Genomic DNA, 54,739 nt, shown 5'->3' with positions numbered 1-54,739 from the left:
CCTCTCGGCCTGCTGTGGTCCGGTACGTGCCCGTGTCGACGGCGAGCATCATGTCGAGGTGCCTCTTCCTGCTGGACGTCGTTCGGGGTCGCGGAAGCGACCGCCGACCAGACTTCCCGGCACACCGTGGGAGGACACTACTCGTGCGGTCGGCGGGTTGCCACTCGGCGACAGAGGTCCCGCGGAAGGACACGCGCCGGGCGTGCTCGACCGGCATGATCGGGCAATGGCGACGACCAGGCACCACCGCATCGACTACATCGAGCTGTCGGTCACCGACCTGACGGTCGCTCGGGCCTTCTACGCGGGGGCCTTCGGATGGACGTTCGTCGACTACGGCCCGACGTACGCCGGCATCGTGGGAGCCGACGGCGCCGAGGTCGGTGGGCTGGCCGTGGTCGAGACCCCCGCGCCGGCGGGAGGACCACTCGTGCTGCTCTACTCCGACGACCTGGACGCATCGGCCGAGGCGGTCGAGGCCGCAGGCGGATCGGTGGTGTCCGGCCCCTACGACTTCCCGGGTGGACGACGGTTCCACTTCGCCGATCCGAGCGGCACCGTGCTGGGTGTGTGGGCGTCGTCCTGAACCACGCGATGACGACAGTGGAATCGAGACCCCGGATTCCGGGGTCGGGAGTACACGATCAGCGGGCTGCTTCAGTCGACCAGGACCCCAGCAGTCGCAGTCGATCCGCGCTCGGGGATCCGGGCTCCGCTGTGTAGACCATGAGGACGGAACCGGGGTCCGCGGTGATCACCAGTTCCTCGTAGGCGAGGTGGACCTCGCCGACGACGGGATGGTGGAAGCGTTTGGTCCCGGCGCCGTGAGTGCGAACGTCGTGCGCTCCCCACAGCCTGCGAAAGGTCTCGTCGCGTGTGGACAGTTCGCCGACGAGGTCCTGCAGGCCCTTGTCGTGTGGGTCCCGGCCGGCCTCCGCACGCATGATGGAGACGCACATCTGCGCGAACAGGTCCCAGTCGGGATAGAACTCCCGCGACAGCGGATCGAGGAACTGGAACCGAGCCAGGTTGGGCACCCGGCCGCCGTCACCGATGACGGGCGCGTAGAACGCTTTTCCCAGTTCGTTGGTGGCCAGCAGATCCTGCCGTCGATTGCGCACGAAAGCGACGCCGTCGGTGATGGAGTCGAGTGCCCACTGCAGGCTGATGCGCGGTGGGGTGATGCGCTCCGCCCTGCGACGGGGGCGTCCCGACGTGGGGACACCGTCGGCCGCGCGAGCCAGATCTAGCAGATGCGCATGTTCGGTATCGGTGAGCTGCAGGGCGCGCGAGAGCGCGTCGAGCACCGACGACGATGCGCCGCCGATGGCGCCGCGCTCGATGCGGGCGTAGTACTCGACCGACAGGCCGGCCAGCGACGCCACCTCGCTGCGACGCAGGCCGGCCACCCGACGGGTACCACTGGTCGTGATGCCCGCTGCCTCCGGTGTCAACCTCGCGCGGCGGGTCATGAGGAACTCGCGAACCTCGGCCTTGGTGTCCATGAATTCAGCGTAGGACGACCGGAGGCGATGAGGGAGGCCCTGTCATGACACCCCTCGCGCGGTCAGGCCAGCGTCGCAGTGTCGATGACGAACCGGTAGCGGACATCGGAGGCGAGCACCCGTTCCCACGCATCGTTGATCTTGTCTGCGGAGATGACCTCGATCTCGGCTCCGAGACGATGCTCGGCGCAGAAGTCGAGCATCTCCTGAGTCTCCGCGATCGAGCCGATGGCGGATCCTGCGAAGGTACGGCGGTGCGGGATGAGCGAGAAGACGTGCAGGGGGAGTGGTTCCGCCGGCGCGCCGACGTTGACCATGGCACCGTCGACGGCCAACAGCGACAGATGTGCGTTCAGATCGATCGACGCGCTGACGGTGTTGATGATCAGGTCGAACGTGGAGGCGAGCTCGGTGAACGTGTCCGGATCGCCGGTGGCGAAGTAGTGGTCCGCGCCGAGACGTAGTCCGTCTTCCTGCTTCGCCAGCGACTGCGACAGGACCGTGACCTCGGCTCCCATGGCGTGCGCGAGCTTCACGGCCATGTGCCCGAGTCCACCCATCCCCACAACGGCGACCTTCTTGCCGGGTCCTGCGCCCCAGTGGCGGAGCGGTGAGTACGTGGTGATGCCGGCGCACAGCAGCGGCGCCGCAGCGTCGAGCTCGATGCCCTCGGGGATCGTGACGACGAAGTGCTCGGTGACGACGACCTGCTGCGAGTAGCCACCCTGAGTGACCGTGCCGTCGCGGTCGGTGCTGCCGTAGGTCTGAATGTTGCCGACGAGGCAGTACTGTTCCAATCCCTTGACGCACTGGGCGCACTCGCCGCACGAGCCGACCATGCAGCCGACGCCGACGCGGTCGCCGACCGCGTGCTTCGTGACCTCGGAGCCGATCTCGGCCACGATTCCCGCGATCTCGTGGCCGACGACGAGGGGGTACGGAACCGGGCCCCATTCGCCGCGGGCGGTGTGGATGTCGGAGTGGCAGATTCCGGCGAACGCGATGTCGATCCGGACGTCGTGAGGTCCGACATCGCGGCGGTCGATGGTGTAGGGAGACAGTGGCTCGTCTGCTGCGGTGGCGGCGTACGCCTTCACGGGAGTGGTCATGTCTCCAGTCGACACCCGCATCGGCGGTCGAGGGAGTCCCTGACGAAGGGTGTACCCGCAGGGCACCTCTCGTCGAGACGGTCAGTCCAGAGGTGCTGCGAACGTGCGGAATTCGCCGCGCTCGGTGTGCATGGTCCACAATAGTTCCGCGAGCGCGTCCGGTTCGTGCGACGGCTCACCCGCGCCGATGCCCCGCGGAATGATCAGCTGGCCGACGTGCAGCCCCTCCGGTGCGAGTGCGTCGTGCAGCAGTTGGGCGTAGGCACTCTCGCCGGCGAAGGCGACCGAGGTCCCGGCGACGGTCGCGCCGGGACGAACTGCACTGCCTCCGTTCACGAACAGCACGGTGCCGCGTCCCAGCGACCGCATTCCCGGCAGTGCCCAGTTCACCGCGGTGACGGGTCCGTAGATGGAGAACTCGACCGGACCGACGAGATCGGCCACGCGTGTCTCGAGGACCGGCTTCATGAATTCCCTTGCCGGGACAGGGCTGTACTGCAGCACCTCGATCGGTCCGAGTCGCTCGGCCGCCGAGTCCAGCGCGGTGGTCAGGGACTCGGGGTTCCGGACGTCGGCCGCGAAGCCCGCGGCGGTGATCCCGGCATCGCCCAGCGAGTCGGCGATGCGGTCGACATTGCCCTGCTCTCGTGAGATCAGGGCGACCGAGAACCCCTCGCGGCCGAAGCGGCGAGCGACGGCGGCTCCGAGTCCCTCACCCGCACCGATGATGGCGATCGTGGTCATGGTCGTTGCTCCTCTGATCGAGTGGAAGTCAGGACACCAGTGCGTCGTGCTGCGGGGTGGTGCCGGCGCGGTGGCCGTGTCCGGGCCTGGCCATGATCACGAGGGTAGCCAGCGGAACGAGCAGCGCGGCGGCGAACGCTGCGCCGACGACCGGGATCGAGGCCGGGCCGAACACGCCGATTGCCCGCGCGGTGACCGCACTCCCCATCGCGGTGCCGAGGTTGAACATGGACGTGCACAGCGACGTGGCCAGGGTGGGTGCGCCCTCGGCGAACCTGACGGCCATCGACATGAGGACCGGGTTCATGCCGAGACCGGCGAGACCGGCGATCGCGAGAAGTGCGATCGCCGGTGCGGCGTGGTCCGACACCGCGCCGAGCAGGGCGAGTGCTGCCACGACGGCGATGCCACCGCCCAGAGCAGTCCCGTACGGCGCGCGGCCCGCGAGCCGGCCACTGCCGAGTGTGCCGGTGACGGCCCCGACGCCGAAGATCGCGAGACCCACCGGGAGGAGTTCGGCGGACAGGCCCGCGCGCTCCGTCAGCAGCGGGGCGATGAACGAGTAGGTGGACATCACGGCCGAGGTGACGAGGACGCAGGCAGCCATGACCACCCACAGGCGCCGCGACATCAATGCCGCCGTCTGCTCTCGCAGCGGGACGGTGGTCGAGGCGGAGCGACCGCCGGGAACGATGCGAGCGACGAGGACGACGGAGAGCTCGTCGGTGAGTGCCACGACGACATGTCCGGCGGCGAACACGGCGAGCGAGAGCAGCAGCGTCGTGCGCTCGGGAACTCGCAGCACCGCCACCGCCACCGCCGGCGTGGCGATCATGCCGATCGCGAATGCCGTGACCAGGAGACCCGCCTCGGAGATCCCGATGGCCAGGTCGCCGGCGATGTCGGGCAGCAACCCGGCCACGACGAACTCGGACGTGCCCATGAGGAACGTGCCCATCGCCAGGACGGAGACGAGGAAGGGCAGCGGTCGACGTTCGGTGGTGGAAGGCACGGTCGTCGACGCTATCGACGTCCTCGCGGCGCAACGAGACCCTGACAGGGAACCTCTCGCTCCCGAGCTACCTGTGTGCAGTGATCCGCGGATACCGCGGATCGCTGCACACGAGTCAGCGCTCGAGCACCGTGCTTCCCACTCGAACACCACGTTGTGATGATTTCATCAGAAAGTCTTGACGGGCGATCCGATCATGAGTGACGATGTGATCATCTACTTCAGGAGCGGCCATGACGATCGATCACGCGCACCGAACTCGCGACGTCGACGGGCATCAGGGGATGCACGTCGATCAGGGTGCGTTGCCGGGTGAGCATCCCGGTCGTGCGATGAATCCGGTGATCAAGGTCCAGGACATCGCCTGGCTCGAGTTCCGCAAGCCCGACCTGGACCGCGCGCAGACGTTCGCGGAAGCATTCGGCTTCGGAGTCACCGTGCGGACCGGCGACGAGTTGCATCTGCGCGGGCTGGCTGACGGAGCGCCGTGCGTCATCATCCGCAAGGGGCGCCGGACGTCCTACGTCGGTGCCGCCTTCCGTGCCGCCGAGTCCGCCGACGTGCTGCGCCTCGCCCGCGCGACGGGTCATCGCGTCGAGCGGCTGCCCGAGTCGATCGGGGGGATCGGGGTGACCGTGACGGATCCGAGCGGCCAGCCGGTGCGGGTGGTCGCCGATCTCGACGACGGTCGCCCACTGCCGGGTCAACGCACCCACGACTACAACTTCGGGGCGCTCGACGACGCGGGGATCACGCGCACCAATGCCACGCAGCGGCCACCGCACGAGCCCGCCCTCGTGGAACGGCTCGGTCACGTGGTGCTGCAGCGCACGCGCTATCTGGAGAACCTGACCTGGTATCTCGAACATCTGGGGCTGATCGTCAGCGACTTCCTCTACTACGACGGGCAACGTCACCGCGGACCGGTCATGAGTTTCATCCGCTGCGACCGGGGGTCCGAACCGACCGACCACCACACGCTCGCGATGACGCTGGGGCCGTCGGACCGCTACGTCCACTCGGCGTACCAGGTGTGCGATCTCGACGCCATCGGTGCGGGGAGTCGCTATCTCACCGAGCGCGGCTACCGGCACTCGTGGGGGATCGGTCGGCACATCCAGGGCAGTCAGATCTTCGACTACTGGCGCGACCCGGACGGCTTCCTCGTCGAGCACTTCAGCGACGGTGACCGCTTCGACGCCACGCTCGAACCGGGCTGGGCGCCGATGACGGCGTCCGGTCTCGCGCAGTGGGGACCACCCGCGAGCAAGGACTTCCTGGGGATCGCACCGAACAAGCGGTCCCTGTCGGAACTGCGATCCATCCTCACCGGACTGCGCAGCGACAACGAATTCGACTCCGAACGCCTTCTCGGCCTGATGAAAGTAGCCTCGACATGAGCATCGCCGTTCTCCGCACCGCCGACGGATGGTGGGTGCAGACCCGCGAGGGTGCCGTTCGGGTGGACACCACAGCGACCACCACCGCGGACCTGCTCGCAGACCGGTCGGCCGTCGATGCTGCCGCGGCCGGTGGCGAGACCGTCCCCGTGGCATCGCTGGAGCTCGTCTCGCCCGTCACCGCGCCGTGTCGAGTGGTGGCACAGATGACCAATTACGTGTCGCACGTGAAGGATTCCGGTATGAATCCGGAGACGGTGCCACTGACTTTCTTCCGGAAGTCGTCGGGGTCGATCAGCGGACCGACCGCCGACATCGTCCGGCCGGCCCATGTCACCCTGCTCGACTACGAGGTGGAGATCGGGCTCGTGGTGGGGACGACCCTTCCCGTCGGATCGACGATCGACGACACGACGGTCGCCCGCCACATCGCGGCACTGGTGATCACCAACGACGTGTCGGCCCGCGACGTCCAGCTGCCCAAGACCCAGTTCTACGAGGCGAAGTCGTACCCGACCTTCACCCCCGTCGGCCCCGTCCTCCTTGTTCTCGAGGACGGCGACCTCGATCGTTTCGAGCAACTGCGGTTGATGCTGCGCGTCAACGGGGAGATCCGGCAGAACAGTACGGTGCGAGACATGATCTACCGACCCACGGAAGCGTTGCGGACCCTGACGGGATTCCAGCGTGTCGACCCGGGCGACCTGATCCTGACCGGCACTCCGGGAGGCACGGCCCTGAAGGCGCCACCGAAGCCCATCGAGATCATCGGCGCTCTGCTGCCGCCGGCCGTGAAGTGGAAGACCTTCTTCAAGCGTCAGGCGAGCAACCCGGCCTACCTGCAGGACGGTGACGTGGTGGAGGTGACCATCGCCACCGACGACGCGATGCTCGACCTGGGGATGCAGCGCACGACGGTGCGGTACGCGTGACGCACCACCCGGCCGTCGTCGTCGGCGCGGGACCCACCGGAATGGTGGCGGCCTCACTGCTCGGTCGGCACGGCATCGAGTGCCTCGTACTCGACCGGTGGGAGGACATCTTCCCGCAGCCGCGTGCCGTCCACCTCGACGACGAGGTCCACCGCATCCTCGGTGACCTCGGCGTCGCGGAGGCGTTCACCGAGATCTCCCGCCCCGGACGCGGCCTGCGCCTGGTGGACCCCGCCATGGACACCATCGCCGAGTTCGAGCGTGATCCCGATTCCCGTCCCCACGGCTTCCCTCCGGCCAACATGTTCGACCAACCGGAGCTCGAGCGCATCCTGCGATCGGCGATGACGCGGAATCCTCACGTGCAGTTTCGCGGCGGCGTGGAGATCACCGACGTGGCCACGATGAGGGACCACGTGCAGGTGATCGTCCAGGACGTCGCCACGGGCGAACGCAGCGCCGTCACGGCGGACGTGGTGCTCGGGTGCGACGGTGCGAACAGCGCGGTGCGGGCCGCGCTCGGAACGACGATGCGGACTCTCGCGCCCGAACAGCGGTGGCTGGTGGTCGACGCGTCGAGTCCCGTCGACCCCGGCCTGTGGGACGGGGTGCATCAGCTGTGCGATCCGCACCGCGCGGGCACGTTCATGCGCATCGGCCAGACTCGCTATCGGTGGGAATTCGAACTTCTCGAACACGAGACCGTCGACGACTTCCCGGATCTGGATGCACTCGCATCGCTGCTCGACCCGTGGCTGCGCCGAGCACCGCGCACCGATCTCGAGCTCGTCCGGGTCACCGAGTACACGTTCCGGGCCCAGCTCGCAGACCGGTGGCGTGATCGACGGGTGTTCCTGCTGGGCGACGCGGCGCATCTGACACCGCCGTTCATCGGCCAGGGGATGGGCGCCGGTCTGCGTGACGCCTACAACCTGACCTGGAAGGTGGCCGGGGTATTGGGCGGATCTCTGCCCGAGGCGGCTCTCGACAGTTACGAGCAGGAACGAGTACCGCACGCGCGCGCCATGATCCGCCAGGCAGTTGCCGTCGGATGGGCCATGAACGGCGGCGGTGAGAGGGTCGCGGGTCTGCGTCGCCGGGTGTTCCCGGTGGTGACACGTGTTCCCGGACTGAGTTCCGTCGTCACGGACAGCGCGACTCCGCGTCTGCACCCGTCGATGTTCGTGCGACGTGGATCGATGTCGCCGCGCCGGCTCGAGGGAACGCTGTGCCCCAACGCGCCGACCGAGCGCGGTGTTCGCTTCGATGCCGTGGCACCATACCGGTTCACAGTGGTCACCACCGTGAAACCCGAACCAGCGCAACGTCAGGAGATCGCCCGCCGCGGCGCGGAGGTCCTTCTGGTCAGCCCCGGCTCCGACCACGGCAGATGGTTACGCCGCGGACGAGTGTCCGCCGCTCTGGTCCGCCCCGACCGGACGGTGATGGCGACAGCGCGGTCACTGTCCGCACTCCACACCCTTGTACCGCCGTCGCCGAGCCCGTTGCCCCCGAACACGATCGGACGCGCCGATGAGAACTGACACGGCACTTCCTCGCTACACCGAGGACATCTACTCCACCGCGGCCATTCTCGATCCGTACCCGCACTACGCGGAGATGCGGGCTCTGGGTCCGGTGGTGTGGCTGACTCGCCAGAAGGTTCACGCGATCACGCGCTACGCGGAATGCAAGTCGACGCTGCTCGACGACGGCACGTTCGTCTCCGGCGACGGTGTCGCGCTGAATCCCGTCGCCAACAGACTCGGTCGTGGAACGACGCTCAACAGTGACGGCGACGAGCACGCGTTGAAGCGATCCGTGCTCGCACATCGTCTCACTCCGAAGGCCGTCCGGAAGATGGCGTCGGCGGTGCAGGACAAGGCCGAGCAGATCGTCGACGCGGCGCTGACGCAGCAGTGCATCGACGGAGTCGACGACCTGGCCACCGCGCTCCCGACGTCGATCGTTCCCGATCTCGTCGGGTGGCCGGAGGACGGCCGTGACGACCTGCTGCGCTGGGCCGGAGCGACATTCGATGCGCTCGGTCCCCTGAACCGGCACGCGGTGACGGCGACCCGAGCAGCGTCGGAGATGATGGCCTACTCCCGTCGGGTGGTCCGTGAACGCTCGGTGCTGCCGGGCAGCATGGGTGCGGACGTTCTCGCCGCGGCCGACGAGGGGCGCATCGAGAGATCGCAGTGCCCGGCGTTGATGATCGACTACCTCGGACCGTCGCTGGACACGACCATCGGCGCCATCTCCGGTGCACTGCACCTGTTCGCGACCCATCCGGACCAGTGGCAGGCGGTCCGCGAGGATCCGACCCTGATTCCCAACGCGGTCAACGAGGTCGTGCGATACGAGTCGCCGATCCGTGCGTTCTCCCGCCGGGCGGTGCGCCAGGAGACCATCGGCGACGTGGTCGTTCCTCGGGGCGCGCGAGTGCTGGTGCTCTACGCGTCGGCGAACCGTGACCCCCGCGAGTGGCACGACCCGGACTCCTTCGACATCACCCGTGATGCGACCCGTCAACTCGGCTTCGGATCGGGCGTGCACGGATGCGCGGGTCAGGGGCTCGCTCGTCTCGAGGCGTCCACGATGCTGCGAGTGCTGGCCGAGCGCGTCGAGCGCATCGAACTCACAGGTACACCGTCGCGTGCGGTGAACAACGTCATCCACCGATTCGACCGCCTCCCACTGAGGTTGGTCGCAGCAGAGAGGAGATCGTCATGATCGTCGATGTCGACTGGGATCGATGCGAGGGACACGGCATCTGCGCAGAGCAGGCTCCGGAGGTGTTCAGCCTCGACGACGAGGGCGAGCTGCACCATGCCTACGACGGCGCGGACGTCCCGGACGAGTTGGTGCCCGGTGCTCGATCCGCCGTGAGTGTCTGTCCGGTCGCGGCGCTGCGTGAGCGCGCGTGAGCGGTGCCGCACGCCGGGTGGTGATCGTCGGTGATTCCATCGCCGGATGTACCGCCGCACGTGAACTCCGCGCGCTCGGGCACGACGGTCCGATCACCATGATCGGATGCGATCCCGACGGCTGCTATGCCCGGCCGCCGCTGTCCAAACGCGTTCTCGCGGAGGGCATCGGTGCGTCCGATGTCTGGGACCTGACCGATCTCGACCTGACCGCCGTCACCGCGCTGGCGACCGGAGTCGATGTCGAGCGACGAGTGATCACTCTCGCGGAGGGTGACGACGTTCCGTACGACGCTCTCATCGTGGCGACGGGGGCGGACGCTCGCAGACTGGCTGCACCCGACCAGAGCGGTGAGCTGGTGGTGCGCAGCCTTGCCGATGCTCGTCTGCTGCGGGAGCGGCTGGAGAATGCGACGTCCGCGATCGTCGTCGGCGCAGGGTTCCTGGGGATGGAAGTGGTGAGTGCCTGTGCGGCACGCGATGTTCCGGTCACGGTCATCGACGTGGATCCGCCGTTGCAGCGGATACTCGGCCCGTTCCTGTCCGAGGCGATCACCGCACGGGCGGCTGCACGCTCGGTCGACGTCCGCCGGGTGGACCGGCCCGTCGAGTTGATCGGCGATCCGGTGGGTGGGGTCCGGATCGACGGCATCGAGTCGACGGCCGATCTCGTGGTCAGCTGTGTCGGTGAGGTCCCCGGCACGCACTGGCTCGACGGCAGCGGGATCGGTGACGGCGGCGGCGTGGACATCGACGACCGCTGTGCGACCGCGGTGCCGGGAGTGTTCGCTGCGGGAGACGTCACTCGTGGCTCGGACGAGAACGGCCGGGTTCGCCGTACCCCGTTCTGGTCCACTGCGATCGCGCAGGGCAGGGTCGCCGCGGCATCGGTGTTGGATGTGCCGGCCCGGTGCGCACCGACGGACGACTACTTCTGGACCGAGGTACTGGGATTGTCCATCAAGGTCGTCGGTCCGCTGCCTCTCGTCGGTGCACCCACCGTGTTGGAGGGATCGGTGAAGGACGGCTCGGCTCTCCTCGAGTGGACGCACGACGACGGTCGCAGGACCGTCGTGGCCTACGGGATGAAGAAGGCTGTCGGGTTGTTGCGACGCATGGTGTCGTGATCACCGATGCGGCACTGCGCGAACGAGAGTCGCGCAGTGCCGCATCGGTGAACTGTCAGATCACTTCCCGAGTTCGCCGAACGTGGCGTCGATGTCGGCCATCTCCATCTCTGCGGTCTGCTGGATCAGCTCCATGAGCTCCGGATCGAGCCCGGGTGCGAACTCCTCCGGTCGCTCGGGCGCGATGTCGAGGGATGCACCCGCCGGCGCCTGTTCGCTCGCGTCGAGATCCGTTCCGTCCTTCGACGGCGACATGCCCTGGTAGATACGGCCCGCCTCGGACGCGCCGGTGAGGTCGAAGGTGTACTGCTTGCTCTGCAGGCCCATCTCCACGAGCTTCTGCACCTCGGGGAACTGCTCGGCGTTCGTCTTCGGAATGGGCAGCGTCTTCTTCCAGTCGACACCCAGTGTCTCGAGTGCCTTCGCGTAGCCGTTCTCGTGCGCCTGGTCCCGAACGATGAGGTAGGAGATGGTGGACCGGGCGGTCTTGTTGTCCGTCATCTCGTACATGCGGCACTTCTGCAGGCGGCCCGTCGATTCGAGCATCAGGTTGTACAGCAGATCGAGCACGAGGTTGCCCGAGTTGTAGACGTAACTGCCGCTCCACGGGTTGCCCACCGAGTCGACGGGCATCGCGCCCTGAGCACCGACGAGGTAGTGGTGGATGTTGCCCTCGGACAGGGCGATGTTCAGCGGCACGGCGCCGCCCGCGCCCGGTGTGTCGAGCGGATCGTTCTGCTTGCCCTGGTATCGCGGCGACCCGTCGAGCAGGCGAGAGATGGTGGTGCCGATGAGTTCGACGTGACCGATCTCCTCGGTACCGATGCCCTGGATCAGGTCCCGGTAGGGCTTGGCTGCGGCGCCGCGGAAGTTCATCGACTGGAACAGGTACTGCATCATCGTGCGCATTTCGCCGAACTGACCACCGAGGCCCTCCTGCAGCGCGTTCGCTGCGGCGGGATCGGGCTCGTCGGGAACGATGTCGTGGATCAGCTTCTGTACGTGCAGATACATGGGGCCTCCTCAGGCGTGGGGCGGAACTGCCGCCCACGCAGCACGGGTGCCCCGAGCCTGACCACCCTCAATCCTTCGGTGTTGTTCCAGCCTTCGGAGAACGCTGTTGTGACCCACCACATTTCACTGGTGTTAAGCATCTTTATTGTTCTGTGATACACGCCTCACGGAGCCGTCCGAGCACATTCCGTCCGGAGAATGACAGGTATGACCTCATCTGTGGCGATCAGCCGTGACACAGCAGTCGGCCCGGAAGCCCGGTTGTCCTGGATTCTGTCGGGCCTCGCCGGGATGGTCGGCGCCGTCGCATTTCTGCATTCCGCCGGATACTTCGTCACCTTCATGACGGGAAATACCGAACGCGCGGTCGTGGGACATTTCGGTGAGCCCGCCGGCAAGGAGGTGGCTCCGGGCGCATCTCCCTGGGCCGCACTGGCACTGATGGGATCGTTCCTGCTCGGCGTGGTCATCGCGTCGATCTGCCGACGGAAGTACTGGTCGAACCATCCGCACGGTGCCACCGTGGTGACGACGATCGCGCTCGCGGTGGCGGGGTCGATCGACATCGCACTGTCCGGGTGGTCGTCCGCCGACGTGAACTTCTATCCGATCCTTCTCATCGCTTTCGCGCTCGGCGCGTTGAACACCGCCTTCACCAAGAAGGAGGAGACCTACATTCCGCTGAGTTATGTCACCGGAACGCTGGTCAAGATGGGGCAGGGAATCGAACGCCATCTGTGCGGTGGCGGAACCCGCTACGACTGGCTCTGCTACCTCATGCTGCTGGGGTCGTTCTCGCTCGGCGGTGCGATCGGCGCTTTCATCGGCGTCGTCATCACCGGTCCCCAGGTGCTCCTGCTCGCCGCGCTGTTCAGCTTCGGCGCCACGATCTTCACCTTCACCCACACCGAACGGCAGACGGTCTTCGGCTGACAGGTGCCTCGTCGGCTCAGATCGCGTGGAACGCCCTCCGCGCTGTCGTTGCCAGTGCCGCTCGTCGGCGATCGTGGTCGGACGCGCTCTCACCCGCGTGCGCGGTGTGGACGATCGCGGACTGCGCCCACGCGGCGGCGAGCGACACCAGCATCGACCAGAGATCCTCCGCCGCGACGTCGTCGACGAGAGTGCCCCGCTTCTGTGCGTCGCGGATGGCGTCCAACTCGGCGCGACCGGCATCCTCGCGGTGCGCGAAGAGGGGGCCGATCGGAGTCCGCTCCAACCGCGCCCAGGTCACCAGGCGCACCAGCTCGGGATCGCCGATATACATGTCGTAGAGGGCCGCGACGTATCCGGGCAGGTCGTCCGCGTCGAGCGGGACGTCCGCCATGTCGACGTCCACCCGGTTGTCGAAGACCGCGTCGAACAGTGCCTGTTTGCTGCCGAAGTACGCATAGATCTGCGACTTGTTGATGGCGGCGTTCGCAGCGATGCGGTCGACGCGCGCCCCCGCGATGCCGTGCTCGGCGAACTCGGCCGTCCCTGCACGGAGTATTCGTCGTCTCGTCTCGGCGGCGTCACCCATGGGTCGAGCCTACGCAGTGACCAACTGGTTGGTCACTTCGATCGTTCTCGGTTACGCTTCCAACTAACCAGTTGGTTGCCACCGACCGGTCCACGTCGAAGGGACATCCAGTGCGAACCGTGGCCGCCTACAGCGCATCCGTACCCGGAGCCCCGTTGATCCGGGACTCGGTGGAGCAACGGGACCTGCGGGCCGACGACGTCGCCGTGCTCGTGAGCCACTGCGGTGTGTGCCATTCCGATCTGCACGCGCTCCGGGACGACGCGGGGTCCTTCCCGCTCACCCCGGGCCACGAGTTCGTCGGAACGGTGCTCGGCGTGGGCAGCGACGTCACGGACTTCGCCCCGGGGGACCCCGTGGCCGTCGGCAACATCGTCGACTCGTGCGGCGTGTGCGACATGTGCGCTGCGGGGCAGGAGAACTACTGCCGTGAGTTCCCCACCCTCACCTACGGCGGGCGGGACCGCGTCGACGGATCGACGACGGCAGGAGCCTTCTCGGCGGAGTACGTCGTGCGGGATCGCTTCGTCTACCACCGGCCGAAAGGCCTCGACGCGGCCGCGGTCGCTCCCCTGATGTGCGCGGGCATCTCGGTCTGGGAGCCGTTGCGCCGCTGGGGCGTCGGTCCAGGGTCGCGCGTCGGTGTGGCCGGAATCGGTGGCCTCGGTCATCTCGCCGTGCGATTCGCGGCGGCGCTGGGCGCCGAGGTCACCGTGTTCACCACCTCGTCGGCCAAGGCGGAGGAGGCGCGGGAACTGGGTGCTCACCACACCGTACGGTCGACCGACGACGCCGCGATGGCGGCGGTGCAGGGCGGACTGGATCTCGTCGTCGACTGCATCCCGGTCGCTCACGATCCGCAGCCGTACCTCGCGAGCCTGGCGCTCGACGGAACCCTCTGTCTGGTGGGCCACCTCGGCTCGGTCTCGATCGAGACGGTGGATCTCCTGGTCGGTCGCACATCGGTGAGCTCGTCCGGCAGCGGTGGTCGCCGGCACACGCAGGAGATGCTCGACTTCTGCGGCGACCACGGCATCACCGCGCAGGTGGAGGTGCTGCCGTCGGCCCTCGTCGGCATCGCTCTCGATCGCCTCGAGGCCGGAGACGTGCGCTACCGGTTCGTGCTCGACATGGGTGATCTGGTCGGCGACGGCACACCCGCCTGAGGGTTGCGGAATCGGGGCGCGGGGCATTCAGGGCGTGACCCGACCACCGATCAGAGAGCAGGACCCCGCGATGACGATGCCCAGTGATGCTGCGGACGCCGTGCCCGCCGCCGGAAGCAACGACGGACCGCGCGAGCACGAGCAGGACACCGAGCACACCGCGTACGTCGACGAGGAGAACGTGCCGCACCCCGGGGATGCGAACACCGACTCCTGATCGGCGACCGTGGGTATCGACACCAGCGGGAAGACGCTGACACTCACCATCGGACACGACGAGTTGATCGTCCGTCAGCGGTGGGAAGTGGTCAGCATCGTCAACGACATCGCGATCGCGGTGTGGTTCATCGCGGGCAGTGTGCTGTTCTTCTGTGAGTCGACCACCGAGCTCGGAACAGTCCTCTTCCTTGTCGGGAGCATCGAGTTGCTCGTCCGACCTGTCATCCGCCTCGTTCGACGGGTGCACATTCGGCGAGTACGTGGTGGCTCCGACGGAGTGGACAGCCTCGACTTCTGAGTGTCGTCGGGAGACCGCAAAGGGTGCCCTCGTAGGGACTCCCTCGCGTGCGATCACGTCTCTAGCGTTGGTGGGGCCAGACCAACCCTCCGACGTGACGAGGTACCAACCGTGAAGAGACCGTTCGTGATTGCCGCGCCGGCGGTCGCTGTGCCCGCACTGGGCGCGGCGTGTACGGCGTCGGAGGAGGCGAGCCCGCTGGTGGGGGAGTGGCGCATGACCGGGCTCGGCGTCGACCCTGCAGGTGGTACGAGTCGTTCCACGATGATCTCGTGACCGAGTCCGACGGAACCTCGGGGACGTTCACGATCTCGGTGGAGGCGGCTCCGGCGCGCGGTCTCATCGGGCAGACCCTTCATCGTGCATACGAGGTGGATGGTGACACTCTCGTTCCGACACCGAGCGATCCTGCCCACGGCTTCCGGGTCACCTACGAGCGTGGATGATGCGCCGCGGAGCGATTGCCCTCGCGTCCGCAGTCTCTCTGCTCGCCGGCTGCTCGGCTGAGAGCGACACCGTCGGTTCGTCGGCGTCGTCACCGGCGACCACGCAGCCGACCGCCGCAGAACCGAACGGAGAGACGATGCGCATCGCGATCGACGTCGAGGGCACCACGGTGATCGGAACCCTGAACGACAGTGAGGCGGCCCGCGATCTCGTGGCACTTCTGCCCGTGACGGTGGAGATGTCGGATCACGGCGGGGTGGAGAAGACGGGCCCGCTGCCGGCGGTGCTGAGCACGGACGGGTCTCCCTCAGGGGCGGATCCCGATCCCGGCGACATCGGGTACTACGCGCCGTCGAACGACGTCGTTCTGTACTACGGCGATCAAAGCTACTTCCCCGGCATCGTCGTACTCGGGACCATGGACCCGTCCGGAGTCGGCGTGGTCGGTGCGCTCGGTGGCACGGTGACGGTGACCATCACGTCGGCCGACTGATCGCGCCTGGCCTCACCACGGCCCATGTCTTCGGAGCCGAGCGTGAGTGCGGACGGTCCCGGGGCGCATACTTACCGGATGCCCCCCAACGCGAAGCGCACGATTCTGAGCAACGGCGCCGACCGCGTCACCGTCTTCCACGACGGGAGGGTGAAGGTCACCTCGAGTTCGCACGTCTGGGACATCGTTGATCGCGGACGCCACAGTGCCCTCGGCCAATACGTCACCCTCGCGCCCGCACCGGCCCGCCACGCGGACGTACGAGCGGACGACCGCGAGGCCGCGCCGGGCACCCCCGACTTCGTCGCCGAACTGAACCCCGAGTTGGGGTCGGCCGTCGCCGGAACCGCAGCGGCCACGAACGGCACCTTCGTCCAGTTCGTGCACGACGGGACCATCATCGTCGGCAACGACGGTCGCGACCTCGCCGAGACGTTCAACACCGGTCGCGAGGCCACCGAGGAGGCCGCTGCGGAACGCGGTGGCGCGGTGACCGTGACGTTCAAGGGATCATATCGGCCGCGTGACATCCGTGAGCACGACTGGCTCATCGAGATCCCCGTGAACGAGAAGCCGTTCAGCAATCGCCTCTACCGGGGGGACTACGAGAACTCGGAGAACAAGGTGGGTCCGCACCGCAGGTAGTTCACAGTCCACCGGCCACCCGGAGCACCGCACCCGTCACGTAACTCGCGTCCTCGGACATGAGCCAGACGACGGCTCCCGCGATGTCGTCGACGGTGCCCGCTCGACCGAGCGGCACCGTCGGGGCGACCTGCGCAGGCCGGTCCGGCTCCTGGTGGAAGTCGGTCCAGATCGTGCCGGGCGACACGGCGTTCACGCGAATCGCGGGGGCAAGTTCCTTCGACAGTCCGAGTGTCAGTGCGTCGACTCCGGCTTTCGCTGCCGCGTAGTGGACGTACCTCGACGGACTTCCGAGCGTCGCGGCCGCGGACGAGATCGAGACGATCGATCCACCGCCCTGTCTCATGAGTGCTGCCTGCGCGAACTTGCAGCAGACGATCACTCCGAAGAGGTCGACGTCGAGGTCCCGGTGGATCGCCGCGAGGTCGTTGTCCTCGAGCCGCCCCACTGCGGTGGCCGCGCCGGCGTTGTTCACCACCCCGGTCACCGGCCCGAACGCCTCCGCTGCCGCGAAGAACGCGGCGACGGAATCCTCGTCGACGATGTCGACCGCGCAGCACAACGCGCGGCGACCGAGGGCTGTGACGTCAGCTGCGACGGCGTCGGCCGAGTCCGCGTCGGAGTGGTAGCCGATCACCACGTCCCACCCGGCGCGGGCCAGGGCCAGGCTGATGGCCCGTCCGATCCCGCGTCCACCGCCGGTCACGATGGCGACCCTCGTGTCAGTCATGGGCACAGTCAACCCCGCCGGTTCCGGTGCTGCCGAAGGAATCGGAGCGCGGAACCCTCGACATGCCGCTGTCACCGCATCGGATAGTGCTGGCGCCACCGTTCGAGAAACGTCGTCAGCTCGGCTACGCCCGACGACGCCGGCGAGGTCGTACGCCAGGCCACGTGCCCGTCCGGGCGGACCAGCACGGCTCCCTTCTCGCCGACCTCCAGCAGGTCGATCAGTCGACGTCGGTCTGCGGGATCCGGTGCGTCGACGGGGGCCACCACGACGCCCGGGCCCACGATGCGGTGAGTGCCGAGCTCGTTCTCCCACCCGTCGTCGTCGAGGGCGAGGAGGGTCAACGAGGTCCGGTGGAGTACGTCGTGGATGCCCGTGGTGAGCCCGCGCGTCGAGATCATCGCGTGGGGAAGCCGGGCGCCGGGGTAGGTGGTGGGGAGATAGTCGACCACGTCCTCGGGCGGCCGCACTGCAGGGTCGTCGTCGGCGACGAGGTCGCTCGTGTGCAGATAGCCGAACTGCAGACCGGTGGAGACGAAGTGTTCGATCTGACCGGGCAACGCCTCCGCGATCTGCCCGCGCAGTGCCGTCGAACCCGGAGCCCGAGGATGCAGTCGCCGCGCTCGACGCATCTGCCGACGCATCATCGCCGTGGCCATCGGCGCGACGAGCCGGTCGGGGAGCGACGCGAGCGGTGCACGCGCCGCGACCCGGGTCGCGACCGCCAGCATCCTGTTGGTGATGCCGATGCGTCCACCGATGTCGTCGAGCCGGAAATGGTTGGCCACACTCTGCTCCGCGAACTTCTCCACCACCGGTCGGCGTTCCGTCTCGTAGGTGTCGAGCAGAGTGGGAGAGGCAGTGCCGGACAGCACCGCGTCGAGCTTCCACGCGAGATTGTGCGCGTCCTGCACCCCGGAGTTCAGGCCGAAGCCGCCGGTGTGCGGGAATCGATGCGCAGCGTCACCGAGGAGCAGGAGCCGCCCGCGGCGGAACGAGTCCGCGGTCTGCGACGTCATCACCCAGGTGCCGGTCGACTCCAGCTCGAAGTCTTTGTCACCGAGCACCTTCGGCAACATGTCGGCCCAGAACTGGCGGCTGTTCGCGGCGATCTCCTGGGCCGGGTGCAGGTAGGCCGTCATGAGGATGTACCGGTGATCGGCGTGCGAGATCAGGACGCCGCATAGATCCGGCGTGTAGATCCAGCTCAGAAGTGGACGAGCGTCGTCCGGGAACAGCGTGTGCGAGGTGAAGAACGCGCTGCCCATGTTCGCCAGGACCGGCCCGTCGAGGTCGATTCCACTGGCATCGCGAACAGGGCTGTTGGCCCCGTCGCACCCCAAGACGTACCGAGCGGTCAGCTCTCCGTCGTCATCTCCACTGCGCGTTCGCACTCGGGCGACCTCGGGTGTGGACTCGACATCCAGAACCGTGACGCCGCGGCGGAAGTCGATGAGCGGGTCCTCGTCCAGCGCGTTCCACAGCACGGGCATGAGCAGGTGCTGTCCGATGTGCGAGACCATGTACGGGCTCTGGCTCTCGACGACTGCTTTCCTATCGGGATCGGACAGCAGGTCGATGGACCCGATGGGGCCGTCGCCGATGCCGCCGAACCAACTGATGAGGTTCACCTCGTCGTGCGGAGGCGACATCGACGCGATGGCCGACGCGAGATCGGGGCTGTACTCGTGCCAGATCTCGAGAGTGCGGGCATTGATCACGTGTGCGGCCGGATGGAAGAGCGGCGTGGCTCGACGCTCCAGGACAGTGGTGCGGATACCCCTGCGAGCCAACAGCAGTGCGGCTGTGGCGCCTGCCGGACCCGCGCCGACGATCACCACCGGAGTCGTCATCGGACGACGGTCCGCTGAGTGCCGAGGTCGATGGTGCCGTCGGCCGTGCGGATGGTGGCGGTCACGACGTCGTCGACGGAGAGATAGTGGGGATTGCGCGCCTGTCGAGCGAAGAAGATCTTCCACTTGACCGCCGGCGGAAGGAGTTCGCCGATCTTCTGCACGATCTTCGGTGGGGCGGAGATGGCGGTTCCGACGGGCGTGCCCGTCAGGAGAACGTCTCCTGCGGAGAGGGACTGGAAACGAGACAGGCGGGTGAGTGCCTCGGCGGGTGGCGTGATCAGGTCATCGCCGATGGTCTGATCCTGACGGACGTCGCCGTTGACGGACAGGGTCATGTGCAACTCGGGGAGCCGCGCCCAGTCTGCTGCGTCGAACAGGACGAGTCGCGGGCCGAGTGGCGTGAAGGTGGGATAGGACTTGCTCTCGTAGACCTGGACGCGGGTCAGCTGGATCTCGCGCGCCGACACGTCGTCGGCCACGACCACCCCCGCGGCGTAGTGCGGCAGGGTGTCCTGCGTGACCGTGGTCCCGACAGGGACGTCCGCCCCGATGACGATGCCCAGCTCGATCTCGTGATCCAGCAGGGCGACCTCGGCGGGTTGGCGGATCGGGTCGTTGGGGCCGCTGATGGAGGCCGACGATTTCCGGAAGAACGTGGGGTACAGCGTTGCCGGGTCGGCTCCGATGTCCAGCGCGTGCGACCGGTAGTTGAGCAACTGAGCCACGACGCGGCACGGTGCGGTGATCGGCGAGAGGACGTCGAGATCCGCCACGACGGCGTCCTCGCCGTGTGCGCTCTCGACGGCCGCACGATCGGCGAGCAGATCACGGGTGGTGTCGGCCGTGGTGTCGATCCGGGCCGCGGTCTCACCGTGCAGGCGCCACCATCCCTCGGCAGTGCGAACAATGTTCACGGGCATGGTGATTCGCTTTCTCGAGAAGGGATCACAAGGTACGGAACGAGATGGTCTTCTTGTTCGCCACGACCGGCCGGCCCGGCCTGGTCCCGGCCTCCCGCCGCCGCAGCTCCTTCGGCGACTCGCCGTTGCGCAGTCGGCTCAGCAGGTAGTCGGGGTCGATGTTCACGCCGATCGGATTGCGGGCGAACTCGTCGCTGTAGAAGAACGCCGCGGTGTGATCCGGGTCGAAGTTCTCCACCTGGAACTCGAGTCGGATGCCGTCGGGATCCTCGTAGTAGAGGGAGATGGTCGGGCCGTGGTTGATGGACCAGACCGGGCGGATGCCCTGGCGCTTCAACCGCACGTAGTTCTCGAGCAGCCGTTCGAGGGACGTGAAGGTCAGCGCGATGTGGTCGATGCCGTAGACCTTGCGCTTGAGCCTCGCGAGCGGGAAGAGAAGCCGCAGAACCGGGGGCACGGCGATGATCGCCAGGCGGTGCGACTCGTCGTCCCAGGTCAGGAACGTGATCTCGTCGTCCTGATACGCGACCTGCGCCCCGAAGACGGTGCCGTACCACCGCACCATCTCGTCGGTGCGAGTCGATTTCACCACCCAGTGGGCGATGCGATCCGGTCCGTGCCTGCCGAGACCGGCCGAGCCGGTGTGGTCACCCGTCGCGTTCATCGTCGCCTCTCGTCGTGGGGAAGTGACCGCGACGCTACGAGCACTTTGACTGTCAGTCAAGAAATTGACTCGTGCTCGAGGTGCGGGGCGGGGTGCACTACCCTCGGTGCCATGTCCGCGAACCCCCCCGACGGCGCGCGTCGTCCGCGACGGGATCGTCGACAGGCACTCATCGATGCGGCCATCGCCCTCATGAGCGAGGGCGGCGACGCGGACATCAGCGCGGCCGCCATCTCCCGGCGGGCCGATGTGGCCCACGGGTTGCTGTTCTACTACTTCACCGACAAGCAGGGCCTGGTGGCCGCGGCGCTCGCAGACGTGTTGTCGCGCTTGGTGCATCACCAGAGCCCGAGGGTGGACGAGCAGACTCCGGAGCAACGCCTCGACGGTTTCGTCCGACGGCACATCGAGTTCCTGGAGAACCATCGGACGCTGTACGTCCGCGTCGTCGTCGAGGGCGTGCTGGGAGATCAGGCCGTCGAACGTGCGCTCCGCGAGGCACGCGCGGCAGGCGCGCGTCAGGTGGCGGACATCGTCGGACTGGAGCAGCCCCTGACTCCGGTGATGCAGACGGCGGTCGTCGCCTGGACGGGATTCCTCGACCGGGCGGCCGACGAGTACGTCGAGCGCGACGACCTGTCGCTCGACGACGTCGTGGACCTCGTGGTGAGAGCCTTCGGCGTGGTCACCGGGCACTGACGCCGCGCATCCCTCGTGGCGGTGGGCACGTGCACAACGCAACGTGCGGCGCCGTGTCGCGACAGCCATCGTGCGCGACGCTCCCGAAGGCCACACTCGAGTGATCGATACCGTCGTCCGGCGAGGAGTGGCCCGTGATCATGATGCTGCGCTGGGTCCTCCGCATGCACTCGTTCGGACGGACGGCGCGAGTGGGTGATCCTCTCGAGACACGGTTCCGCGTACTCCCGGCGGATCTCGACATCCTGATGCACATGACCAACGGCCGGTACCTGTCCGTTCTGGACGCGGCCCGCATCGCGTACTACGCGAGAACCGGTCTGTGGCACCAATTCCGCGTGCGGGGCTGGAGTCCCGTCGTCACGGCGCAGAGCATCACCTACCGGCGCTCGCTGACCTTCCCGCGTGCGTATCGCGTGCGGACCCGTCTGATCGGTACCGATGCCAAGAACCTGTACTTCGAGCAGGTCTTCCACATTCGCGACGTCGACCATGCCACCGCGGTGGTGTCCGTCCGACTGACCGATCGGGGCGGCGGGTCGGTGCCGCCGGCGCGGATCCTCGCTCTCGACGGCACGTTCGTGCTGCCCGACCGCATCCCGACAGCAGTCGCGGAATGGTCGGAGTTCGCCCGTCACCACCACGCAGGGAAAGAGGGTCAGTGATGACATCGTCCGGGACCACCACGAGTTCCGACCACCACACGCTGGCGGTCATCGGCTCGGGTTTCGCGGGAGTCGGAGCAGCGATCGGGCTGGCACCGTTGCACCAGGGGAGCGTCGTCATCTTCGAGCGCGCGGCGACGCTCGGCGGGGTGTGGCGCGACAACGACTATCCGGGTGCTGCGTGCGACGTCCAGAGCCTCCTCTATTCGTTCTCGTTCGCTCCCAGCCACCGGTGGCGTCACACCTACGCACGGCAGCCCGAGATCCGCGAGTACCTCGACCGGGTGGCGCGGGACCACGGGTTGCTCCCGCGACTCCGGACGCAGTGCCCGGTCACGTCCCTCACCTGGGACGCGAGCGCGGCGCGATGGACTCTCGAGACGCCGCGCGGGACGTCGACCGCGGATCACGTCGTTCTCGCCACGGGGTCCCTCGCCGACCCCTCTCTCCCCGCCGTCGACGGCATCGAGTCCTTCGCGGGTCCGATGTTCCACTCGTCGCAGTGGGACCACGACACGGATCTGACGGGTATGCGCGTCGCCGTCGTCGGTACCGGTGCCTCCGCGATCCAGTTCGTCCCGAGAATCCAACCGCTGGTGGAGTCCCTGACCCTGTTCCAGCGCACGGCACCGTGGGTGATGCCGCGCGACGACAAGCCCATCTCCGCACGCACGCGGACCCTGCTGAAGTCGGTTCCCGGATACCAGCGTGCTGCGCGCGCGGCCATCTACCTCGAGCGGGAGGTGAAGCTCCTGGCCTTCCGGCACCCTGCGTTGATGGCGATCGGGGAGCGCGAGGGTCGTGCGCACCTCGCACATGCCGTGAGCGATCCTGTTCTGCGGCAGAAACTCACACCGGACTATCGGATGGGCTGCAAGCGGATCCTGTTGTCCGACGAGTACTACCCGGCCCTGGCGCAACCCAACGTGTCCGTCGAGACGGCGGGCGTGGCGACGGTGACTCCCACCGGAGTGATCGACACGAACGGCACCGCGCACGAGGTGGACGCCGTCATCTTCGGCACCGGGTTCGACACCAGTCGACTTCCGCTGACGGACAGTGTCTTCGACGGGTCGGGTCGATCGATGGCGGACACGTGGGGCGACAGTCCGCGGGCCTACCTGGGAACGACCGTCGCGGGATTCCCGAATCTCTATCTGATGCACGGACCGAACATCGCACTCGGCCACACGTCGGTGATCCTGATGTTCGAGTCTCAGATCGCATACATCGAGAAGGCGATGCGTCGTGCGATGACCGCACGCGGTTCCATCGAGCCGACCGCCCGGGCGCAGGCCGAGTACTCGACCGACATCGACGACCTCACCGACGGGACGGTGTGGACGAGCGGTGGGTGCTCGAGTTGGTACCTCGACCCCGCCGGCCGCAACAGCAACCTCTGGCCGGGCAGCATCCTCGGGTATCGACGCCGTGCCGCGCGATTCGACGAGAAGCACCACGCGGTCCACACGGACGCGGTGCCGCGATGAGCGAGCCCGTCGTCCTCCTGCACGGACTCGGCGGGTCGCCTGCGATCTGGGATCGCGTTCGACCGCTGCTCACCGGTACGGTGCTCGCGCCCGAGATCGCGGGTACCGCGTCGATCGAGCAGGACGCCCTCGACATCGCCCGGGCGGTCCGGGCCGCCGGCATCGGTCCCGCTGTCGTGGTGGGGCACTCGCGCGGCGGACTCGTCGCCACGTCCCTGGCGGAGCAGTTCCCGGGCCTCGTGACCCGTCTGGTGCTGGTCGCGACTCCGCCGACCACGGCGAGTCGGCTGACGGCCAGAGGTGTCTCCGAGATGGTTCTCGGTGTGCCGGTCCTCGGCGCCGCGGTGTGGACGATGCTGCCCGAGCGCAGGCTCCGGTCCGGTCTCGCGTCGGCGTTCGCTCCCGGTGGTCCGGTTCCCGAGTTCGCGGTGCGGGACCTCGTGGCGACGGGACTGCGCCGGTTCCGCGCGTCCTCGACGGCGATCGACCACTACGTGACCGAAGCGCCGCTGAGAGAACGACTGTCGAGACTGCCCGTCCCGGTCTCACTGGTGTACGGCCTGAACGACCGACGTGTGGATCCGGCCGCGATGGCCGACAGTGCACGCGGCCCGCGCACCACCGCGTATCCGCTGCGGCGCGAGGGGCACGGTGCCCCGTGGAGTTCGGCCGGTGCCGTGGCCGCCGTGATCGCCGGCGACGCGCACCCGAGCGAGGCCGTCCGACCCACTTCCACGGTGGCTCCGCGACTACGCCCGGTCCGGTGGACTCCACCGAGCGCGCCGGCCCGAGCACGGCAGGTGACGAGCAGGGAGCCGGTGGCGTCGATCCGGCGTCTCGAACTACCGGGCCGCGGGCCGGAGGACGTCAGGCTGGACTCGCGGGGGCGAGTACTCACCGGCCTGGAGGACGGGCGCATCGTCCGGGTCACCATCGACGACACCGGTCACGGCGTCGAGACTCTCGCGCACACGGGAGGTCGACCGCTCGGCATCACCGTCGTCGACGACGCCACGTTGCTGGTGTGCGATGCCGAACGAGGTGTTCTCCGCGTGGATCTCGGCACCGGGGTGGTCGACGTCCTTCTCGACCGACTCGACGGCGAACCGATCACCTTCGCGTCGAACATCGTCCAGGGGCGGTCGGGAAACATCTACTTCACGGTGTCCACCCGGCGGTTCGGGTTCCACGACTTCCTCGCCGATCTCCTCGAGCACTCCGGCACGGGCCGGCTGGCGGTGGTGTCGCCCGACGGCGCCGCGCGCACGCTCGTCGACGGTGTCCAGTTCGCCAACGGGCTGGCGGTCTCGCACGACGAGGATTCCGTCACCGTGATCTCGACAGGCGACTTCGCCGTACTGCGGTACCCCCTCGTCGACGGTCACGCCGGACCGCCGCATGTCGTCGCCGACAACCTGCCCGCCTTCCCCGACAACGTCTCGGTCGACGGTGACCTTCTGTGGGTGGCCCTGGCGACGCCGCGCAGCACACTGCACGATCGGGTCGCGCAGCTCCCCGGCATCGTCCGGAGGTTCGCGTACCGCCTCCCCGAGAGTGTGCGACAGGGCGAGTCCACGACGTGGGTGATCGCTCTCGACTCCGGCGGCACGGTCGTGCACGACCTGCAGTCGGCATCTCCCGAGTACTCGATGGTGACCAGCGTGGTCCGACGCGGCACGCAGCTGATTCTCGGAAGCATCACCGAATCCGCGCTGGCGGTCGTCGACCTCCCGCCCACGTCACAGGGGAGAGTCGAATGGTGAGCAGCCTCGACGGCCAGGTCCTCGTCGTCACGGGCGCGGCCGGAGGCATCGGTTCCGCAACGGCGCGGCGGTGCTCGGACCTCGGTGCGATCGTCGTCCTGCTCGACGTGGACGAGGGCGGTCTGACCCGCACCGCGCGGTCGCTGACGGGCCCGTGCGACACCCACGTGCTCGACGTCCGGGACGCCGATGCCTGCCGCCGTGTGATCGACACCGTCGTCGCCGAGCGGGGGCGGGTCGACATCGTGTGGGCCAATGCCGGTGTGTCGGAGTACGGTCCGCTCGACCTTCTGCCCGACGGAGCGTGGAAGCGCATGATCGACATCAACCTGGTCGGTGCCCACAACATCGTGCGGGCCGCGCTCCCGGCTGTCCTGGTCTCGCGCGGCCACATCGCCTTCACGTGTTCCTGGGCGTCCTTCGCTCATCAGCCCGGCCACTCGGGCTACGCCGCGGCGAAGGCCGGGCTGGAAGCGTTCGCGAACGCCCTTCGACTGGAACTCAGCGGCACCGGAGTGCGCGTCGGATCCCTGCACCCGGGATGGATCGACACGTCGATGGTCACGGGAAAGATGGCGCAGCCCGCGTTCGCGGCCCTGCTCGCCGCCCTTCCCGGCCCGTTCGGTGCGGTCAGCCCCGTCGACGACATCGTTCCGCACATCGTCCGCGCGCTGGAGCGGCGGTCGTCGCGCATGGTGTACCCGAGAGCCGGCCGCGTCCTCCTCGTTCTCCGTGCCGCGCTCCCGACGGCACCGTTCACTGCCCGGAGTCGAGCAGCAGCTCCGCGGATTCGTGCGCTCGCTGCTCGGGATGTGCGACGCTCGTGAACCGGACAGGCAGGGTGGTGGAAGAGGAGGCGCGATGAGCGACCGGACGGGTACTCCGCGGGAGCGGGAGATCGCCGCGCGCATCGCCTCCCTCGTCACCGACGCCGAGCAGCAACTCGATGCCATCGCGTCGGACCTGACGTCGTTGTACCGCAGAAGCATTCCGGTGTACGACTCGGTGGCGCACGAGGAGGTACAGCGCAACACGCGCGCCGTCCTGGACATCGTGCTGTGGCGAGTGCGTAGCGATGCACCTGCCGTGAACGAGCGGGACGTCGCCGACCTGGTCCGGCGGTGGGCCGATCAGCGGATCCCCCTCGAACTCGTCGCACACAGCATCCAGCTCGGTGCCCGCGAGCTGTTCAAGATGATCCGGCGCAACGCCGTCGAGCAGCAGTTGTCGACCGATGTCATCGACGACATGCAGGACATGATGTGGGAGTGGGCCACGTCGTACTCGGCCGCCGTGAACACGGTGATGCAGGAACGAGCGGTCACGGGTGCCACCCGGCGTGCGGATCTCATCCGGCAGCTCGTCGACGGGTCGTACGTGCCCGCGTCCGTCGAGCGGGACGCCCGTGAGCACGGTATCGCGCTCGATCACCACTACAGCGTCGCCTGTGTGACCTGGAACGACTCGTCGATCGTGTCGGATATCCGGTCGATGCTGCGACTACGTTGCGGCACCGACGATCTCGGCGTGGTGGACGCGGTCATCGACGGCTGTCTCGTCGCCCTTCTGCCCGTGGTTCCGGACCGCCTCGCGGCCTCGGTGGCGGTCGGTCTGGGCGATGCTCGACCGGCCACGGACGCGCGCGCGTCGTACGGGCAGGCGCGGCACGCACTCGACCTCGCCACCCGCTTCGCGAGGACTGGGGTGGTCGACCTGGCCGCACTCGGACCGCTTCCTCTCCTCGCGCTGGGGGAGGAGGCCGCGGATCGACTCGCGTCCGCGCATCTGACCACGGTGGCCGAACGCGGCGAGGCGGGTCGCGAGATCCTGGACACCGTCGCGGCGTACCTCGACCACGATCGGCGCGTCGACGACACCGCCGCCGCCCTCTTCGTGCATCGCAACACCGTGCGCAACAGGGTGGCGCGTTTCGGTGATCTGACGGGCCTCGACATCGACCGGACAGCCGATCTCGTCCTCGCGTGGTGGCTACTGACGCGTGAGCGCAGCGCGCGCTCGGCTCTCCAGGATCCCCCGCTCCAGTAGTGGAACCGTCTTCCGCATCTTCGGACGGAGAATCGCGTCCCACAGCGAGCCGGTGAACACACCGCGGATCTTGTCGACGCCGCGCAGAGCGCCCGGCACGTACACCTTCCGGCGGCGCCGGACGATGGCGTCGACGAACGCGTCGGCGCAGTCCTCGACGTCGGTGACGACATCGAACGGCCAGGGCAGTTCCTCGATGCTCGCCCGCACCGACTCGATGCTGTGCTGCGACTCGAACATCGGAGTCCGGACGAATGCGGGATGCGCGACCCCGACGCCGACGCCCTTGTGTGCCACCTCGAGGCGCAGTCCGCCGCCGAATGCCTCGACACCCGTCTTGGCGGCCGCGTAGGCGGACTGGCCCGGCACGGTCTTCAGGGCGGCCGCGGACGAGACCAACAGATAGAAGCCGCGCTGTGCGGTCACGGCGGGCAACGTGGCGTGCACGGTGCGGATGACGCCGTTCAGATTGATGTCGACGATGCGGGTCAGTGTCTCGACGTCGCTGATGGCGACGGTGCCGGCCTCGGCGATGCCCGCATTGGCCAAGACCACGTCGAGGCACCCGTACTCCGAGAGGATCTGTGCAACAGCTGATTCGAGCGACGCGGTGTGCGTGACGTCGGCGGTCACGGCCAGGTGCCGGCCGTGAGCGCTGGTGTCCAGGCTCCCGATCACCGATGCGGGTATATCGGATCGGTCCACGAGCACCACGTGCGCGCCCTGCGACGCGAGTCGGCGTCCGGTCTCGAGACCGATCCCGGACGCACCGCCGGTGATGAGTACGACCTTGCCTGCCATCGATGCCATGCGCTGTCCTTCACGGGTCGTCGTTCGCGGTCCCCTCAGCGTCGCCCGGCGAGCAGCCCCGCGACAGGTGCGTGACTCCACGTCGGGTCGGCCTGCGCTGTGCAGCCGCACAGCGAGCGATCGACTGGTCTGCGTAGGTCTGACGCCGATCGGGTACCCCGCGGAACGACGACAGGAGCAACTCACGTGAGTACGGACGATCTCGACCCCGGTGTCGCCGCGGCCGTACGGTCCCGCATCGCGTCCGCTGGTGAGATCCCGCTGCCGGGGTCCGGTGCGACCAGGCGACGCTGGGATCTGCTGACCGCGTGGTGCCGCGACGACGCGGTGGTCGGCCGGTTGCTCGAAGCCCACTTCGACGCCGTCGCCATCTGCGCCGAGCTGGGTGGTCCCGCGACCTCGTCCGAGCAGATGTGGGGAGTGTGGGCCGCAGAGACGCCGCCGCCGGTGGACGCGGTCTCCGACGCGCACGGTTCCTGGTCGCTGACCGGCCGGAAGATGTGGTGCTCGGGCGCCCACAGTTGCTCGCACGCGCTGGTGACCGCACGGGCGGGGGAGGACTCCGCCTTGTTCGCCGTGGCGCTGGACAGCGGCACCGTGACCCCTGAGCCGAACACGTGGCACGCGACGGGAATGCGCGAGAGCGATTCCGGCGCAGTGTCTCTCGCGGGAACGTCCGCGGTCGCGGTGGGGCAACCGGGTGACTACACCGCGCGTGCCGGATTCTGGCACGGTGCGATCGGGGTGGCCGCCTGCTGGTTCGGGGTGGCACTCGCCGTCGCCGACCCGCTCTACCGCCGGGCCGCTGCGGACCGGGCCGGACCGCATGCGCTCGCGCACCTCGGAGCAGTGGACGCGGCACTGACGGCCTGTGTCAACACCTTCGACGTCGCTGCCGACGAGGTGGACCGAGACCCACTGGCTCTGGACGAGGCGAGAGTCCGCGCCATGCGGGTTCGCGCCATCGTGGAGCGGGCTTGCACCGAAGTTCTCGACCGGGTCGGCCGCGCGCTGGGTGCGGCACCCCTCGGTCTGGACGCGGAGCACTCCCGCCGGGTGGCAGACCTGACGACGTATCTTCGCCAGAGCCACGCCGAGGTCGATCTGGAGAACCTGGGCCGGGCGGTCGCGGCGTCGGGTTCTGCATCGTGAGTGTGGACAGGTTCACGGAACGCCCGGTGGCACAGCGTGGAACGCCGGAGTCCGTGTGGCGCGAGAATGGTCCGACGTACCCCGACCTGGTCCACGACGGGCTGGCGCATCTGGTCCTCGTCGCTCCGCACCCTGACGACGAAGTCCTCGGTCTGGGCGGCTGGGCATCGATGCTGGCCGCATCCGGTGTTCCGGTGACGGTGGTCGCCGTCACCGACGGGGGCGCGTCTCACACCCCCACGCCCGCGCGGTCGCGCGCCGACCTGGAAGCGGTGCGCAGAGCCGAGAGTGCGTCGGCGCTGGTGGATCTCGGTATCGTCGACATCCGTCGGCTGAGCATGCCCGACGGACAGGTGGCCGAGCACGAGCGCGCCCTCGTCGACGCTCTCGTCGACGTGCTCGACACCGTGGGGCGCGGTACGACGGTGTGGTGCGCGACGACGCTGCGCGGCGACGGCCACCCCGATCACGAAGCGGTCGGGCGCGCGTCGGCCGCGGCGGCGAGCCGGAACGGGTGCACGCTCGTCGAGTACCCGGTGTGGATGTGGCACTGGGCAGAACCGGGGGACGAGGCCGTGGACTGGGAGTCGGCCCGCACGATCACGCTCGACGCGGACGCGATCGCGCGCAAGGAGGTAGCGGTGAGCAGATTCGTCAGCCAGACGACTCGGGACGGGAACGAGGACGAGATCCTCCCGCCGTGGGTTCTGGAGCGGCTCCTGCGTTCTCGCGAGACGGTGTTCGTGTGAGCGGGCAAGCCGGAGGCCGGTCGGAATCGGGCGGGCAGGCCGGAGGCCGGTCGGAATCGGGCGGGCAGGCCGGAGGCCGGTCGGAATCGGGCGGGCAGGCCGGAGGCCGGTCGGAACCGGGCGGGCAGGCCGGAGGTGTGCCGGCGAGTTATTTCGAGCGCATGTACGAGGCCGATCCGGACCCGTGGGGGTTCGAGAGCCGGTGGTACGAGCGACGCAAGTACGCCCTCACGATGGCAATGCTTCCGAACGAGCGGTACCGGTCGGCCTTCGAGCCGGGGTGTTCCGTCGGAGTTCTGTCCGAACTCATCGCGGGCCGAGCCGATCGCCTGCTCTCCACGGACATCGCGGAGGCACCGTTGCGTCGCGCGCGGGAGCGTGGGATTCCGAACGTGGAGTTCCGCCGAGAGTCGCTGCACGACGGGTGGCCGGACGAGCAGTTCGATCTCGTCGTGCTGAGCGAGATGTGTTACTACGTCCACCCGACGGAGCTCGACGCTCTGGTGTCGAAGGCGGTCGATGCGGCAGAGCCCGGCGGAACCGTGTGCGTCGCGCACTGGCGCCACGACGTTCCGGAGTACCCGAGCACTGCGGCCGAGGTGCACACCGCGTTCCGCGCGTCACCGCACCTGCTCCTCCGGGCGGAGTACCGCGACGACGACGTTCTCGTCGACGTCTTCACGCGGGGTACCGGCGCACACTGATCAGGCGGTGACGGGAATCGCCATCTCGTCGAGGAACGTGGCGAAACCACCTGTGGTGCGCGTACTGGTGCGGGCCGACGTGGTCACGCACGGAGCCCCGGTGCGGCGTATGCGGTACCCCCGGCGTCCGAGTCGCTCGACCAGATCGACGTCCTCGTGGACGGCGAGCGCACGGAATCCGCCGACCGCCCGGTAGGCGTCGGCGCGCACCGCGAGGTTGGCTCCGTGGACCTGCAGGAGACCGCGTCGTTCACGGTCCGCGTAGTCGCGCCGGAATCGCCGGAGCACGACGGGATCACGCAGGCCCTCGTCGACGCGCACCGCTCCGGGGACGACGTGTGCCTGCGCAGCGCACGCCACGATCGATCGGAAGTGGCCGGGGTCGACCAGCGAATCGGCGTCGGTGTTGACGTACCAGGTGGACGATCCGGCGCTCGACGTCTCGGACCGGAACCCCAGGGCCCGTGCAGCTCCCACGTTCGCGACGTCCGTCGTGACGCACCGGACGCCCCCACCCACCACCTCCGCGGTGCGGTCACTGCAGGCGTCCAGCACCACCACCAGTCGGACGGGGACCGGCGACAGCGTGCGAGCGGTGCGCAGGGCATCGAGGCACGCAGACAGCGACGCGTCCTCGTTGTGGGCGGGCACCACTGCGACGATGCGCTCGACCCGGGCCGGCGTGAAATGCACACCTGTGAAATGCCCGATTACCATCGTCGCCAATCATGCGCAGCGCGCGGTGCTGTGCGCGCTACGCCGTGCGGTGCGCGCGGCGCCGCATGGCGGGGCGTACCGCCTCCAGGACCGCGATACCCACTGCCGCGGAGACGAAGGCGAGCACGGTGTAGGACACGTTGCCCGCATCGAGCTCGAAGAAGCGGGCGAGCGGCGGCACGGTGAAGATGACCGCGTAGGCCGCCACGGACACGGTCAGCAGAGTCACCTTCCACCACTGCATGGGCCGGGCCACCGTCCCGAGGACCCACATCGCGACGACGATCAGCGTGATGAGCGCCGAGGTGCTCGACTGGATCCGGTCCGCCCGCGAGGCATCGGGTCCGTCGTAGGTGGCGAGGTAGGTCGCGAACGTGGCGACACCCACCACCAGTCCGGCGGGGACCGCCTTGCGCAGCACCCGAGGGACGAAGCCGGAGCGGGCCCGTTCGTTGTTCGGCGCCAGCGACAGCAGGAACGCGGGAATGCCGATGGTGAACCACGCCGCGATGGTGACGTGGCGGGGAAGAAACGGGTAGGGCAGCGGGTCGACGTTCACGACCAGGGACAGCAGACCGGACAGCCCGACGAGGACCGCGAGCACCACCGAGTAGACCGTCTTGGTGAGGAACAGCGTGGAGACCCGTTCGATGTTGCCGATGACTCGTCGACCCTCGGCCACCACGTGGGGCAGCGTCGAGAAGGCGTTGTCCAGCAACACGATCTGCGCCACGGACCGCGCCGCGGGACTTCCCGCGCCCATGGCGACACCGATGTCGGCCTTCTTCAGTGCGAGAACGTCGTTGACGCCGTCACCCGTCATGGCCACCGTGTGACCACGGCTCTGCAAGGCGGTGACCATGTCCCGCTTCTGTTCCGGGCGTACCCGTCCGAACACGGCATGACGCTCCATGGTGTCCGCGAGATCGTCCGTGTTCGACGGGAGACTGCGAGCGTCGACCGCATCGCCCGACGGCAGCGCGTCGAGCGACCCGGCCACCGCGCCCACGGACACCGCGTTGTCGCCGGAGATGATCTTGACCTGGACGGCCTGATCCGCGAAGTAGTTCAGTGTGTCGCCGGCGTCCGCCCGGATCTTCTGCTCGAGCACGACGAGGGCTCGGGGCGTCACGACACCCGGCGCGTCGGCGTGATCCATCGGGAGGTCGCTGGTGGCGAAGAGCAGCACCCTCTTTCCGGCCGCGCCCAGCTCGGTGGCGCGTGCGGAGGCCTCCGATGCCGGATCCAGCAGCACGTCCGGAGCACCGATCAGGTAGTTGCCCGCGTCGGGGAAGGAGACTCCGCTCCACTTCTTCTCCGACGAGAACGGAGCCCGCGCGGACGCCGTCCGGGCAGGCGCGGTCGGAAGCGCGTCGGCGACGGCGATCATGCTGGCGTTCGGTCGATCGTCGTCGGCGACGACGGCGGACAGGTCGCGCCGGACGTCCTCGTCGGACTCGGCCGACAGCACGAGGAGGTCCGACATGACCATCGCGTTCTCGGTCAGCGTTCCGGTCTTGTCGGCGCACACCACGTCGATACGGGCCAGCCCCTCGACCGCCGGAAGCTCCTGCACGAGGCACTGTCGACGTCCGAGGCGGACCACGCCGACGGCGAAGGCCAGTGAGGTGAGCAGGACCAGTCCTTCCGGCACCATCGGGACCAGCGCCGCCACCATGCCGTTGAGCGCGGGGCCGAGCGGCTGGCCCGTGACGACGAGCTGGTTGACGACGATGACGATGCCGGCCGGGACCATCACCCGGGTGATGTGGCGGAGGATGCGGTCGATACCGGACCGGAGTTCGGAGTCGATGAGCGTGAACTTGCCTGCCTCCTCGGCCAACTGGGCCGCGTACGCTTCCCTCCCCACCTTGGTGACGCGGTAGGCTCCGCGGCCGGCGACGACGAACGACCCGGAGAACACGGAGTCGCTCGGGGTCTTGGTCATCGAGTCGGACTCACCCGTCAGCAGTGATTCGTCGACGTCGAGCGAGTCCGCCTCGATCACGTCGCCGTCGACGATGATCTGATCGCCCGGACCGAGTTCCACGACGTCGCCGAGCACCACCTCGTGGGGAGCGAGGTCCCGTGCACGGCCGTCTCGTCGCACGAGGGGCCGACTCTGGCCCACGATGGCGAGCGCGTCGAGGGTGCGCTTCGCGCGCAGTTCCTGGATGACGCCGATCCCGCTGTTGGCGACGATGAGCAGACCGAACATCGCGTCGATGATCGATCCGGTCGACAGCACGATGACGAGAAGTACCGCCAGAATCGCGTTGATGCGCGTGAAGATGTTGCCGCGCAGGATGTCTGCGACCGACCTCGAGGAGCGGGCCGGCACGTCGTTGGACCGACCCTGCGATGCGAGGGTCTCCGCTTCCGCTGTGGTGAGTCCGACTGCGGTGGGGACGTCGCTCGACAGCATGAAGGGGAGCCTAGTGGGTGTCGGCGACGACGGTCGTCAGCCTCGTTGGTCGTCCAGCACCCGTCGAGCCTGCTCGGTGACCGTGGTCCCAGCGCTGTAGGCCTGTGCTCGCAGCAGTGCCGACGCGGCCTGGACGCCGAGGTGGTGCCGAGCGACCACCACGCCGATCGCCAGGTGCACGGTCGACAGGTCGAAGCCGTGGTCGGGCCCGCCGTCGACGGCCGTGAGGACAGTGTCTCCGTCCAGGTCGTCGCACAGGGGAACTCGCGGCGCCAGCAACTCCGGGCGACGTTCCACGAGCGCTGCGATGGCGGCGTCGGAGTGCGTGCTGCTGCGGCGTCGACCACGCCAGTACATCTGGAGCGTTCCCAGGGGGGTGGCGGGTGTACCGATGGGGAACGTCGCGACCTCGACCACTCCGAGGGTCGCCAATTCGTCGACGAGAGTGGTCCAGCGGACGCCGTGGTCAGGGTCCTCGACATCGAGTCGGCTGTGTCCCGCTCCCGCCATCGACTCGGTGTGCGGTCCGCAGCCGAGCAGGTACTGGAGGTCGGCCAGCCGCTCCGCCAGGTCGTCCGTCGCGTACGTGACGAGCCGGACGTCGGCATCGGCCGCCGATTCCGCCACCACGGCGGCTCCGTCCGCCCGGCACCACTGCACGCACGCGGCCAGCCATGTCTCCGCAGTGCGTCCGGACCGCAGGGCGCCCGTGACGCGTTCGTCGGGTGGATGGGGCTCGCGGGCCGAGTTCGATGCCATGGGGCGTCCTTCGCTGCGTTCGTGTAACCGGTTCGTGGACCGCAGCTGAGGGTGTGTCTCGCCGTTCATCGTGTACCCGTCCGTCGGCTCCGCACACCACATCCGGCCGGTGTCCTCGAACACGGGCGCCCACTCACCGGGTGTCGGCGGTCACCCGAGTGGTCGACACGCTCGGAAGACCCACGACGACATGCGGTGCTGTGCGCAGAATGCTCGGTCGCGGAGCCGGATCTTGCGCAGTCGGCAAGACCGTGGTCACCTGGGGATCTCCGCGAAGCATCGAGCCGGAGATGACGTCCTGAGGGGGCAGCGCCATGACCAGCAACGAGCATGTCGACGATCGAGCGCCACAGACGGTGGAGACCCTGGAGGAGATCGCACAGCGTGTGTTGTGGCTGTCGACCTCGATGATCCACCACGCCAATCGAATTCGGCCCAACCCCGGCGGACTCAAAGTCGGAGGCCATCAAGCCTCGTGCGCGTCGATGGTGTCGATCATGACCTCCCTGTGGTTCGAACAGTTGCAGCCCGGGGACCGGGTGTCGGTCAAGCCGCACGCGTCTCCGGTGCTGCACGCGATCAACTACCTCCTCGGTGAGTTGGACGAGAAGTACCTGACGACGCTGCGGTCCTACGGCGGTCTGCAGTCCTACCCCTCGCGTGCCAAGGACCCCGACACCGTCGACTACTCCACCGGGTCCGTGGGAATCGGAGCGACCGCACCGATCTGGGGTGCGATGTCGCGCCGCTACGTCGACGCCGCCTTCGGTGACGCGCACGACGACGCCCGGACAGCGACCGGATTCCGGGGGCGGCAGTACTCGCTCGTCGGCGACGCCGAACTGGACGAGGGCGCGGTGTGGGAAGCGGTGATCGACCCGGGAATCGCCGACCTCGGCGAGATCGTGTGGATCGTCGACCTGAACCGCCAATCGCTGGATCGAGTGGTGCCGAACTTCGCTGCGCGGCGGCTGGAGAAGATGTTCGACGCCGCCGGCTGGCAGGTCGTCACGGTCTCGTTCGGCACCCTTCTCGACGCATTGTTCGCCCGTCCCGGCGGCGAGGCCCTGCGCGAACGCATCGTCGACATGCCGAACCCGGAGTACCAACGCCTCCTGCGCTGCACGGCGGACGAACTGCGCACCCGACTGCCCGGCGCCGGGCCCGGTGCCGAACGGATTCGTGCCCTCGTCGCCGATCTGGACGATGCCGCTCTGACGGAGGCCGTCCGCAACCTGGGCGGACACGACCTCGCCGCACTGCGCGCCGCGTTCGCCCGTATCGACGACACCCGTCCCACCGTGATCATCGCGTACACCGTCAAGGGCTTCGGGTTGCCGACGCAGGGTCATCCGCAGAATCACTCGTCGTTGCTGACGGTCGAGGAGTACGCCGCACTCGCCGGCACGCTGGGCACCGACCCCGACGCGCCCTGGGCACGATTCTCGGACGACAGTCCGGCCGGGCGGGTGTGCGCGGACACCGCGGACCGGCTGCGCCGGGAACCGATACACACGGCCGAGCCTCCCTCGGTGCCCACCGACATCGGGCGCACGCCCAAGGGAACGGCGACGACGCAGGCCGCGCTCGGTCGCGTCCTGCTCGACCTGACCAGAGCGGCGCCGGAAGCCGCCCGACGTGTGGTGACCGTCAGCCCGGACGTCAGCTCCACCACCAACCTGGGCGGCTGGGTGAACAAGGTCGGAGTGTGGTCGTCCTCGGAGCGCCACGACTGGTTCGGTGACGACGCCGAGACGATCATGCACTGGCGCGAGAGCCCCACGGGGCAACACATGGAACTGGGCATCGCCGAGACCAACCTCGTCGGACTGATGGGTGAGCTCGGTGCGACGTGGAGTCGGTGGGGAGAGCCGCTGTTCCCGATCGGAGTCATGTACGACCCGTTCGTCGAGCGCGCGCTCGAGCCGTGGTCGTACGGCATCTACGCAGGCGGACAGTCCATCCTCGTCGGCACCCCCTCGGGAGTGACCCTGGCGGCGGAAGGTGGTGCGCACCAGTCGATCAAGACCCCGTCGATCGGTCTGGAGCAGCCCGGGTGCGTGAGCTGGGAACCGGCGTTCGCGATCGACGTCGAGTGGACGCTGCTGGCGGCGATCGGACGGTTGGGGCGCCCGGGCGGCACGTCGGCGTATCTGCGCCTGTCGACCAGACCGGTCGATCAGTCGCTGGCGAACGTTCCGGCGGATCCGGCGGCGCGGGAGCGCCGACGGCGGCAGGTGGTCGCCGGGGGATACCCGCTGGTGCGGCGGGACGGTGCGGTGGTGACCATCGCGGCGATGGGCGCAATGGTCACCGAGGCCCTCGCCGCGGCGGAGCGGCTCGAACAGATCGGGCTCGCTGCCGACGTCCTGTGCGTCACGAGTCCGGGGGAGCTGTATCGGGCGGTGCAGGCACGGCAGGGGCATCTCGAGGCGGAGTCGTGGATTCTCGATCATCTGCTGCCGGCAGAGCGGGCGACGCCGATGGTGACGGTCCTCGACGGTCATCCCCACACGCTCGCGTTCCTGGCGACGGTGAATCGGGTGCCGTCCACGTCTCTCGGGGTGAGTGAGTTCGGTCAGGTCGGCGCACTCGACGAGGTGTACCGCCACCATCAGATCGACACCGACTCGATCGTCCGGGCCGCACTCGACGTCACCGGGCACTGACTGCTCGGCAGGTTCATCGAGCGGCCGCGGCACCGAGTTCGATGAGCAGGACGCCGACGACGATGCATGCGATCCCGCCGAGCATGCGGCGGGTCAGGGGTTCTCGAAAGAGGTACCGGGAGGCCACGGCGGTGAGGGCGACTCCGGACGCGGCCCAGATGCCGTAGGCCACTCCCAGGGCCAGACCCGAACGGAGCGCACCGAGCAGGGCGACGAACGCGAGGAGATAGCCGAGAGCGACGACCCCGTAGAACGCGGGGCGTCCGGTGGCCGCCACGCGGAGCGACAGCGTGGCCGACACCTCGAGGAGGATGGCGCCGAGGAGGAAGAGGTACTGCATCACGGTTCCCGCTCTGCGGGGTGGGACCCGGTCTCGACGAGGAGTACACCGACGATGACCAGTCCGATTCCGAGACCCATCAGGATGGTCAGCGGTTCACCGAAGAGCGCTGACGCGAGAAGGGCGGTGAGAGCGACACCGCTTGCTCCCCAGATACCGTAGGCGACACCGAGGGCCATACCGCGGCGCAGTACGGACGCGAGTCCGACGAAGGCCAGCAGATAACCGATGATCACCACGACGTAGAGGACGGGACGGGTCTCGGAACCTTTGAGCGACAGGGTGGCGGACACTTCGGCCACCACGGCCGCCGCCAGAACGAACCACACCATGCGGTAGTTCTACCGCGGGCGGGACTAGCGAGCGATCTGTCCGCGGCCCATACGCAGGAGGAGCATGCCGAGGGTGCGGCCCTCGCGGCCGAGATCACCGAAGTGCTGGAGCACCGACATCTCGCGTGAGGACGATGCGGCCGAGCGGGGCTCCATCATGCCGACGGTGCGAGTGAGCTCGGTGCGTCGTGCCACTGCGGCCAGGATCTGGGCGTCGAGACGCTCGATCTCGTCGTGCATGGAGTCGATGTCGTGGGCGGTGTCGGCACCGTGGTTGCGCGTGACGTCTGCGGTGGCGAAGTCGGTTGCAATGCTCATGTCTACTGAATCGCGCCCATCCCGAATTTCATTACCGATCTGCCGAGATATTTTTCGGCGACCAGTCGAGAACGGGTCTCACCTGGGGTGATGCAGATTGTGAGCTGGATCGCAGTGCGCCCGTGGGCGTCAGGTGAGGTTAGGCTAACGCAATGTTTCTCACCGTGTGTGCGCCCGTGAGGCGACTGATCCCTGTACTCGTCGCGACGGTGGCCCTCACCGTGTCGTGCTCGTCGGCCGCCACCGAGGACGGCCGCGACGCGGCGCAGACGGCGGCCGGCGGCGTCTATCCAGCGACGGTCGACACCGCGTTCGGCGCCGTCGACCTCGAGTCGGCGCCGACGCGCGTCGTGGCGCTGGGGTGGGGGGACGCGGAGACGGCATTGGCCCTCGGGGTCCAGCCGGTCGGTGCCAGCGACTGGCTCGACTTCGGCGGAGAGGGCGTCGGTCCGTGGGCGGAGGGTCTCTACGACACACCACCCGAGATCATCGGAACCCTGGAACCGTCCTACGAAGCCGTGGCGGCACTCGAGCCGGATCTGATCCTCGACACCAAGAGCTCGGGCGACGTCGGCCGGCACGACCGGCTGGCGGCCATCGCGCCGACCGTCGGCATCCCGGAGGGTGCGGAGAACTACACGACGTCCTACGAGGATCAGGTCACCATGGTGGCCGCGGCGCTCGGTGTGCCCGAGAAGGGCGCCGAGCTGATCGCCGGGCTGGACGACGGCTTCCGCACGGCCGCTGCGGACCATCCGGAGTTCGCAGAGAAGACCGTGACGGTGGGCGCCCTCAGCGGAACCGGCTACGGCGCCTACATAGAGGACAGCGAGCGGGTGCAGTTCCTGATGCGGCTCGGGTTCCGGCAGAACCCGACCATCGCATCGATGACCCCGGTGCGGTTCTCCGTACCGATCGCGGACGAGCAGCTGGGTCTGATCGACGCGGATCTCGTCGTCATGTTTCCGATCGGCAAGACTGCGCAGGACATCGAGCAGAACCCGCTGTTCCGCAGCATCCCGGCCGTGGCGCAGGGGCATGCGATCGTGTTCGACGACCCGGCGGTGGCGAAGTCCTACTCCACCAACTCGGCGCTCTCGCTGCAGTACGCACTCGACACCGTGGTGCCCATGCTGGCGGAGGCGCTCCGGTCGTGATGCTCGGAGGCGATCGCTCACGCGTGCCTTCACCAGCGGCGCGACCTCGGTGCCGAGCAACTCGATGCCCCGCAGCATGGTCCGTCCAAGAGATGCGCCACCCGCTCGCGAGCGGTGACGCGGTGGCCGGTGTCGTACTCGACGACGGCCGACACGAAGTTGCCGATCCCGATCTGCATTGGTGCCGTTCTGCCGATGTAGTGAAGTGTCAACACTCTGTGGTGTCGAGTTGAACCTTCAAGTGAGGGTAGCGAAGGTTCACGACACCTAGGCTGGGTGCGTGAACGACGACGTCGAGTGGCTGCGACCCGACGAGTGGCTGCGACCCGACGAGGTACGCGCGTGGCTCGCGGTCGCAGGCCTCCTCGAGGCGCTCCCCGCAGTACTGAACTCGCAATTGAAGAACGACGCGGGGGTCAACCACTTCGAATACATGCTTCTGGCCGGTCTGTCCGAGTCGCCTGGTCGGAGTTCGCCGACGAGTGAGATCGCTGCCTTCGCCGCAGGATCACTTTCTCGGGTCTCCCACGCACTCACGCGTATGGAGTCGCGGGGGTGGGTCGAACGGGGGCCACGCGGAGGCCCCGGTGGGCAGACCGCGGTGACGTTGACCGACGAGGGCATGGAGATCGTTCGTCGCGCGGCTCCCGGTCACGTCGCGCAGGTGCGAGAACTGGTCGTCGACCGCCTCGGTCGTGAGGACGCACTCGAGCTCGGGCGACTCGCGGGCCGGGTGCTCGAGGGTGCGAACCCGGCGGTCCACAGGATGCTGATGGACCGGTATCCCGAGCAGGACGTGCGCCCGGACGACCGGGACTGACGGAGAGGACCCCATGTCGCTACCGCTGACCGGCATTCGAGTGCTGGAGCTCGGCAACTACATCGCCGCGCCGACCGCGGGACGCATGCTCGCGGACTTCGGCGCGGAGGTGATCAAGGTCGAGCGACCCGGCACCGGCGACGAGATCCGGAACTGGCGTCTCTATTCCGGTACCACGTCGATGTTGTACCGGACGATCAACCGCAACAAGAAGTCGATCGTGCTCGATCTGCGCACCGAGCAGGGGCGGCAGGACGTGCTGGATCTCGCCGCGCAGTGCGACATCGTGCTCGAGAACTTTCGGCCCGGCACTCTCGAGAAATGGGGACTCTCGCCGGAGCGGTTGAGCGAGAGGAACCCCGATCTCATCATCACCCGCATCTCCGCTTTCGGGCAGACCGGTCCGATGGCCGAGCGTCCGGGCTTCGCCGCCGTCGCGGAGGCCTACGGGGGATTTCGCAACCTCGTCGGCGACCCCGACCGACCACCGGTTCGCGTCGGAGTGTCGATCGGTGACTCCATCGCCGGCCTCTACGCCGCCTTCGGTTGTGTCATGGCTCTGTTCCGACGCCAGACCGCGTCGAGCGAGCTCTCGCTCGAGCAACGCTCGATCGACGTCGCGCTCAACGAGTCGATTCTGTCGATGATGGAATCGCTGGTACCCGACTACCTCGCCTACGGAGTGGAACGCGAACGCACCGGTGGGCGGATGGAAGGCATCGCGCCCTCGAATGCGTACCCGTGCAACGACGGTCACTCGATCATCATCGCCGGCAACGGCGACGCCATCTTCCAGCGCTACATGGAGACGATCGGTCGGCCGGATCTCGGCGCGGATCCCGAGCTGTCCGCCAACGCCGGCCGCTGGCGACGTCGGGACGAACTGGACGCGGCCATCTCCGCCTGGACCATGCTGCACTCACGCGACGAGGCGTTGGCGGTGCTCGATCGGGCCGGTGTGCCGTCGGGGCCCATCTACACGGCCGCCGACATCGTGCGGGATCCACAGTACCGAGCGCGCAACATGATTCAGACGTTCCCCGTGGACGTCGGTGGTGAGACTCCGGTGGACGTGGGTTTCGTCGGTGTGGTGCCCGTCATCGGCGACGCGTCCGTTCCCATCCGATCGCTCGGACCGGACCTCGGCGAGCACACCGCCGAAGTACTGCGGGAACTGTTGGGACGCACCGAGAGCGAGCACGACGCATGACACGGATTCTGGTCACCCTGCCGATTCCCGAACCAGGTATGGAGATTCTGCGCCGCGCCGCCGACGTCGACGTGATCGCGCTCGATCACGTCGCGCTGGCGGAGCGATGCGCCTCCGGCGACTACGACGTGGTGGTGGCCCAGCTCCGGGACCGGTTCGACAGCGCACTGCTCGCCGGTGCGCGGCTGCGTGGGATCTCCAACTACGCGGTGGGTGTCGACAACATCGACGTCGGCGCCGCCACCGTCCGAGGCATCGTCGTCGGGAACACTCCGGGCGTCCTGACGGACTCCACGGCGGACATCGCTCTCCTGCTGATGCTGGCCACCGCGCGTCGGGCGCTCGAGGCGGACCGGACGGTGCGCGCCGGTGAGTTCACCGGATGGGCACCGGACCTGATGCTCGGCACGGACGTGTCCGGACGGGTGCTGGGACTGGCCGGATTCGGGCGCATCGCTCGCGCGACGGCGCGGCGCGCTCTCGGATTCGGTATGACGGTGCGGTTCTGCCCACGGCCCCCGTCCGACAGGCCCGTCGACGATGCGGAGCTCGACGAGTTCGGCGGTCGCGTCGAGCACGTCTCGTGGGACGAGTTGGTGGCGACGAGCGACTTCCTGTCCCTGCACGTTCCGCTGACCGAGGCGACGTACCACCTCGTCGATGCTCGGGTTCTCGGCGCGATGAAGACCTCCGCGATTCTGGTGAACACCGCGCGCGGGCCGGTGGTCGACGAGTCCGCTCTGGTGGAGGCGTTGCGGGACGGCGTGATCGCCGGTGCGGGGCTCGACGTCTACGAGGACGAACCGGCCACGGCACCCGGCCTGTCGGAGCTGGCCAACACCGTGCTGCTGCCGCACGTCGGGAGCGCGACGGTGTCGGTGCGGAGCGAGATGGCGCGTCTGTGCGCGGAGAACGCCGTCGCGATGGCCGCCGGCACGATGCCGCCCCACGCCGTCAATCCGGAGGCATGGGCGGACCTGTGAGAACTAGGTCGCGAGTGCGGCGTTGACCGCGTTCTCCGTTCGGGTCGGATCGTCCACCGTCAGGACGAGTCGATCGAACCGTCCGGTGCCGTCGAGCTCGATCACAATGTTGCGCACCGGGTCCCCGACGTTCCAGAACACTTTCTCGCCGTCACGATGGAAGGTGCCGGCGTACTTTCCCGGTATCGAGAGGCCCGGAGCCCTGATGCCCCTGGGCTCACGCCGTACACCGGTGTCGACGGTGGCGCCCTTCACCTCGGACAGCGGAATGTCGAGTCGGCGCGTGAAGCTCCAGAGCTTGTCGAGGCCGCGTGGTTCGACGACCAGTCGGCCGTCGACGATGGTCACGGTGTTCATGCTGTGCCCTTTCTCTCGATGCAGGCGCGCGTGAGTATCGCGTCGCCCAGTGCCCGTGCGTCGATGTTCTCGGCAACCAACTTCTCGCGGATCTCCTGCCTCACCGAGGGATCGGAGGGGGCCAGATCCATGAGAGCGACGAGAAGCAGAGGCATCGTGGAGTGCGTCGAGCGCAGTGCGGTGAGGAACAGTCCGCGCTTGCTTCCGAACGCGTTGTAGAGGCTCGCCCGTCGGATGCCGACGGCGTCGAGGATCTGATCGACGGACGCGCCGGTGTAACCGTGACGGACGAACGTGTCGACGGCGGCCGCGAGCACAGTGTCCGTGTCGAACTCGCGCGGTCTCGGCATGCACCCATTCTAGACTGATCAGTCAATAATGGCGAGCGCCCGCACGGCATCGACGAACGCGTCCACGTCGCGCGCAGTGTGCGCGAACGACGTCACGAGACGCACGACCCCCGGCTCCCACCGGTCGTCGTAGAACGTGAATCCGCGGTCGTGCAGTGCCTGTGTCAGAGCAGCGGGGAAGCGGAAGTAGGACATGTTCGCCGACGCGTCGCCCACGACCTCGATGCCCCCGATCTGTCGGAGCCCGTCTCGGAGCCGCGCGGCCATCGCGTTGGCGTTCCGCGCATGACGCATCCAGAGGTCGTCCTCCAGGTACGCGACCAGTTGCGCGCTCTGGAACCGCATCTTGGACGTCAGCTGGCCACCGCGCTTGTGTCGGAACGCCAGTTCGGTGGACAACGAGGGATCGAACGACACGATGGCCTCGGCGGTCATCGTGCCGTTCTTCGTCGCGCCGAAGGACAGGATGTCCACGCCTGCTCGCCAGGTCATCTCGGCCGGCGTGCACTCGAGGGCCACGAGCGCGTTGGCGAACCGGGCGCCGTCCATGTGCACGCGGAGTCCGGCATCGTGCGCGATGGTCGACACCTCACGCACCTCGTCGAGGGTGTGGACGCTGCCCGTCTCGGTGACCTGCGTGAGGCTCACCACCGACGGCTGGACACTGTGGACGTCGCCGCGTCGTCGCACGACCGCGGCGCGCAGTGCGGTGGGATCCATCGTCGAACGGGGGCCGTCCACGAGGACGATCTTGGCGCCGTCGGTGAAGAACTCCGGAGCGCCGGCCTCGTCGTTGGTGATGTGGCCGTCGGGATGAGTGAGGATGCTGCCCCACGGCGGTGTACACGCGGCCAGCGCCAGTCCGTTGGCCGCCGAACCGGTTCCGACGACGAACACGTCGACGGGACGCTCGAAGACGTCGGCCATCAGCGTCGTGAGACGAGCGGACGTCGGATCGTTGCCGTACGGGGCTGCGAGCCCGGTCGATGCCTCCGCCATGGCCGCGAGGATCTCCGGGGCGGTGCCCGCGGCGTTGTCGCTGAGATATCCGGTGAGTGGGGCAGTGGTGCTCGTGGCCATACCCCCATGGTGGCAGAACCTCGACCGGCTACCGCAGCTCCGCCGCCAGCCGAGGGAGCAGCGCGAGGGGATTGGCGCGTTCCACCCGTGCCCGGCCGTCGCCGTCGAACACGTCGGACAGGCCGGGGGCCGGGTCGTCCGTGTCCGAGGCGGAGTAGGTGAGTCCGCTGAAGGGCCAGTCGGTTCCGAAGACGATGTGGTCGATGTCGGTCACTTCGAGCACCGATCGCAGCGACGACGCCGAGGCGGACAGTGCGGTGTCGTAATGGAAGCGTCGCAGTGCACCCTCGAGGCCGAGCAGCGACACGGACGGGATCTGATCCGGTGCGACGGCGCGGGGCGCATTCAGCCGCGTGGCGAGGTACGGCAGGCAACCACCCGCGTGAGCGAGGACGAAGCGGATGTTCGGATACCGGTCGAGGGTGCCGGCCGCGATCATCTCGACCGCGGTCCGTGTGGTCTCGAACGGGAACTCGAGGAGGAAGCTCGGAAGCGGCAGTGGGGGAGCCGAACCCGCGGGGAGCTCGCCGGGGTGCACGAAGACGAGGGCGGACCGCGCGTCGAGCAACGCCATGATCGGCTCGAAGCGTGGGTCACCGAGGTAGATGCCGTCGTACGACGACAGCAGTGCCACCCCGTCCATTCCCAGCACGTCCAGGCCGTACGCGATCTCGGCGAGGGACGCCGGCACGTCCGGAAGTGGCACGGTGACCAGGGAGCCGAAACGAGTGGGATGCAGTCGAACCTGGTCGGCCGCGTAGTCGTTGCAGGAGCGCGCGAGGCGCACCGCCTCGAGGCCGCGCACGAACCGCACTCCGGGGTCGGAGATCGAGAGCACCTGGGCCGCGATGCCGAACTCGTCCATGAACGCGAGAGCGGACTCCGGCGACCACGCGGGCAGCGGTAGGCCGCCCGGAACCAGAAGCCCGGCGCGCAGCACGGCCTCCCGATACATCGGCGGGATCATGTGCGCGTGTAGGTCCACTCGATACGCGCCTGTGGGAGCGGCCGAGGCCGTCGGTCCCGTGGCCGCGAGCAGCCCCGTGCCGAGCACGCCTCCGCCGATCAGAGTCTGCAGAGCCTGTCGTCGTGTCGCCATCGTCGTTCCCCCCGTGTGCGGAAGCCGTCCCCCCGGCTCCGCGGCAACGTAACAGGCGTCGGTGCCACTCCTGATGTTTTCATCGGAATTCGGGACCGGTCACGAGTCGACGTGGTCCTGCGTGTCGTCCAGTCGGCCGGCAGCTGCGCGTCGACGAAGGACCTCGCGGTGTCCGAACGTCGCACGGAGAATCTGCTCCCGGTCGGCCACGGTGCTGCCGACGGCGCCCGCCACGGTGCCGAGTGATGCCGAGAGCCAGGCCAGGCGAACGTAATCGGAGAGGTTCGCCGCACGCCCGATCTGTTCGGACAGGAACGACGGAGAGATCACCACCGCGGCCGCCGCGCCGACCACCGCGAACAGGACCGCGTACATGACGGCCACCCCGGACACGACCGTACCGAGGGTGGCGAGGTTGTACATCGTGCGATCGAACCCACGCTCGCGTCGAGCGCGCCTCTCCCACAGTCCGTTCGGCACGATGAGCCATGTCGTCACGGCCACGAGGGCGGTGGCGGACACCGCTGACAGACGCACGATCGACATCGAGGCCGCCATCTGCCAGATGCTCGAGTAGAAGAGGCCGAACGCGGACGTCGCGGTCGCCGCGGCGAGTGCGCCGGACAACGTCGGCATCAACCGCCACGGGCGGTTGGTGCGGATCATGCCCGCGACCACTCGCGCTCGTCCCGCCAGGGCGGGCGCCACCAGGGCGTCGTGGCCGGAGACGGTGGACCAGTGCGCGAGACCCGTGGCGGGATCGGGCCTGTCGACACCGGTGGCGTCGCGTAGCGCTTCCAGCGCGGCCAGCGTGACGGCGCGCGCCCGCGGCGCGACTCGGTGGGTCCCGAACGACGGAACGTAGACGACCACCATCGACGGCCCGACGATCTCGGCGAGTACGGGGCGGGACCGCACGCGCCGCGGTATCTCGGACACGCACACGGTGAGGATGTCCTCGCTGCCCCCGGTATGGCCGAGCAGGGACGCCCAGGTGTCCAGGTCGGGGCTGCCGCTCTGTACCGGTGGCAACGGGATCGCGACCTGGTCGACGGTGAGCACGTCGCCGTCGCGCGTGGCCGATCCGTCGAGATCGGCCGCGACGGAGTCGGCGACGGCGGCGGCGAAGCCGGGATCGGACGCGACTCTGACGACGGGCATCCTGGTCGGCTACCCGTGTCGGTCGTTCGGAAACGGCGCGGCGGCGCGGCCTCTCTCGCGCGAGACCGCGCTCGCTAGCGTTCGGCCCGAAGTAGTTCCACGTCGGAGACCAGGCGGATGTGATCGGCCATCGCACGTCCGGCTTCCACGGTGTCCTCGCGCCGGATGGCCTCGGCGATACGCCGATGACCTTCGAGAGACGATCGTGGGCGATCCGATTGCGACAGCGACTCGATGCGGGTCTCGCGAATCAGTTCGGCGATCTCGCCCATCAACCGGGCGAGGAGCGGGGAATGCGCCGCGGCCGTCACGGCCCGGTGGAACAGTTCGTCCCCCGACACTCCTCGCTCACCGCCGGAGATCTCCGCCTCCATGACGTCCAGGGCGTGGTCGATGGCGCGCATCTCGTCGTCACTGCGCCGGGCCGCGGCCAGTTCGGCCAGTTTGACCTCGAGTGCCTCACGCGCCTCGATGACCTCGGGAAGGCGATCGGCGTGCTCGCGGAGCGCCCGAATGGCCATGTCGCCCACCGGTCTACGAACCAGTACTGCTCCGTCGCCGTGCCGCACGGACAGGATGCCCTGCACCTCGAGAGCCACCAGGGCCTGGCTGAGGGACGCGCGACTGACGCCGAGCTGGCCGGCGAGTTCGCGCTCGGCCGGCAATCGTTCGCCGACCTGCATGTCGCGCGCCGCGATGTGGTCGCACAACTGCTCGACGATCACCTCGTACAACCGCGGGCGGTTCACCGGACGGATCTGGTCGGCCACTGGGTCACCCGTTCTCTGCGTCACTCGTGCTCTGCTCCACTCACCCACAGAGTAGCGCCACCACGGCATCGTTACTCCGCCCACAGTGAGGGTTGACAGTGACTCAGTTCACTGCCAGAGTCATCGGTGTCTCAGTGGCTAGTCCACTTCGCCACTGACGCTCTCGGGCAGACGCCCGCGAGACACTCACACGGACCGGAGACCATCGATGTCGACCGAGTTGATACCCATTCTCGCGCTGGTCGTCATGTTCCTCGCAGCCACCGTGCTGCCGGTGAACATGGGCGCCCTGGGCTTCGTCGCAGCGTTCCTCGTCGGCACGCTCGCCGTCGGCATGGACACGGACCAGATCATCGGGGGATTCCCGAGCAGTCTCTTCCTCACCCTCGTCGGCATCACGTATCTCTTCGCGATCGCCCAGAACAACGGCACCGTCGACCTCCTGGTCCGTGGCGCCGTACGACTCGTCGGGGGTAGGGTCGCGCTCATTCCGTGGGTGATGTTCGGTATCACCGGCGTTCTCACGGCGATCGGGGCACTGGGCCCCGCCGCCGTGGCGATCGTGGCACCCATCGCCCTCGGCTTCGCGGCGCGCTACAAGATCAATGCGCTGCTCATGGGCATGATGGTCATCCACGGTGCCCAGGCGGGCGGGTTCTCGCCGATCAGCATCTACGGCGTCACCGTCAACCGCATCGCGGCCGACGCCGGGCTCACCAACAGTCCGCTGACTCTGTTCCTCGGAAGTCTGCTGTTCAACGCGGCCATCGGAGCACTGCTCTTCACGTTCCTGGGCGGACGGTCGCTCATCGGGCGCAGCGTCCACGACGACGACGGTCTCAGGCCGGACGGCGATCCGGGTTCCGTGGGCGGCGGCACCACGCGGACGACCGTGATGCGCGGTTTCGGTGCGACGACGACCAAGCGTCCGTCCCAGACTGTCACCGTGGAGAACGCGCCTCCGCTGGCCACGGCGGTCAAGGCGATCACGCCCGATCAGATTCTCACCCTCGTGGGACTCGTGTCGCTGGCAGTCCTGTCGCTGATCCTCGATCTCGACGTGGGCTTCGTGTCCATGACGGTCGCGGTGGTGCTGGCACTGGCGTCGCCGAAGGCGCAGAAGGGTGCGATCAACCAGATCAGTTGGTCCACCGTCCTTCTGATCGGAGGAATTCTGACCTTCGTCGGGGTGCTGCAGGAAGCGGGCACGGTCGAGTACGTCGGTAACGCCGTCGCCGGCATCGGCATCCCGCTGCTCGTCGCCGTCCTGCTCTGCTACATCGGTGCGATCGTGTCCGCCTTCGCATCCTCCACCGCGATCCTGGGCGTCACCATTCCGCTGGCAGTGCCGTTCTTGCTGGCAGGTGAGGTGGGTGCCGTCGGCGTGATCGTCGCGCTCGCCATCTCGTCCACCATCGTCGACGTCAGCCCGTTCTCGACGAACGGCGCGTTGGTGCTCGCCAACGCGCAGGGCGTCGATCGCGACGTCTTCTACCGGCAGATTCTGAAGTACAGCGCGCTGGTCGTGGCCATCGGACCACTGGTGGCCTGGGCCGTGCTCGTCGTCCCCGGCTGGATGTAACCGCTCCGCCGACGCTCCGTTGACATCACGTGGGCGTCGTGGTCTCCTTAATTGGCTAGGCCACTAGGTCACCGAACCAAAGCCATGCTCTCCGACAGGATCGAGAAACGCCATGCCTCTCAACACCACGGGCAGGACCGGCCCCCTCGACGGCACCGTCGTCGTCGATCTCACCCGCGCCCTCGCAGGACCGCACGCCGCGATGATGCTCGGCGATCTCGGTGCGGACGTCATCAAGATCGAATCGCCCAAGGGTGGTGACGACACCCGCGTGTGGGGCCCGCCCTTCGTCACACCGGAGCCGGGTGACGGTCACGCCGACCGCGAATCGACCTACTTCCTCTCCGCCAATCGGAACAAGCGGTCGATCGCCCTCGACCTCAAGACGGACGACGGTCGCGACGCCCTCGAGGCGATGATCGCCAAGGCTGACGTTCTGCTCGAGAACTTCCGCACCGGTGTTCTCGACCGGTTGGGATTCACGACCGAGCGACTGGCCGAGCTCAATCCCGGCCTGGTCGTGTTGTCCATCAGCGGTTTCGGCCACGACGGTCCGGAGGGCGGCCGCTCCGGCTACGACCAGATCGCACAGGGGGAGGCCGGCCTCATGTCCTTCACGGGCTCCGGGCCGGACGACGTCCAACGCGTGGGCGTTCCCATCGCCGACCTCCTGGCGGGCATGTACGGAGCTTTCGGAGTGCTCGCCGCACTTCGGGAACGAGATCGCACGGGGCGCGGAAAGGTGGTGCGCACCTCGCTTCTCGCGAGCGTCGTGGGAGTGCACGCCTTCCAGGGCACGAAGTGGACCGTCGCGGGGGAGATCGGACAGGCACAGGGCAATCACCACCCCTCCATCTGCCCGTACGGGCTGTTCCCGACCTCCGACGGCGCGGTGCAGATCTCGGTGGGCAGCGAGGGTCTGTGGCATCGCTTCTGCGACGGCTTCGGCATCGATCCGGACCTCGAGGGCATGGCCACCAACCCGCAGCGCGTCGGTAGCCGGGACGACGTCGTCGAGCTGGTGTCGAAGATCTTCCGCACGTACGAGACCGAGCCGCTTCTCGCTCTTCTCGACGAGATCGGCGTCCCGGCCGGCAAGGTGCGCAACGTCCAGGAAGTCTACGAATGGGAGCAGACCCGGTCGCAGGGTCTTCTCGTCGACGTCGAGCACGAGACGCTCGGGAAGGTGACGCTCCCCGGACCGCCGTTGCGCTTCTTCGACGCCGACGGAGCGGAGACCACCGAGACCCGGCACCTCGCTCCGCCCGTTCTGGGCGCCGACGAGGATCTGGTCCGCGCATGGTTGGCGGAGAGCGTCTGATGGCCGGCGTCGGTGCCCTCGCTCTGCTCGACATCGTGGTCGACGCGGGAAGTTTCGAGTCGTGGGACTCCACCCCGCACGATCATCCGGTCGACGAGGCGTACACCGCGGAACTCGCGGCGGCGCGGGAGAAGACCGGACTCGACGAGTCGGTGATCACCGGTGTCGCCACCATCTCCGGTCGGCGGGTGGCGATCCTGTTGTGCGAGTTCCGTTTCCTCGGCGGTTCCATCGGGGTCGCGGCCGGGGAACGTCTGACGACGGCAGTACGCCGGGCGACCGCCGAGCGGCTTCCGCTGTTGGCGCTCCCGACGTCGGGCGGCACGCGAATGCAGGAGGGCGCGGTGGCGTTCCTGCAGATGGTCAAGATCACGGCTGCGGTCACCGCCCACAAAGCGGCACATCTTCCGTACATCGTCTACCTCCGGCACCCCACCACCGGCGGAGTGTTCGCGTCCTGGGGATCGCTCGGTCACGTCACCATCGCCGAACCCGGTGCGCTGGTGGGGTTCCTCGGCCCGCGGGTGTACGAGGCCCTCTACGACACGCCGTTCCCGACGGGGGTGCAGACATCGGAGAACCTGCAGGCGCACGGACTAGTGGACGCGGTGAAGCGACCGGATCAACTCGGCGAGGTGGTGGATCGCGCTCTGCGCATCATGACGCTTCCGGCGGGGACACGCCCGCGGCCGGCGCCGGCGCCGGAGTGGTCGATCGACGACGTCCCGGCCTGGGACTCCATAGTGGCGTCCCGGCGGGCCGACCGCCCGGGTGTCCGCGAGCTGCTCTACAACGCGGCCTCGGACGTGCTGCCGCTCAACGGGACCGGGCAGGGTGAGACGGACCCCGGACTGATTCTCGCGCTGGTGCGTTTCGGCGACATGCCCTGTGTGCTGCTGGGGCAGGATCGCCGGGGCCAGACGCCGTTGACCCCGCTGGGTCCGGCAGCACTGCGTGAGGCGAGGCGGGGAATGCGCCTGGCTGCGGAACTACGACTGCCGTTGGTGACCGTGATCGACACCGCGGGCGCCGCGCTGTCGAAGGAGGCCGAGGAAGGTGGGCTCGGCGCGGAGATCGCGCGCTCCATCGCGGACATGGTCGATCTGGACACGCCGACCATCTCGGTGCTGCTCGGCCAGGGCACCGGTGGTGGCGCCCTCGCGCTGGTTCCGGCGGACCGCGTCCTGGCTGCACAGCACGCGTGGCTCTCTCCGTTGCCACCCGAAGGTGCGAGCGCCATCGTGCATCGCGACACCGCTCATGCCCCCGACATGGCTGTGCGCCAGGGTGTCCGGTCGCTCGACCTCCGTGGCGCCGGCATCGTGGATCTGATCGTGCCGGAGTACCCCGACGCCGCCGACGAGGTCCAGCCGTTCTGCGATCGCGTGGGTTCGGTGCTGCACCGGGAGCTGGCCGACCTGCTGGCAGAAGATCCGGACATGCGCAGGATCGCCCGGGAGAAGCGCTTCGACCGGATCGGTTCCGCCATGACGGCGGTGTGACGAGGAACCCTGTCAGCGCCTCCGGAGGGAGCGCACGATCGTGGTGGCCGCCACGCCCGCCAGAACCCACGGACCGCCGACGATGATCGGATCGATCCACGCGTGGTGCATGTCGACGCGGGTGGTTCCCCGCCTCGACCGCACCCCGTGGTGGGTGATCTCGGTGCGGATCCCGGTCTGCGTGATCGGGTTGTCGGGGTGCACGGTGGTCAGCGAACGCAGGTGGGATTCGACGGCGTCCACGCGGTCGCCCGCCAGGAGTAGCAGCCAGTGCGCCGCCCGGCCCTCGCTGTAGCGATAAGCGAACCGGCGCACGGCGCCGGACACCCCGCGCAGAGGTGCCGTCGTGCCGAAGACCGGCGGAAGAGTTCCGTGTTCGATGGATCGTTCGCGGGGACGCAGCTCGGGTTGACGCTCCGGGAAGTCCCAGTGCGCACCGGTCGCGCCGGGGTCGAATCGTTCTCGCGGCACGGACGGACGGTCTGCGGGATCGAGGTCGACACCCCATCCGGGAATTCGTGCGCGCAACTCGTCGTGGTCGGGTACGGGTGGGTGATCGGCACGGTAGACCATGGGTGGTCCTCTCAGCTCGCGTTCGGCAGCACGATCGGCTTGATGCAGCCGTCGAGCTTGGACGAGAAGATGTGGTAGCCGTCGGCGATGTGCTCCAACGGAATTCGATGGGTGATGATCTCGCTGGGCTTGACGTAGCCGTTACGAATGTGCGAGAACAAGCGTGGCCATTGGCGCTTGACGGGGCACTGGTTCATGCGCAGGGTCAGCCCCTTGTTCATCGCGTCGCCGAACTTGACCGCACTGAACATGGGCCCGTACGCGCCCACGACCGAGACCGTCCCGCCCTTGCGGACACTGTCGATGGCCCAATTGAGGGCGATGGGGGACCCGCCCTGGAGTGTGAACTTCGCGGCGGTGACGTGCTGGAGGAAGTTCCCGTCGGCTTCGGCGCCCACCGCGTCGATCACGCGGTCCGCACCGAGATGGTCGGTGGCCCTCTTCATGGTCACCACGAGGTCGTCGTGCTCCGCGAAGTTGATCGTCTCGGCGTGGGCGAAGGTGCGGGCCTTGGCGAGACGGTTCTCGAGGTAGTCGACGACGATCACCCTGCCGGCGCCCATCAGCCACGCAGACGTGGCGGCGAACAGCCCGACGGGACCGGCTCCGAACACCGCCACGGTGTCACCCTCGACGATGTCCGCGAGCTGCGCGCCGAAGTATCCGGTGGCGAGGGCATCGGTGCACAGGAGCGCGTCCTCGTCGTCCATCCAGTCCGGAATGATCGAGGGCCCGACGTCGGCGAACGGTACCCGGACGTACTGTGCCTGACCTCCGTCGTACCCGCCGCACGTGTGGGAGTACCCGTAGATGCCGCCGACGGCCGTCGCATTCGGATTGACGTTGTGGCAGTTGGAGTACAGGCCGCGTGCGCAGAAGAAACACGACCCGCAGTACACGTTGAACGGCACCATGACCCGATCGCCCGGTGTCAGGTTCCGGACCGACGGCCCGACCTCCTCGACCACGCCGATGAACTCGTGACCGAACGTCGTCCCGACCCTGGTGTCCGGCATCATGCCGTGATACAGGTGGAGATCGGATCCACAGATGGCCGCCATCTCGACCCGGACGACGGCGTCGTTCGGATGCTCGATGGTCGGCATGTCCTTGTTCTGCACTCGGACCTTGTACGGGCCTCGATAAGTCATGGCTTTCATGCGGTGCGATCTACCCGGCCCGCGTGCGGGGAAACACCGAACAGGTGGGTGAATCTCGATTCGGTGCCCCGCCGATCACTCAGTCGTCGAGTTTGAAGCCGACCTTCAGCGTCACCTGGAAGTGCGCGACCGCGCCGTTCTCGATGTGTCCGCGGGTCTCGGTGACCTCGAACCAGTCGAGCTCCCGCAGTGTGCTGCTCGCGCGGGAGATGGCCTTGCGGATGGCGTCGTCGACACCCTCCGTCGAGGTTCCGACGATCTCGGTGACGCGGTAGACGTTGTCGCTCATGGTGTGCCCTTCACTCGGTGACAGTTCCCCGTCATCGTGCGTCCTCGGGTGTCGTCCGGTCCAGGGTTCCGATCATCGCGGTTCGACGCGGTCGAGCACCTGTGTCCGTTTCGGAAGTGGGTGGCTCGGGTAGAAGACGTGCGGCGGCAGCGGCGGCGCGTGCGTCGGCGTGGACGCCCGGTGAGGTTGAGACCACAGCCTGCCGATGGAACGGCCTTCCCGCACGGACCACGCGGGCGGGGAGGCCGTGTCCGTCTTCTATTCGGAGTCGGGCGGAGGTGGGATCTACTCAGTCCGAGACGGTGAGACCGTGCGCGTGCACGTAGGCGAGTGCCTGGACCGTGTCGATGCGGGCTCCGTCGAGCACGGCCGACGTCCAGAACGTGGCATCGGCGATGCTGCCCCGCAGATCCGCATCGTTCAACCGGAGCCCGGAGGTGCGGGCACCGCCGAAGTCGACACCGCGCAGAGTGGCCTTGCGGAGATCGGTCCCGACGAGGTTGGCGTCACGCAGGCGCGCCCCGGTGAGGTCGAGTCCGCGGAGGTCGAGACCGCCGAGCGAGGTGAGCATGAGGTCGACCTCGTCGAAGACCGCGGGCGTGATGCGCGAGTCCGCGATGGCGGAACCGAGGAACGATGTGCTGCGGAAGGTGCTGTGCCACAATCGGCTCCGCCGGAACTCGCAGTTGCGGAAGGCCGACCCGATGTGCGTCGAGTCCGTCAGATCCACGCCGGAGAAGTCGCAGTCGGTGAAGACGACACCGTGGGTGGTCAGACCGCCGAGGTCCGCGTCGATGAAGCTGCAGCACGTGTACGAACGCCTGTCCCACCGCTGGCCGTGTGCGTCGCTCTCGTTGTAGTTCTCGTCCTCGAACGACCGGTCGGCGAATTCGTCCTCCACACGGGGGACTCTAGCGGGAGGGCCGGAGGCCGGTCGGGGTGTGGCGGGAAGGC

At 68.1% G+C, this 54,739-nt stretch carries 60 protein-coding genes (1 of these 60 cut by a window edge); 32 read left to right on the top strand and 28 right to left on the bottom strand.

From position 1 onward, the window contains the following. Positions 1 to 52 carry the 5' end (the start) of an alpha/beta fold hydrolase gene (locus HQ312_RS17585; RefSeq protein ID WP_222639726.1) on the bottom strand. 821 nt of this gene lie to the left of the window's left edge, so only the first 52 of its 873 coding nucleotides appear in the window; its start codon is at positions 50 to 52; its stop codon lies beyond the left edge, outside the window. Positions 53 to 226: 174 nt separating this feature from the next. Here HQ312_RS17585 and HQ312_RS17580 point away from each other — a divergent pair, with 174 nt between their 5' ends. Beyond that, the gene (locus HQ312_RS17580; protein ID WP_222639723.1) at positions 227 to 586 is read left to right on the top strand and encodes a VOC family protein; all 360 of its coding nucleotides are present in this window, start codon (positions 227 to 229) and stop codon (positions 584 to 586) included. 58 nt (positions 587 to 644) lie between these two features. Here the strand turns inward: HQ312_RS17580 and HQ312_RS17575 are convergent, their stop codons facing one another. From HQ312_RS17575 to HQ312_RS17560, 4 genes are all read right to left on the bottom strand, one after another. Then, positions 645 to 1,505, bottom strand: coding sequence for a helix-turn-helix transcriptional regulator (locus HQ312_RS17575; protein WP_056446493.1), 861 nt, complete (start codon positions 1,503 to 1,505; stop codon positions 645 to 647). Between the two features lie 62 nt (positions 1,506 to 1,567). After that, entirely contained in the window at positions 1,568 to 2,614 is a 1,047-nt protein-coding gene (locus HQ312_RS17570) for an NAD(P)-dependent alcohol dehydrogenase (RefSeq protein ID WP_222639720.1), read from the bottom strand. An 81-nt stretch (positions 2,615 to 2,695) separates the two neighbouring features. After that, positions 2,696 to 3,358, bottom strand: coding sequence for an SDR family NAD(P)-dependent oxidoreductase (locus tag HQ312_RS17565; RefSeq protein ID WP_027504382.1), 663 nt, complete (start codon positions 3,356 to 3,358; stop codon positions 2,696 to 2,698). A gap of 28 nt (positions 3,359 to 3,386) precedes the next feature. Further along, positions 3,387 to 4,370: an MFS transporter gene (locus HQ312_RS17560; protein WP_308123923.1), complete on the bottom strand. Its 984-nt coding sequence runs from the start codon at positions 4,368 to 4,370 to the stop codon at positions 3,387 to 3,389. A 233-nt stretch (positions 4,371 to 4,603) separates the two neighbouring features. Here HQ312_RS17560 and HQ312_RS17555 point away from each other — a divergent pair, with 233 nt between their 5' ends. Genes HQ312_RS17555 through HQ312_RS17530 form a run of 6 tightly spaced genes read left to right on the top strand, consistent with a single transcriptional unit; the run spans position 4,604 to position 10,759 of the window. Then, positions 4,604 to 5,770, top strand: coding sequence for a VOC family protein (locus HQ312_RS17555; RefSeq protein WP_222639717.1), 1,167 nt, complete (start codon positions 4,604 to 4,606; stop codon positions 5,768 to 5,770). After that, the gene (locus HQ312_RS17550; protein WP_027504379.1) at positions 5,767 to 6,702 is read left to right on the top strand and encodes a fumarylacetoacetate hydrolase family protein; all 936 of its coding nucleotides are present in this window, start codon (positions 5,767 to 5,769) and stop codon (positions 6,700 to 6,702) included. The genes HQ312_RS17555 and HQ312_RS17550 overlap by 4 nt, the downstream gene beginning before the upstream one ends. Then, entirely contained in the window at positions 6,699 to 8,246 is a 1,548-nt protein-coding gene (locus HQ312_RS17545; protein WP_308115768.1) for a bifunctional 3-(3-hydroxy-phenyl)propionate/3-hydroxycinnamic acid hydroxylase, read from the top strand. The genes HQ312_RS17550 and HQ312_RS17545 overlap by 4 nt, the downstream gene beginning before the upstream one ends. Continuing rightward, the gene (locus HQ312_RS17540) at positions 8,236 to 9,438 is read left to right on the top strand and encodes a cytochrome P450 (RefSeq protein WP_222628026.1); all 1,203 of its coding nucleotides are present in this window, start codon (positions 8,236 to 8,238) and stop codon (positions 9,436 to 9,438) included. Before HQ312_RS17545 ends, HQ312_RS17540 begins: the two co-directional genes overlap by 11 nt. After that, positions 9,435 to 9,632, top strand: a complete 198-nt coding sequence (locus tag HQ312_RS17535) for a ferredoxin (protein WP_027504376.1) — start codon at positions 9,435 to 9,437, stop codon at positions 9,630 to 9,632. Before HQ312_RS17540 ends, HQ312_RS17535 begins: the two co-directional genes overlap by 4 nt. Beyond that, positions 9,629 to 10,759 carry an NAD(P)/FAD-dependent oxidoreductase gene (locus HQ312_RS17530; RefSeq protein WP_222639714.1) on the top strand — a complete coding sequence of 377 codons (1,131 nt, stop codon included), beginning with the start codon at positions 9,629 to 9,631 and terminating at the stop codon, positions 10,757 to 10,759. Before HQ312_RS17535 ends, HQ312_RS17530 begins: the two co-directional genes overlap by 4 nt. Positions 10,760 to 10,819: 60 nt before the next feature. On the opposite strand, the gene HQ312_RS17525 is transcribed toward HQ312_RS17530, so the two are convergent. Then, a complete protein-coding gene (locus HQ312_RS17525) occupies positions 10,820 to 11,773 on the bottom strand; it encodes a manganese catalase family protein (protein ID WP_222639711.1) in 954 nt (317 codons plus the stop codon). Positions 11,774 to 11,980: 207 nt separating this feature from the next. Between HQ312_RS17525 and HQ312_RS17520 the strand changes: the two genes are divergently transcribed. Next, complete coding sequence (locus HQ312_RS17520) at positions 11,981 to 12,706, top strand: YoaK family protein (protein WP_222639708.1); 726 nt, start codon at positions 11,981 to 11,983, stop codon at positions 12,704 to 12,706. A 16-nt stretch (positions 12,707 to 12,722) separates the two neighbouring features. Here HQ312_RS17520 and HQ312_RS17515 read toward each other — a convergent pair whose 3' ends face one another. Beyond that, positions 12,723 to 13,295 (bottom strand): TetR family transcriptional regulator, encoded by a 573-nt coding sequence (locus tag HQ312_RS17515; RefSeq protein WP_222639705.1) that lies wholly within the window; start codon positions 13,293 to 13,295, stop codon positions 12,723 to 12,725. A 110-nt stretch (positions 13,296 to 13,405) separates the two neighbouring features. On the opposite strand from HQ312_RS17515, the gene HQ312_RS17510 reads away from it, so the two are divergent. From HQ312_RS17510 to HQ312_RS17485, 7 genes are all read left to right on the top strand, one after another. Beyond that, complete coding sequence (locus HQ312_RS17510; RefSeq protein WP_222639702.1) at positions 13,406 to 14,461, top strand: NAD(P)-dependent alcohol dehydrogenase; 1,056 nt, start codon at positions 13,406 to 13,408, stop codon at positions 14,459 to 14,461. Positions 14,462 to 14,531: 70 nt separating this feature from the next. Then, positions 14,532 to 14,678: a hypothetical protein gene (locus HQ312_RS17505; protein WP_197027715.1), complete on the top strand. Its 147-nt coding sequence runs from the start codon at positions 14,532 to 14,534 to the stop codon at positions 14,676 to 14,678. Between the two features lie 9 nt (positions 14,679 to 14,687). Continuing rightward, positions 14,688 to 14,978, top strand: coding sequence for a YrhK family protein (locus HQ312_RS17500; protein ID WP_308115770.1), 291 nt, complete (start codon positions 14,688 to 14,690; stop codon positions 14,976 to 14,978). A gap of 111 nt (positions 14,979 to 15,089) precedes the next feature. Then, positions 15,090 to 15,254, top strand: a complete 165-nt coding sequence (locus HQ312_RS22035; RefSeq protein WP_261776058.1) for a hypothetical protein — start codon at positions 15,090 to 15,092, stop codon at positions 15,252 to 15,254. After that, positions 15,251 to 15,424, top strand: a complete 174-nt coding sequence (locus HQ312_RS22030) for a hypothetical protein (RefSeq protein WP_261776059.1) — start codon at positions 15,251 to 15,253, stop codon at positions 15,422 to 15,424. Before HQ312_RS22035 ends, HQ312_RS22030 begins: the two co-directional genes overlap by 4 nt. A gap of 137 nt (positions 15,425 to 15,561) precedes the next feature. Then, positions 15,562 to 15,918, top strand: coding sequence for a cyclophilin-like fold protein (locus HQ312_RS17490; protein WP_261776060.1), 357 nt, complete (start codon positions 15,562 to 15,564; stop codon positions 15,916 to 15,918). 78 nt (positions 15,919 to 15,996) lie between these two features. Continuing rightward, on the top strand, positions 15,997 to 16,563 hold the full coding sequence (locus HQ312_RS17485) for a hypothetical protein (RefSeq protein WP_027504369.1): 567 nt from the start codon (positions 15,997 to 15,999) through the stop codon (positions 16,561 to 16,563). 1 nt (position 16,564) lies between these two features. Here the strand turns inward: HQ312_RS17485 and HQ312_RS17480 are convergent, their stop codons facing one another. From HQ312_RS17480 to HQ312_RS17465, 4 genes are all read right to left on the bottom strand, one after another. Beyond that, positions 16,565 to 17,293 (bottom strand): SDR family NAD(P)-dependent oxidoreductase, encoded by a 729-nt coding sequence (locus tag HQ312_RS17480; RefSeq protein WP_222639697.1) that lies wholly within the window; start codon positions 17,291 to 17,293, stop codon positions 16,565 to 16,567. A 71-nt stretch (positions 17,294 to 17,364) separates the two neighbouring features. Then, entirely contained in the window at positions 17,365 to 19,146 is a 1,782-nt protein-coding gene (locus HQ312_RS17475; protein WP_222639694.1) for an FAD-dependent oxidoreductase, read from the bottom strand. Then, positions 19,143 to 20,069 (bottom strand): fumarylacetoacetate hydrolase family protein, encoded by a 927-nt coding sequence (locus tag HQ312_RS17470; RefSeq protein WP_222639691.1) that lies wholly within the window; start codon positions 20,067 to 20,069, stop codon positions 19,143 to 19,145. Before HQ312_RS17470 ends, HQ312_RS17475 begins: the two co-directional genes overlap by 4 nt. 25 nt (positions 20,070 to 20,094) lie before the next feature. Then, complete coding sequence (locus HQ312_RS17465; protein ID WP_222639689.1) at positions 20,095 to 20,733, bottom strand: VOC family protein; 639 nt, start codon at positions 20,731 to 20,733, stop codon at positions 20,095 to 20,097. A 111-nt stretch (positions 20,734 to 20,844) separates the two neighbouring features. Here HQ312_RS17465 and HQ312_RS17460 point away from each other — a divergent pair, with 111 nt between their 5' ends. From HQ312_RS17460 to HQ312_RS17435, 6 genes are all read left to right on the top strand, one after another. After that, a complete protein-coding gene (locus tag HQ312_RS17460) occupies positions 20,845 to 21,432 on the top strand; it encodes a TetR/AcrR family transcriptional regulator (RefSeq protein WP_222639687.1) in 588 nt (195 codons plus the stop codon). A gap of 140 nt (positions 21,433 to 21,572) precedes the next feature. Beyond that, complete coding sequence (locus tag HQ312_RS17455; RefSeq protein WP_235578830.1) at positions 21,573 to 22,097, top strand: thioesterase family protein; 525 nt, start codon at positions 21,573 to 21,575, stop codon at positions 22,095 to 22,097. Further along, the gene (locus tag HQ312_RS17450) at positions 22,097 to 23,587 is read left to right on the top strand and encodes an NAD(P)/FAD-dependent oxidoreductase (RefSeq protein ID WP_222639684.1); all 1,491 of its coding nucleotides are present in this window, start codon (positions 22,097 to 22,099) and stop codon (positions 23,585 to 23,587) included. Before HQ312_RS17455 ends, HQ312_RS17450 begins: the two co-directional genes overlap by 1 nt. Continuing rightward, positions 23,584 to 25,350: an alpha/beta fold hydrolase gene (locus tag HQ312_RS17445; RefSeq protein WP_222639681.1), complete on the top strand. Its 1,767-nt coding sequence runs from the start codon at positions 23,584 to 23,586 to the stop codon at positions 25,348 to 25,350. Before HQ312_RS17450 ends, HQ312_RS17445 begins: the two co-directional genes overlap by 4 nt. Further along, a complete protein-coding gene (locus tag HQ312_RS17440) occupies positions 25,344 to 26,177 on the top strand; it encodes an SDR family NAD(P)-dependent oxidoreductase (protein WP_222627996.1) in 834 nt (277 codons plus the stop codon). Before HQ312_RS17445 ends, HQ312_RS17440 begins: the two co-directional genes overlap by 7 nt. A 34-nt stretch (positions 26,178 to 26,211) precedes the next feature. Continuing rightward, positions 26,212 to 27,396 carry a CdaR family transcriptional regulator gene (locus HQ312_RS17435; RefSeq protein ID WP_222639678.1) on the top strand — a complete coding sequence of 395 codons (1,185 nt, stop codon included), beginning with the start codon at positions 26,212 to 26,214 and terminating at the stop codon, positions 27,394 to 27,396. On the opposite strand, the gene HQ312_RS17430 is transcribed toward HQ312_RS17435, so the two are convergent. Further along, entirely contained in the window at positions 27,340 to 28,206 is an 867-nt protein-coding gene (locus HQ312_RS17430) for an SDR family NAD(P)-dependent oxidoreductase (protein ID WP_222639675.1), read from the bottom strand. The genes HQ312_RS17435 and HQ312_RS17430 overlap by 57 nt on opposite strands. A gap of 186 nt (positions 28,207 to 28,392) precedes the next feature. Here HQ312_RS17430 and HQ312_RS17425 point away from each other — a divergent pair, with 186 nt between their 5' ends. The 3 genes from HQ312_RS17425 (at position 28,393) to HQ312_RS17415 (ending at position 30,811) form a co-directional block, all read left to right on the top strand. Beyond that, a complete protein-coding gene (locus HQ312_RS17425) occupies positions 28,393 to 29,358 on the top strand; it encodes an acyl-CoA dehydrogenase (protein WP_374198305.1) in 966 nt (321 codons plus the stop codon). Next, positions 29,355 to 30,107, top strand: coding sequence for a PIG-L family deacetylase (locus HQ312_RS17420; protein ID WP_308123922.1), 753 nt, complete (start codon positions 29,355 to 29,357; stop codon positions 30,105 to 30,107). Before HQ312_RS17425 ends, HQ312_RS17420 begins: the two co-directional genes overlap by 4 nt. Before the next feature lie 161 nt (positions 30,108 to 30,268). After that, entirely contained in the window at positions 30,269 to 30,811 is a 543-nt protein-coding gene (locus HQ312_RS17415) for a trans-aconitate 2-methyltransferase (RefSeq protein WP_222640420.1), read from the top strand. Here HQ312_RS17415 and HQ312_RS17410 read toward each other — a convergent pair whose 3' ends face one another. From HQ312_RS17410 to HQ312_RS17400, 3 genes are all read right to left on the bottom strand, one after another. Next, positions 30,812 to 31,504, bottom strand: coding sequence for a glycosyltransferase family 2 protein (locus HQ312_RS17410; RefSeq protein ID WP_222639672.1), 693 nt, complete (start codon positions 31,502 to 31,504; stop codon positions 30,812 to 30,814). It lies immediately after the preceding gene. A 61-nt stretch (positions 31,505 to 31,565) separates the two neighbouring features. Further along, positions 31,566 to 33,953, bottom strand: a complete 2,388-nt coding sequence (locus HQ312_RS17405) for an HAD-IC family P-type ATPase (RefSeq protein WP_222639667.1) — start codon at positions 33,951 to 33,953, stop codon at positions 31,566 to 31,568. A 36-nt stretch (positions 33,954 to 33,989) separates the two neighbouring features. Continuing rightward, positions 33,990 to 34,712 carry an ANTAR domain-containing protein gene (locus tag HQ312_RS17400; protein ID WP_222639662.1) on the bottom strand — a complete coding sequence of 241 codons (723 nt, stop codon included), beginning with the start codon at positions 34,710 to 34,712 and terminating at the stop codon, positions 33,990 to 33,992. Between the two features lie 314 nt (positions 34,713 to 35,026). On the opposite strand from HQ312_RS17400, the gene HQ312_RS17395 reads away from it, so the two are divergent. After that, the gene (locus HQ312_RS17395; protein ID WP_222639657.1) at positions 35,027 to 37,381 is read left to right on the top strand and encodes a pyruvate dehydrogenase; all 2,355 of its coding nucleotides are present in this window, start codon (positions 35,027 to 35,029) and stop codon (positions 37,379 to 37,381) included. A gap of 13 nt (positions 37,382 to 37,394) precedes the next feature. Here the strand turns inward: HQ312_RS17395 and HQ312_RS17390 are convergent, their stop codons facing one another. Genes HQ312_RS17390 through HQ312_RS17380 form a run of 3 tightly spaced genes read right to left on the bottom strand, consistent with a single transcriptional unit; the run spans position 37,395 to position 38,371 of the window. After that, positions 37,395 to 37,721, bottom strand: a complete 327-nt coding sequence (locus HQ312_RS17390; protein WP_222639653.1) for a multidrug efflux SMR transporter — start codon at positions 37,719 to 37,721, stop codon at positions 37,395 to 37,397. Beyond that, positions 37,721 to 38,053 (bottom strand): multidrug efflux SMR transporter, encoded by a 333-nt coding sequence (locus HQ312_RS17385; RefSeq protein WP_222639649.1) that lies wholly within the window; start codon positions 38,051 to 38,053, stop codon positions 37,721 to 37,723. The genes HQ312_RS17390 and HQ312_RS17385 overlap by 1 nt, the downstream gene beginning before the upstream one ends. Positions 38,054 to 38,077: 24 nt before the next feature. Then, entirely contained in the window at positions 38,078 to 38,371 is a 294-nt protein-coding gene (locus tag HQ312_RS17380) for a chorismate mutase (RefSeq protein WP_222639644.1), read from the bottom strand. Between the two features lie 176 nt (positions 38,372 to 38,547). On the opposite strand from HQ312_RS17380, the gene HQ312_RS17375 reads away from it, so the two are divergent. The 4 genes from HQ312_RS17375 (at position 38,548) to HQ312_RS17360 (ending at position 42,541) form a co-directional block, all read left to right on the top strand. After that, complete coding sequence (locus HQ312_RS17375; RefSeq protein ID WP_308123921.1) at positions 38,548 to 39,528, top strand: iron-siderophore ABC transporter substrate-binding protein; 981 nt, start codon at positions 38,548 to 38,550, stop codon at positions 39,526 to 39,528. A 280-nt stretch (positions 39,529 to 39,808) separates the two neighbouring features. After that, on the top strand, positions 39,809 to 40,348 hold the full coding sequence (locus HQ312_RS17370) for a MarR family winged helix-turn-helix transcriptional regulator (RefSeq protein ID WP_222639635.1): 540 nt from the start codon (positions 39,809 to 39,811) through the stop codon (positions 40,346 to 40,348). Positions 40,349 to 40,361: 13 nt separating this feature from the next. Then, complete coding sequence (locus tag HQ312_RS17365) at positions 40,362 to 41,558, top strand: CaiB/BaiF CoA-transferase family protein (protein WP_222639630.1); 1,197 nt, start codon at positions 40,362 to 40,364, stop codon at positions 41,556 to 41,558. After that, complete coding sequence (locus HQ312_RS17360) at positions 41,555 to 42,541, top strand: D-glycerate dehydrogenase (RefSeq protein WP_222627972.1); 987 nt, start codon at positions 41,555 to 41,557, stop codon at positions 42,539 to 42,541. Before HQ312_RS17365 ends, HQ312_RS17360 begins: the two co-directional genes overlap by 4 nt. A gap of 3 nt (positions 42,542 to 42,544) precedes the next feature. Here the strand turns inward: HQ312_RS17360 and HQ312_RS17355 are convergent, their stop codons facing one another. The 6 genes from HQ312_RS17355 to HQ312_RS17330 all read right to left on the bottom strand — a co-directional run bounded on the left by HQ312_RS17355 (position 42,545) and on the right by HQ312_RS17330 (position 47,358). Then, the gene (locus tag HQ312_RS17355; RefSeq protein ID WP_056446591.1) at positions 42,545 to 42,898 is read right to left on the bottom strand and encodes a hypothetical protein; all 354 of its coding nucleotides are present in this window, start codon (positions 42,896 to 42,898) and stop codon (positions 42,545 to 42,547) included. Next, complete coding sequence (locus HQ312_RS17350) at positions 42,895 to 43,248, bottom strand: TetR/AcrR family transcriptional regulator (protein WP_051612997.1); 354 nt, start codon at positions 43,246 to 43,248, stop codon at positions 42,895 to 42,897. The genes HQ312_RS17355 and HQ312_RS17350 overlap by 4 nt, the downstream gene beginning before the upstream one ends. 18 nt (positions 43,249 to 43,266) lie before the next feature. Next, entirely contained in the window at positions 43,267 to 44,328 is a 1,062-nt protein-coding gene (locus HQ312_RS17345; protein ID WP_222639626.1) for a low specificity L-threonine aldolase, read from the bottom strand. Between the two features lie 28 nt (positions 44,329 to 44,356). After that, complete coding sequence (locus tag HQ312_RS17340) at positions 44,357 to 45,427, bottom strand: amidohydrolase family protein (protein ID WP_222639623.1); 1,071 nt, start codon at positions 45,425 to 45,427, stop codon at positions 44,357 to 44,359. Between the two features lie 99 nt (positions 45,428 to 45,526). After that, a complete protein-coding gene (locus HQ312_RS17335) occupies positions 45,527 to 46,588 on the bottom strand; it encodes a hypothetical protein (protein ID WP_222639621.1) in 1,062 nt (353 codons plus the stop codon). A 74-nt stretch (positions 46,589 to 46,662) separates the two neighbouring features. Then, a complete protein-coding gene (locus tag HQ312_RS17330; RefSeq protein ID WP_222627962.1) occupies positions 46,663 to 47,358 on the bottom strand; it encodes a FadR/GntR family transcriptional regulator in 696 nt (231 codons plus the stop codon). Positions 47,359 to 47,566: 208 nt separating this feature from the next. On the opposite strand from HQ312_RS17330, the gene HQ312_RS17325 reads away from it, so the two are divergent. The 3 genes from HQ312_RS17325 to HQ312_RS17315 all read left to right on the top strand — a co-directional run bounded on the left by HQ312_RS17325 (position 47,567) and on the right by HQ312_RS17315 (position 51,763). Next, positions 47,567 to 48,940, top strand: coding sequence for an SLC13 family permease (locus HQ312_RS17325; protein ID WP_222627960.1), 1,374 nt, complete (start codon positions 47,567 to 47,569; stop codon positions 48,938 to 48,940). A 112-nt stretch (positions 48,941 to 49,052) separates the two neighbouring features. Beyond that, complete coding sequence (locus HQ312_RS17320; protein WP_222627958.1) at positions 49,053 to 50,261, top strand: CaiB/BaiF CoA-transferase family protein; 1,209 nt, start codon at positions 49,053 to 49,055, stop codon at positions 50,259 to 50,261. After that, on the top strand, positions 50,261 to 51,763 hold the full coding sequence (locus HQ312_RS17315; RefSeq protein ID WP_222640418.1) for a carboxyl transferase domain-containing protein: 1,503 nt from the start codon (positions 50,261 to 50,263) through the stop codon (positions 51,761 to 51,763). Before HQ312_RS17320 ends, HQ312_RS17315 begins: the two co-directional genes overlap by 1 nt. Before the next feature lie 12 nt (positions 51,764 to 51,775). Here HQ312_RS17315 and HQ312_RS17310 read toward each other — a convergent pair whose 3' ends face one another. The 4 genes from HQ312_RS17310 to HQ312_RS17295 form a co-directional block, all read right to left on the bottom strand. Then, positions 51,776 to 52,336, bottom strand: coding sequence for a hypothetical protein (locus tag HQ312_RS17310; RefSeq protein WP_222639617.1), 561 nt, complete (start codon positions 52,334 to 52,336; stop codon positions 51,776 to 51,778). An 11-nt stretch (positions 52,337 to 52,347) separates the two neighbouring features. Continuing rightward, the gene (locus tag HQ312_RS17305; RefSeq protein ID WP_222639615.1) at positions 52,348 to 53,496 is read right to left on the bottom strand and encodes a zinc-dependent alcohol dehydrogenase; all 1,149 of its coding nucleotides are present in this window, start codon (positions 53,494 to 53,496) and stop codon (positions 52,348 to 52,350) included. Between the two features lie 79 nt (positions 53,497 to 53,575). Further along, positions 53,576 to 53,785, bottom strand: a complete 210-nt coding sequence (locus tag HQ312_RS17300) for a dodecin (RefSeq protein WP_027504346.1) — start codon at positions 53,783 to 53,785, stop codon at positions 53,576 to 53,578. 289 nt (positions 53,786 to 54,074) lie between these two features. Beyond that, complete coding sequence (locus HQ312_RS17295) at positions 54,075 to 54,686, bottom strand: pentapeptide repeat-containing protein (RefSeq protein WP_222639613.1); 612 nt, start codon at positions 54,684 to 54,686, stop codon at positions 54,075 to 54,077. Between the last annotated feature and the right edge of the window lie 53 nt (positions 54,687 to 54,739).

The sequence above is a fragment of the Rhodococcus sp. BP-316 genome (assembly GCF_019836105.1).
GTDB lineage: Bacteria > Actinomycetota > Actinomycetes > Mycobacteriales > Mycobacteriaceae > Rhodococcoides.
This window is presented reverse-complemented; position numbering and strand designations above follow the sequence as displayed.

Excerpts from the sequence above, each read along its gene's own strand:
- HQ312_RS17315 (WP_222640418.1), top strand. The coding sequence starts at position 50,261 with ATGGCCGGCGTCGGTGCCCTCGCTCTGCTCGACATCGTGGTCGACGCG.
- HQ312_RS17540 (WP_222628026.1), top strand. The coding sequence starts at position 8,236 with ATGAGAACTGACACGGCACTTCCTCGCTACACCGAGGACATCTACTCC.
- HQ312_RS17360 (WP_222627972.1), top strand. The coding sequence starts at position 41,555 with ATGACACGGATTCTGGTCACCCTGCCGATTCCCGAACCAGGTATGGAG.
- HQ312_RS17400 (WP_222639662.1), bottom strand. The coding sequence starts at position 34,712 with ATGGCATCGAACTCGGCCCGCGAGCCCCATCCACCCGACGAACGCGTC.
- HQ312_RS17575 (WP_056446493.1), bottom strand. The coding sequence starts at position 1,505 with ATGGACACCAAGGCCGAGGTTCGCGAGTTCCTCATGACCCGCCGCGCG.
- HQ312_RS17385 (WP_222639649.1), bottom strand. The coding sequence starts at position 38,053 with ATGGTGTGGTTCGTTCTGGCGGCGGCCGTGGTGGCCGAAGTGTCCGCC.
- HQ312_RS17325 (WP_222627960.1), top strand. The coding sequence starts at position 47,567 with ATGTCGACCGAGTTGATACCCATTCTCGCGCTGGTCGTCATGTTCCTC.
- HQ312_RS17395 (WP_222639657.1), top strand. The coding sequence starts at position 35,027 with ATGACCAGCAACGAGCATGTCGACGATCGAGCGCCACAGACGGTGGAG.
- HQ312_RS17475 (WP_222639694.1), bottom strand. The coding sequence starts at position 19,146 with ATGACGACTCCGGTGGTGATCGTCGGCGCGGGTCCGGCAGGCGCCACA.
- HQ312_RS17300 (WP_027504346.1), bottom strand. The coding sequence starts at position 53,785 with ATGAGCGACAACGTCTACCGCGTCACCGAGATCGTCGGAACCTCGACG.
- HQ312_RS17320 (WP_222627958.1), top strand. The coding sequence starts at position 49,053 with ATGCCTCTCAACACCACGGGCAGGACCGGCCCCCTCGACGGCACCGTC.
- HQ312_RS17440 (WP_222627996.1), top strand. The coding sequence starts at position 25,344 with ATGGTGAGCAGCCTCGACGGCCAGGTCCTCGTCGTCACGGGCGCGGCC.
- HQ312_RS17485 (WP_027504369.1), top strand. The coding sequence starts at position 15,997 with ATGCCCCCCAACGCGAAGCGCACGATTCTGAGCAACGGCGCCGACCGC.
- HQ312_RS17480 (WP_222639697.1), bottom strand. The coding sequence starts at position 17,293 with ATGACTGACACGAGGGTCGCCATCGTGACCGGCGGTGGACGCGGGATC.
- HQ312_RS17470 (WP_222639691.1), bottom strand. The coding sequence starts at position 20,069 with ATGCCCGTGAACATTGTTCGCACTGCCGAGGGATGGTGGCGCCTGCAC.
- HQ312_RS17555 (WP_222639717.1), top strand. The coding sequence starts at position 4,604 with ATGACGATCGATCACGCGCACCGAACTCGCGACGTCGACGGGCATCAG.
- HQ312_RS17565 (WP_027504382.1), bottom strand. The coding sequence starts at position 3,358 with ATGACCACGATCGCCATCATCGGTGCGGGTGAGGGACTCGGAGCCGCC.
- HQ312_RS17525 (WP_222639711.1), bottom strand. The coding sequence starts at position 11,773 with ATGTATCTGCACGTACAGAAGCTGATCCACGACATCGTTCCCGACGAG.
- HQ312_RS17550 (WP_027504379.1), top strand. The coding sequence starts at position 5,767 with ATGAGCATCGCCGTTCTCCGCACCGCCGACGGATGGTGGGTGCAGACC.
- HQ312_RS17450 (WP_222639684.1), top strand. The coding sequence starts at position 22,097 with ATGACATCGTCCGGGACCACCACGAGTTCCGACCACCACACGCTGGCG.
- HQ312_RS17355 (WP_056446591.1), bottom strand. The coding sequence starts at position 42,898 with ATGAACACCGTGACCATCGTCGACGGCCGACTGGTCGTCGAACCACGC.
- HQ312_RS17305 (WP_222639615.1), bottom strand. The coding sequence starts at position 53,496 with ATGAAAGCCATGACTTATCGAGGCCCGTACAAGGTCCGAGTGCAGAAC.
- HQ312_RS17390 (WP_222639653.1), bottom strand. The coding sequence starts at position 37,721 with ATGCAGTACCTCTTCCTCCTCGGCGCCATCCTCCTCGAGGTGTCGGCC.
- HQ312_RS17405 (WP_222639667.1), bottom strand. The coding sequence starts at position 33,953 with ATGCTGTCGAGCGACGTCCCCACCGCAGTCGGACTCACCACAGCGGAA.
- HQ312_RS17570 (WP_222639720.1), bottom strand. The coding sequence starts at position 2,614 with ATGACCACTCCCGTGAAGGCGTACGCCGCCACCGCAGCAGACGAGCCA.
- HQ312_RS17580 (WP_222639723.1), top strand. The coding sequence starts at position 227 with ATGGCGACGACCAGGCACCACCGCATCGACTACATCGAGCTGTCGGTC.
- HQ312_RS17335 (WP_222639621.1), bottom strand. The coding sequence starts at position 46,588 with ATGCCCGTCGTCAGAGTCGCGTCCGATCCCGGCTTCGCCGCCGCCGTC.
- HQ312_RS17465 (WP_222639689.1), bottom strand. The coding sequence starts at position 20,733 with ATGAACGCGACGGGTGACCACACCGGCTCGGCCGGTCTCGGCAGGCAC.
- HQ312_RS17415 (WP_222640420.1), top strand. The coding sequence starts at position 30,269 with ATGTACGAGGCCGATCCGGACCCGTGGGGGTTCGAGAGCCGGTGGTAC.
- HQ312_RS17490 (WP_261776060.1), top strand. The coding sequence starts at position 15,562 with ATGCGCATCGCGATCGACGTCGAGGGCACCACGGTGATCGGAACCCTG.
- HQ312_RS17380 (WP_222639644.1), bottom strand. The coding sequence starts at position 38,371 with ATGAGCATTGCAACCGACTTCGCCACCGCAGACGTCACGCGCAACCAC.
- HQ312_RS17340 (WP_222639623.1), bottom strand. The coding sequence starts at position 45,427 with ATGGCGACACGACGACAGGCTCTGCAGACTCTGATCGGCGGAGGCGTG.
- HQ312_RS17460 (WP_222639687.1), top strand. The coding sequence starts at position 20,845 with ATGTCCGCGAACCCCCCCGACGGCGCGCGTCGTCCGCGACGGGATCGT.
- HQ312_RS17535 (WP_027504376.1), top strand. The coding sequence starts at position 9,435 with ATGATCGTCGATGTCGACTGGGATCGATGCGAGGGACACGGCATCTGC.
- HQ312_RS17350 (WP_051612997.1), bottom strand. The coding sequence starts at position 43,248 with ATGCCGAGACCGCGCGAGTTCGACACGGACACTGTGCTCGCGGCCGCC.
- HQ312_RS17505 (WP_197027715.1), top strand. The coding sequence starts at position 14,532 with ATGACGATGCCCAGTGATGCTGCGGACGCCGTGCCCGCCGCCGGAAGC.
- HQ312_RS17345 (WP_222639626.1), bottom strand. The coding sequence starts at position 44,328 with ATGGCCACGAGCACCACTGCCCCACTCACCGGATATCTCAGCGACAAC.
- HQ312_RS17455 (WP_235578830.1), top strand. The coding sequence starts at position 21,573 with ATGATGCTGCGCTGGGTCCTCCGCATGCACTCGTTCGGACGGACGGCG.
- HQ312_RS17365 (WP_222639630.1), top strand. The coding sequence starts at position 40,362 with ATGTCGCTACCGCTGACCGGCATTCGAGTGCTGGAGCTCGGCAACTAC.
- HQ312_RS17430 (WP_222639675.1), bottom strand. The coding sequence starts at position 28,206 with ATGGCATCGATGGCAGGCAAGGTCGTACTCATCACCGGCGGTGCGTCC.
- HQ312_RS17310 (WP_222639617.1), bottom strand. The coding sequence starts at position 52,336 with ATGGTCTACCGTGCCGATCACCCACCCGTACCCGACCACGACGAGTTG.
- HQ312_RS17520 (WP_222639708.1), top strand. The coding sequence starts at position 11,981 with ATGACCTCATCTGTGGCGATCAGCCGTGACACAGCAGTCGGCCCGGAA.
- HQ312_RS17435 (WP_222639678.1), top strand. The coding sequence starts at position 26,212 with ATGAGCGACCGGACGGGTACTCCGCGGGAGCGGGAGATCGCCGCGCGC.
- HQ312_RS17445 (WP_222639681.1), top strand. The coding sequence starts at position 23,584 with ATGAGCGAGCCCGTCGTCCTCCTGCACGGACTCGGCGGGTCGCCTGCG.
- HQ312_RS17515 (WP_222639705.1), bottom strand. The coding sequence starts at position 13,295 with ATGGGTGACGCCGCCGAGACGAGACGACGAATACTCCGTGCAGGGACG.